At 61.8% G+C, this 57,671-nt stretch carries 51 protein-coding genes and 1 pseudogene (1 of these 52 running past the window's edge); 37 read left to right on the top strand and 15 right to left on the bottom strand.

Translation table 11 applies throughout. The features are described from left to right. A protein-coding gene (locus N4Q37_RS20125) for an ABC transporter ATP-binding protein (protein WP_260961320.1) crosses the window boundary here: on the top strand, positions 1 to 411 show its 3' portion. 1,200 nt of this gene lie to the left of the window's left edge; only the last 411 of its 1,611 coding nucleotides appear in the window; the start codon falls outside the window, past its left edge; the stop codon is at positions 409 to 411. Positions 412 to 430: 19 nt separating this feature from the next. Next, entirely contained in the window at positions 431 to 1,225 is a 795-nt protein-coding gene (fabI, locus tag N4Q37_RS20120; protein ID WP_260961319.1) for an enoyl-ACP reductase FabI, read from the top strand. A 339-nt stretch (positions 1,226 to 1,564) separates the two neighbouring features. Here fabI and N4Q37_RS20115 read toward each other — a convergent pair whose 3' ends face one another. Then, complete coding sequence (locus N4Q37_RS20115) at positions 1,565 to 2,593, bottom strand: IS110 family transposase (RefSeq protein WP_260961318.1); 1,029 nt, start codon at positions 2,591 to 2,593, stop codon at positions 1,565 to 1,567. 184 nt (positions 2,594 to 2,777) lie between these two features. Next, entirely contained in the window at positions 2,778 to 3,809 is a 1,032-nt protein-coding gene (gene sohB / locus N4Q37_RS20110) for a protease SohB (protein ID WP_260961317.1), read from the bottom strand. Positions 3,810 to 4,059: 250 nt separating this feature from the next. Between sohB and N4Q37_RS20105 the strand changes: the two genes are divergently transcribed. From N4Q37_RS20105 to N4Q37_RS20095, 3 genes are all read left to right on the top strand, one after another. After that, the gene (locus tag N4Q37_RS20105) at positions 4,060 to 4,770 is read left to right on the top strand and encodes a histidine phosphatase family protein (RefSeq protein ID WP_260961316.1); all 711 of its coding nucleotides are present in this window, start codon (positions 4,060 to 4,062) and stop codon (positions 4,768 to 4,770) included. Positions 4,771 to 4,822: 52 nt separating this feature from the next. Beyond that, on the top strand, positions 4,823 to 5,137 hold the full coding sequence (locus tag N4Q37_RS20100; RefSeq protein ID WP_260961314.1) for an SCP2 sterol-binding domain-containing protein: 315 nt from the start codon (positions 4,823 to 4,825) through the stop codon (positions 5,135 to 5,137). Positions 5,138 to 5,288: 151 nt separating this feature from the next. Then, complete coding sequence (locus N4Q37_RS20095; RefSeq protein WP_260961313.1) at positions 5,289 to 6,152, top strand: LysR family transcriptional regulator; 864 nt, start codon at positions 5,289 to 5,291, stop codon at positions 6,150 to 6,152. 78 nt (positions 6,153 to 6,230) lie between these two features. Here N4Q37_RS20095 and N4Q37_RS20090 read toward each other — a convergent pair whose 3' ends face one another. The 6 genes from N4Q37_RS20090 to N4Q37_RS20065 form a co-directional block, all read right to left on the bottom strand. Continuing rightward, on the bottom strand, positions 6,231 to 6,467 hold the full coding sequence (locus N4Q37_RS20090) for a YdcH family protein (RefSeq protein WP_260961312.1): 237 nt from the start codon (positions 6,465 to 6,467) through the stop codon (positions 6,231 to 6,233). 327 nt (positions 6,468 to 6,794) lie between these two features. After that, positions 6,795 to 9,893, bottom strand: coding sequence for an error-prone DNA polymerase (locus tag N4Q37_RS20085; protein WP_260961311.1), 3,099 nt, complete (start codon positions 9,891 to 9,893; stop codon positions 6,795 to 6,797). Then, on the bottom strand, positions 9,869 to 11,284 hold the full coding sequence (locus tag N4Q37_RS20080; protein WP_260961310.1) for a Y-family DNA polymerase: 1,416 nt from the start codon (positions 11,282 to 11,284) through the stop codon (positions 9,869 to 9,871). The genes N4Q37_RS20085 and N4Q37_RS20080 overlap by 25 nt, the downstream gene beginning before the upstream one ends. 7 nt (positions 11,285 to 11,291) lie before the next feature. Beyond that, entirely contained in the window at positions 11,292 to 11,924 is a 633-nt protein-coding gene (gene imuA, locus N4Q37_RS20075) for a translesion DNA synthesis-associated protein ImuA (protein WP_260961309.1), read from the bottom strand. Next, positions 11,924 to 12,541, bottom strand: a complete 618-nt coding sequence (gene lexA, locus N4Q37_RS20070; RefSeq protein ID WP_260961308.1) for a transcriptional repressor LexA — start codon at positions 12,539 to 12,541, stop codon at positions 11,924 to 11,926. Before lexA ends, imuA begins: the two co-directional genes overlap by 1 nt. Before the next feature lie 236 nt (positions 12,542 to 12,777). Then, on the bottom strand, positions 12,778 to 13,662 hold the full coding sequence (locus tag N4Q37_RS20065) for a LysR family transcriptional regulator (protein WP_260961307.1): 885 nt from the start codon (positions 13,660 to 13,662) through the stop codon (positions 12,778 to 12,780). A gap of 114 nt (positions 13,663 to 13,776) precedes the next feature. Between N4Q37_RS20065 and N4Q37_RS20060 the strand changes: the two genes are divergently transcribed. Both N4Q37_RS20060 and N4Q37_RS20055 read left to right on the top strand, forming a co-directional pair. After that, positions 13,777 to 15,420 (top strand): GMC family oxidoreductase, encoded by a 1,644-nt coding sequence (locus tag N4Q37_RS20060; RefSeq protein WP_260961306.1) that lies wholly within the window; start codon positions 13,777 to 13,779, stop codon positions 15,418 to 15,420. A 120-nt stretch (positions 15,421 to 15,540) separates the two neighbouring features. Beyond that, positions 15,541 to 17,163: an MFS transporter gene (locus tag N4Q37_RS20055; protein WP_260961305.1), complete on the top strand. Its 1,623-nt coding sequence runs from the start codon at positions 15,541 to 15,543 to the stop codon at positions 17,161 to 17,163. A gap of 95 nt (positions 17,164 to 17,258) precedes the next feature. On the opposite strand, the gene N4Q37_RS20050 is transcribed toward N4Q37_RS20055, so the two are convergent. Beyond that, entirely contained in the window at positions 17,259 to 17,666 is a 408-nt protein-coding gene (locus tag N4Q37_RS20050; RefSeq protein WP_260961304.1) for a response regulator, read from the bottom strand. A 240-nt stretch (positions 17,667 to 17,906) separates the two neighbouring features. Between N4Q37_RS20050 and N4Q37_RS20045 the strand changes: the two genes are divergently transcribed. Then, positions 17,907 to 19,832, top strand: a complete 1,926-nt coding sequence (locus N4Q37_RS20045; protein ID WP_260961303.1) for a DNA topoisomerase III — start codon at positions 17,907 to 17,909, stop codon at positions 19,830 to 19,832. Between the two features lie 607 nt (positions 19,833 to 20,439). Beyond that, a complete protein-coding gene (locus N4Q37_RS20040; protein WP_260961302.1) occupies positions 20,440 to 20,769 on the top strand; it encodes a hypothetical protein in 330 nt (109 codons plus the stop codon). A 62-nt stretch (positions 20,770 to 20,831) separates the two neighbouring features. On the opposite strand, the gene glsB is transcribed toward N4Q37_RS20040, so the two are convergent. Further along, positions 20,832 to 21,740 (bottom strand): glutaminase B, encoded by a 909-nt coding sequence (gene glsB / locus N4Q37_RS20035; protein WP_260961301.1) that lies wholly within the window; start codon positions 21,738 to 21,740, stop codon positions 20,832 to 20,834. Between the two features lie 258 nt (positions 21,741 to 21,998). Here glsB and N4Q37_RS20030 point away from each other — a divergent pair, with 258 nt between their 5' ends. After that, positions 21,999 to 22,193: a hypothetical protein gene (locus N4Q37_RS20030; RefSeq protein ID WP_260961300.1), complete on the top strand. Its 195-nt coding sequence runs from the start codon at positions 21,999 to 22,001 to the stop codon at positions 22,191 to 22,193. 9 nt (positions 22,194 to 22,202) lie between these two features. Here the strand turns inward: N4Q37_RS20030 and N4Q37_RS20025 are convergent, their stop codons facing one another. After that, positions 22,203 to 23,222, bottom strand: coding sequence for a hypothetical protein (locus N4Q37_RS20025; RefSeq protein ID WP_260961299.1), 1,020 nt, complete (start codon positions 23,220 to 23,222; stop codon positions 22,203 to 22,205). Positions 23,223 to 23,344: 122 nt separating this feature from the next. Here N4Q37_RS20025 and N4Q37_RS20020 point away from each other — a divergent pair, with 122 nt between their 5' ends. Beyond that, positions 23,345 to 23,749, top strand: coding sequence for a YkvA family protein (locus tag N4Q37_RS20020; protein ID WP_260961298.1), 405 nt, complete (start codon positions 23,345 to 23,347; stop codon positions 23,747 to 23,749). Between the two features lie 49 nt (positions 23,750 to 23,798). Here N4Q37_RS20020 and N4Q37_RS20015 read toward each other — a convergent pair whose 3' ends face one another. Beyond that, positions 23,799 to 24,110: a con-10 family general stress protein gene (locus tag N4Q37_RS20015; protein WP_260961367.1), complete on the bottom strand. Its 312-nt coding sequence runs from the start codon at positions 24,108 to 24,110 to the stop codon at positions 23,799 to 23,801. A 137-nt stretch (positions 24,111 to 24,247) separates the two neighbouring features. Next, positions 24,248 to 25,165: a LysR family transcriptional regulator gene (locus N4Q37_RS20010; RefSeq protein WP_260961297.1), complete on the bottom strand. Its 918-nt coding sequence runs from the start codon at positions 25,163 to 25,165 to the stop codon at positions 24,248 to 24,250. Positions 25,166 to 25,331: 166 nt separating this feature from the next. On the opposite strand from N4Q37_RS20010, the gene N4Q37_RS20005 reads away from it, so the two are divergent. Genes N4Q37_RS20005 through N4Q37_RS19995 form a run of 3 tightly spaced genes read left to right on the top strand, consistent with a single transcriptional unit; the run spans position 25,332 to position 27,921 of the window. Then, a complete protein-coding gene (locus N4Q37_RS20005; protein WP_260961296.1) occupies positions 25,332 to 26,030 on the top strand; it encodes a CoA transferase subunit A in 699 nt (232 codons plus the stop codon). A gap of 32 nt (positions 26,031 to 26,062) precedes the next feature. After that, a complete protein-coding gene (locus tag N4Q37_RS20000; protein WP_260961295.1) occupies positions 26,063 to 26,728 on the top strand; it encodes a CoA transferase subunit B in 666 nt (221 codons plus the stop codon). 11 nt (positions 26,729 to 26,739) lie between these two features. Continuing rightward, entirely contained in the window at positions 26,740 to 27,921 is a 1,182-nt protein-coding gene (locus tag N4Q37_RS19995; protein WP_260961294.1) for an acetyl-CoA C-acetyltransferase, read from the top strand. 111 nt (positions 27,922 to 28,032) lie between these two features. Here the strand turns inward: N4Q37_RS19995 and N4Q37_RS19990 are convergent, their stop codons facing one another. Further along, positions 28,033 to 29,379 carry an MATE family efflux transporter gene (locus tag N4Q37_RS19990; RefSeq protein WP_260961293.1) on the bottom strand — a complete coding sequence of 449 codons (1,347 nt, stop codon included), beginning with the start codon at positions 29,377 to 29,379 and terminating at the stop codon, positions 28,033 to 28,035. Between the two features lie 592 nt (positions 29,380 to 29,971). On the opposite strand from N4Q37_RS19990, the pseudogene N4Q37_RS19985 reads away from it, so the two are divergent. From N4Q37_RS19985 to N4Q37_RS19905, 17 genes and pseudogenes are all read left to right on the top strand, one after another. Further along, positions 29,972 to 30,916 (top strand): annotated as a pseudogene (locus N4Q37_RS19985) (methyl-accepting chemotaxis protein); the annotation flags it as partial. Positions 30,917 to 30,927: 11 nt separating this feature from the next. Beyond that, a complete protein-coding gene (locus N4Q37_RS19980; protein WP_042730627.1) occupies positions 30,928 to 31,296 on the top strand; it encodes a response regulator in 369 nt (122 codons plus the stop codon). Between the two features lie 15 nt (positions 31,297 to 31,311). Further along, a complete protein-coding gene (locus N4Q37_RS19975; protein WP_260961291.1) occupies positions 31,312 to 31,596 on the top strand; it encodes an STAS domain-containing protein in 285 nt (94 codons plus the stop codon). Between the two features lie 39 nt (positions 31,597 to 31,635). Beyond that, the gene (locus tag N4Q37_RS19970) at positions 31,636 to 33,732 is read left to right on the top strand and encodes a chemotaxis protein CheA (RefSeq protein ID WP_260961290.1); all 2,097 of its coding nucleotides are present in this window, start codon (positions 31,636 to 31,638) and stop codon (positions 33,730 to 33,732) included. Positions 33,733 to 33,765: 33 nt separating this feature from the next. Beyond that, a complete protein-coding gene (locus N4Q37_RS19965) occupies positions 33,766 to 35,424 on the top strand; it encodes a methyl-accepting chemotaxis protein (RefSeq protein ID WP_260961289.1) in 1,659 nt (552 codons plus the stop codon). Positions 35,425 to 35,454: 30 nt separating this feature from the next. Beyond that, complete coding sequence (locus N4Q37_RS19960; protein ID WP_260961287.1) at positions 35,455 to 35,991, top strand: chemotaxis protein CheW; 537 nt, start codon at positions 35,455 to 35,457, stop codon at positions 35,989 to 35,991. Continuing rightward, on the top strand, positions 35,988 to 36,824 hold the full coding sequence (locus N4Q37_RS19955; protein ID WP_260961285.1) for a CheR family methyltransferase: 837 nt from the start codon (positions 35,988 to 35,990) through the stop codon (positions 36,822 to 36,824). Before N4Q37_RS19960 ends, N4Q37_RS19955 begins: the two co-directional genes overlap by 4 nt. Further along, positions 36,821 to 37,318, top strand: a complete 498-nt coding sequence (gene cheD, locus N4Q37_RS19950; protein ID WP_260961284.1) for a chemoreceptor glutamine deamidase CheD — start codon at positions 36,821 to 36,823, stop codon at positions 37,316 to 37,318. Before N4Q37_RS19955 ends, cheD begins: the two co-directional genes overlap by 4 nt. 2 nt (positions 37,319 to 37,320) lie before the next feature. Next, positions 37,321 to 38,388, top strand: coding sequence for a protein-glutamate methylesterase/protein-glutamine glutaminase (locus N4Q37_RS19945; RefSeq protein WP_260961282.1), 1,068 nt, complete (start codon positions 37,321 to 37,323; stop codon positions 38,386 to 38,388). 474 nt (positions 38,389 to 38,862) lie between these two features. After that, positions 38,863 to 39,588 carry a DUF4123 domain-containing protein gene (locus N4Q37_RS19940; protein WP_260961281.1) on the top strand — a complete coding sequence of 242 codons (726 nt, stop codon included), beginning with the start codon at positions 38,863 to 38,865 and terminating at the stop codon, positions 39,586 to 39,588. Beyond that, positions 39,588 to 44,441: an RHS repeat protein gene (locus N4Q37_RS19935; RefSeq protein WP_260961279.1), complete on the top strand. Its 4,854-nt coding sequence runs from the start codon at positions 39,588 to 39,590 to the stop codon at positions 44,439 to 44,441. Before N4Q37_RS19940 ends, N4Q37_RS19935 begins: the two co-directional genes overlap by 1 nt. Further along, on the top strand, positions 44,442 to 44,858 hold the full coding sequence (locus N4Q37_RS19930) for a hypothetical protein (protein WP_260961278.1): 417 nt from the start codon (positions 44,442 to 44,444) through the stop codon (positions 44,856 to 44,858). A 301-nt stretch (positions 44,859 to 45,159) separates the two neighbouring features. Further along, a complete protein-coding gene (locus N4Q37_RS19925) occupies positions 45,160 to 46,908 on the top strand; it encodes an ABC transporter permease (protein WP_260961277.1) in 1,749 nt (582 codons plus the stop codon). Between the two features lie 12 nt (positions 46,909 to 46,920). Next, complete coding sequence (locus tag N4Q37_RS19920; protein ID WP_260961276.1) at positions 46,921 to 48,225, top strand: ABC transporter ATP-binding protein; 1,305 nt, start codon at positions 46,921 to 46,923, stop codon at positions 48,223 to 48,225. A 73-nt stretch (positions 48,226 to 48,298) separates the two neighbouring features. Further along, positions 48,299 to 49,342: a sensor histidine kinase gene (locus N4Q37_RS19915; protein WP_260961275.1), complete on the top strand. Its 1,044-nt coding sequence runs from the start codon at positions 48,299 to 48,301 to the stop codon at positions 49,340 to 49,342. Then, a complete protein-coding gene (locus N4Q37_RS19910; RefSeq protein WP_260961274.1) occupies positions 49,329 to 49,958 on the top strand; it encodes a response regulator transcription factor in 630 nt (209 codons plus the stop codon). Before N4Q37_RS19915 ends, N4Q37_RS19910 begins: the two co-directional genes overlap by 14 nt. A gap of 80 nt (positions 49,959 to 50,038) precedes the next feature. Then, positions 50,039 to 50,593, top strand: a complete 555-nt coding sequence (locus N4Q37_RS19905; RefSeq protein ID WP_260961273.1) for a hypothetical protein — start codon at positions 50,039 to 50,041, stop codon at positions 50,591 to 50,593. A gap of 107 nt (positions 50,594 to 50,700) precedes the next feature. Here N4Q37_RS19905 and N4Q37_RS19900 read toward each other — a convergent pair whose 3' ends face one another. After that, on the bottom strand, positions 50,701 to 51,633 hold the full coding sequence (locus N4Q37_RS19900; protein WP_260961272.1) for a LysR family transcriptional regulator: 933 nt from the start codon (positions 51,631 to 51,633) through the stop codon (positions 50,701 to 50,703). 109 nt (positions 51,634 to 51,742) lie between these two features. On the opposite strand from N4Q37_RS19900, the gene N4Q37_RS19895 reads away from it, so the two are divergent. From N4Q37_RS19895 to N4Q37_RS19870, 6 genes are all read left to right on the top strand, one after another. Continuing rightward, positions 51,743 to 52,828 carry a TauD/TfdA family dioxygenase gene (locus N4Q37_RS19895; protein ID WP_260961271.1) on the top strand — a complete coding sequence of 362 codons (1,086 nt, stop codon included), beginning with the start codon at positions 51,743 to 51,745 and terminating at the stop codon, positions 52,826 to 52,828. Positions 52,829 to 52,832: 4 nt separating this feature from the next. Beyond that, positions 52,833 to 53,591 (top strand): sulfite exporter TauE/SafE family protein, encoded by a 759-nt coding sequence (locus N4Q37_RS19890; protein ID WP_260961270.1) that lies wholly within the window; start codon positions 52,833 to 52,835, stop codon positions 53,589 to 53,591. Positions 53,592 to 53,607: 16 nt separating this feature from the next. Beyond that, complete coding sequence (locus N4Q37_RS19885) at positions 53,608 to 54,087, top strand: YbaK/prolyl-tRNA synthetase associated domain-containing protein (protein WP_260961269.1); 480 nt, start codon at positions 53,608 to 53,610, stop codon at positions 54,085 to 54,087. Positions 54,088 to 54,692: 605 nt separating this feature from the next. After that, positions 54,693 to 54,965 carry a hypothetical protein gene (locus tag N4Q37_RS19880; protein ID WP_260961366.1) on the top strand — a complete coding sequence of 91 codons (273 nt, stop codon included), beginning with the start codon at positions 54,693 to 54,695 and terminating at the stop codon, positions 54,963 to 54,965. Between the two features lie 313 nt (positions 54,966 to 55,278). Next, positions 55,279 to 56,592: an AAA family ATPase gene (locus tag N4Q37_RS19875; RefSeq protein ID WP_260961268.1), complete on the top strand. Its 1,314-nt coding sequence runs from the start codon at positions 55,279 to 55,281 to the stop codon at positions 56,590 to 56,592. Then, positions 56,592 to 57,053, top strand: coding sequence for a hypothetical protein (locus tag N4Q37_RS19870; RefSeq protein WP_260961267.1), 462 nt, complete (start codon positions 56,592 to 56,594; stop codon positions 57,051 to 57,053). Before N4Q37_RS19875 ends, N4Q37_RS19870 begins: the two co-directional genes overlap by 1 nt. The last annotated feature ends 618 nt before the right edge of the window (positions 57,054 to 57,671 follow it).

The following is a 57,671-nucleotide window of genomic DNA, read 5'->3' as shown; positions in this document are numbered from 1 at the left end:
GAACAGGCGATAATCGCGGCATTGAAGGAGGTAGGCCTGGACCCGGAAACCCGGCACCGCTACCCCCATGAATTTTCCGGAGGGCAACGGCAGCGTATCGCCATTGCCCGGGCCCTGGTGCTCAAGCCGGCGTTGATTCTGCTGGATGAACCAACGTCGGCCCTGGACCGTACCGTGCAACGCCAGGTGGTGGAGCTGTTGCGGTCATTGCAAACCAAGTACAACCTGACGTACCTGTTTATCAGCCATGACCTGGCTGTCGTCAAAGCGCTGAGCCACCAGCTGATGGTGGTCAAGCATGGCCAAGTGGTCGAACAAGGTGATGCCCGCGGTATATTCGCCGCGCCGCAACACCCCTATACACAGCAGTTGCTGGAGGCCGCCTTCCTGGCCCCAACGACTGCCGAATAACCTGAAAGAGGAGCAACACATGGGTTTTCTCGCCGGTAAGCGCGTACTAATCGTCGGTGTCGCCAGCAAGCTGTCCATCGCATCCGGCATCGCCGCCGCCATGCATCGCGAGGGCGCTGAGCTTGCCTTCACTTATCAGAACGACAAACTCAAGGGTCGTGTCGAAGAGTTCGCACAAGGCTGGGGTTCGAGCCCTGAGCTGTGCTTCCCGTGCGACGTGGCCAGCGATGAAGAAATCGCCAAGGTCTTCGAAGAACTGAGCAAGAAGTGGGACGGCCTGGACTGCATCGTGCACTCCGTGGGCTACGCCCCGGGCGACCAACTGGACGGCGACTTCACCGAAGCCACCACCCGTGACGGTTTCCGCATTGCCCACGACATCAGCGCCTACAGCTTCGTGGCCCTGGCCAAGGCCGGTCGCGAAATGATGAAGGGCCGCAACGGCAGCCTGCTGACCCTGTCGTACCTGGGCGCCGAGCGCACCATGCCGAACTACAACGTCATGGGCATGGCCAAAGCCTCCCTGGAAGCCGGCGTACGTTACCTGGCCGGCTCCCTGGGCCCGGACGGCACCCGCGTCAACTGCGTATCGGCCGGTCCCATCCGCACCCTCGCCGCTTCCGGCATCAAGAACTTCCGCAAGATGCTGGCAGCCAACGAAGCGCAAACCCCACTGCGTCGCAACGTCACCATCGAAGAAGTTGGCAACGCCGGCGCCTTCCTGTGCTCGGACCTGGCGTCGGGCATCAGCGGTGAAATCATGTACGTGGATGGCGGCTTCAACACCACCGCCATGGGCAGCATCGAAGAGTAATCTTCACCCGCGCCACGCGCAGAAAAACGCCGCTTGTCCTGCGAAGGGCAAGCGGCGTTTTTTTATACCCATTTTTCACCGCTCCCACATCTATGGTTACCCCCTTTTCTGCAATACTGTCTTTGATGCATGTTTGGCTTGCTTTCATCTATCCGGCGTCTGAGTCGGGAGTTTTGTCCCCGCGCCCCGATGAGAATTCGATGCCCGACGATCCTGATTAGTGGGACGGCCTTGCAGCCGTGTGGGAGCCCAGGGTATTCGTCAGGCCGGTTAGCCGTTCATGTCATCTGTTATTCAGCATCGCAAAACCAGGTGGGTGGTGCTCGGGTAACAGCAGGGTCAAGCGTTCATCGCGCTTGGCCCTGCATCGAATACCGTGTGGTTTGCCGCAATCGACCAGGCGATCCTCGCGAACTTGTTAGCCAGAGCACAGACCACAAGGTTGCGGTGACGGTGGCTGGCCAGGAGCTTGCGAACCCAATCGGCCAACTTCCCTTCCTGTCGATCCAGCCTGTTCACATACGTCTGGGCACACTGGACGAACAAGCGCCTTTGATTTCGATCGCCACGTTTGCTGATGCCCAAAAGTACCGTCCGCCCGCCCGTTGAGTGTTGTTTGGGGACCAATCCAATTGACGCTGAGAAGTCTCGCCCACATTTGAATTGCTTACCGTCCCCCATCTCGGCAGCCAGGACGCTGGAGGTGATCGGCCCCACGCACGGCATTGTCATCAGACGGGAAGCCAGATCGTCTCCAGCGGCCTGGCAATCGATCTCCTTGTCCAACCCCTTGATACGCAGATTGAGGTAGAGGTAGTGCTCGTACAAGTCCGCCAGGAGTTTGCGGATGAGCCCGTGAAAGGAACTTGCTTCCAACAGAACCGGTATGTCCTTGAGCGATTTATAGCCTGGAGTCAGGCTGACGCCGACTTCCAGAAACGCGGCATGAATCCGATTGACGGTCGCCGTGCGGTCCTTGATGAGCGAGTCGCGGACCGAGTTGAGCATTGCCAGCGCCTGCTGAGTCTGGTTTTTAACGGGGACAAAGCGCATCGTGGGACGACTGGCGGCCTCGCAGATCGCCTCGGCATCGGCGAAATCATTTTTGTTGCTTTTCACATAAGGGCGTACGAGATGAGGCGCTATCAGTTTGGGTGAATGCCCTAACTTGGTGACTTCTTGCGCCATGAAATGGGCCCCGCCACAAGCTTCCATCACGACGATGCACGGTTCGAGATTTGCCAGATGTTGGAGGAGTTCCACTCGCTTAAATTTTTTGCGCAGAAGCGGATGCCCGTGATCATCTTGCTCATGTACGTGAAAGGTGAGCTTTCCAAGATCGATGGCGACAAGAGCTACTTTGTTCATGACGGCGGTCTCCGGTAGATCCCCCTGTGAAAGCTTAGTGGGCGTTCACAGGGGACGGCGGGGGTAGCCATCTCATTAGCGGACCTGGGTGGACTCCGGATCTGAGAGCACCCGGAAAACCTGTGGGAGCAACGCTTGCGCGAAGGCGGTGGGTCAGCTTGCATCGATGGCCCGACTGGAGGTATTACCAGAACCGCTGCTGGGTCAGGCGGCTCCACCAATTGAGCAGCACGCGATCCACCGAGCCGCTGGCCGCCATGCCGATGCGTTCTTGCAGGCTTTTGCGCTCCGCGTAATGCAGGTGATACAGCTCGGCGCCTTTGGCCCGTTCGGCCAGGTATTCGTCGCTGGTCTTGAGTTCGTCCACCAGGCCTTTGTCCAACGCCGCGACACCCAGCCAGACTTCACCGGTCGCCACTTCGTTGATAGCCAGTTGCGGGCGGTAGCTGGCAACGAAGTTCTTGAACAGCTTATGGGTGATGTCCAGGTCTTCCTGGAATTTTTCCCGACCCTTCTCGGTATTTTCGCCGAACACCGTCAGCGTGCGCTTGTATTCACCGGCCGTCAGCACCTCGAAATCGATGTCGTGTTTCTTCAGCAGCCGGTTGACGTTGGGCAACTGTGCAACCACGCCGATCGAGCCCAGAACGGCAAAGGGGGCGCTGATGATCTTCTCGCCGATGCACGCCATCATGTAGCCACCACTGGCCGCGACCTTGTCGATGCAAACCGTCAAGGGCACGCCGGCCTGACGGATTCGCGCCAGTTGCGAAGAGGCCAGGCCATAGCTGTGGACCATGCCGCCACCACTTTCCAGACGCAGCACCACCTCATCCTTGGGGGTCGCCAGAGTCAGCAGCGCCGTGATCTCATGGCGCAGGCTCTCAGTGGCGGAAGCCTTGATGTCGCCGTCGAAATCCAGCACGAACACCCGGGACTTGGCCGCCGGCTTGGCCTTCTGTTTCTTTTCGGCCTTTTCAGCCTTACCTTGGGTCTTGCGCAGGGCCTTGAGCTGGTCCTTGTCCAGCAGCGTCTGCTCCAGACGTTCACGAAGCCCTTTATAGAAATCGTTGAGTTTGCTCACCTGCAACTGGCCGGTCGACTTGCGCCGCCCTTTGCTGCGCAGCGCAGCAAAACTGGCCAGGACCACCAGGATGGCGATCACCAGTGTCACGGTCTTGGCCAGAAAACTGGCGTATTCGATGAAGAACTCCACGATGACTCCTAATCAATTCAAAACGCCGCTCGAAGGCGGACACCTAACGCCTCCAGCATACCCATGCGCCTGCCTCCCGGCCAGCCAAGAAACCTGCGGTTACCTGGGTGCTCCCCTGCCGGTTGCCCTATTCCGGAGACCTTGGCAGGACTAGAACAAGCATTTCAAACAAGCGTATGTTTTTTCATTGACAGCTCACCGCCATCCTCATAACCTCGCCAGAACTTCAACGTACCGGGACGACGCGGACGTGGGCAGTATCTACCTGATTCGACATGGCCAGGCCTCCTTCGGCGCGGACGATTACGATGTCCTGTCGCCCAACGGCGTGCGCCAGGCGCAGGTGCTGGGCGACCATCTGGCCGCACTCGGAATCGTCTTCGATCGCTGCCTCTCGGGCGACCTGCGCCGCCAGCAAGACACCGCCACCGGTGCGCTGGACCGGATGTCCGTCGCCGGCCTGCCAGTTCCCGAGCTGGAGATCGACAGCGCCTTCAACGAGTTCGATGCCGATGCGGTGATCCGCGCCCTGGTTCCGGACATGCTTTCAGAAGAACCCGAAGCGCTGGATATCCTGCGCAACGCCGCACAGAACCGCGCCGAATTCCAACGTCTCTTCGTCTTGATCATCGAACGCTGGCTCAGCGGCCGCTATGACCCGCCCGGGCTGGAAAGCTGGCAGGGTTTCGTCGAGCGGGTCCAGGCCGGCCTGCACCGCATCCTGGAACAGGCCGACAACACCCAGAAAGTCGCCGTGTTCACCTCCGGCGGCACCATCACCGCCTTGCTCCACCTGATCACTCAAGTGCCTGCCCGCCAAGCCTTCGAATTGAACTGGCAAATCGTCAACACCTCGCTCAACCAACTGAAGTTCAGGGGGCGCGAGGTGGCCCTGGCTTCCTTCAACAGTCATGTACACCTGCAACTGCTGAAGACCCCGGACCTCATCACCTTTCGCTGAGTCCCGGATTACTGTAGACCCTTGTTGTACCACCCAAATAAGGAACGAAACCATGACCTCCGTAGCCGACGCCGTACAAGCCATGAAAGCCAAGTTCAACCCAGATGCAGCCGAGGGCCTGGAGCTGGTATTCGGTTTCCGCATCGACGATGACAAGCATTTCTCGCTGGTCGTCAAGGACAAGACCTGTGAACTGCTGGAAGGCGAAAACCCGGACGCGCAGGTGACCCTGGTGATGAGCGGTGAAACCCTCGACGGCATCGTCAGCGGCGAGACCGACGGCATGCAAGCGTTCATGGGCGGCAAGCTGACCACCGAAGGCAACATGATGCTGGCCATGAAACTGTCCGAGCTGTTCCCAGGCTGAGACGGCGCTTGCGCTCCGCGCAGGCTTTGCGGCTGTAAAACGAATCCCGCCCGTTGGCGGGATTCGTGTTTTTGCTCCCCAGGATTCCCTCGCGGTATCGGCGAAGCCTCCCAGCTCTTACAATGCCCGCTTCCCCCGCATCGGCCCGAACATGGACATCGACCTCGCCCGCACCTTCCTGGAAATCGTCCGTCATGGCAGCCTCGCCGCGGCAGCCGACAAATTGCATGTCACCCAGACCGCCATTACCGCCCGCGTCCAGAAGCTCGAAAGCCAGCTCGGCTGCGCGCTGTTCGTGCGTAACCGTGCCGGTGCGCGCCTGACCGCCGACGGCGAAGCCTTCGTGGTCTATGCCAATCAACTCGTGCAGACCTGGGAAGCCGCCCGTCGCGACCTGCCATTGCCTGAAGGCTATCGCAACGTCCTGCACCTCGGTGGCGAGGTCAGCCTGTGCAACCCCTTGATGCTCGCCTGGGCCGGGGCGCTGCGCCGCACGATTCCCGGCCACGCCCTGCGCATGGACATCCGCGACGGTGAAAAGCTGCTGCAACAACTGGAGTTGGGCCTGCTCGATGCGGCGGTGGTGTACCAGCCCGAATATTGGCCACGGCTGCAAGTGGAGCAGTTGCTCGAAGAAAAACTCATCCTGGTTCGCCTGCCCGCCCGCCCCGAGCCCTACGTGTATATCGACTGGAGCAGCGACTTCCGACGCCAGCACGACACCGCCCTGCCGGACAAGGCGAAGGCTGCCGTGACCTTCAATCTCGGTCCCCTGGCGTTGCAGTACATCCTGGAAAACGGCGGCAGTGGCTATTTCCGCACCCGGGTCGTGCAGAGCTACCTGGACAGCGGCATCCTGGAACGGGTGCCCAAGGCGCCGGAATTCAATTACCCGACGTACCTGGTCTACTCCCGCGACCGGGATTCAGCCGTGCTGCAGCAGGCGTTCGAGGTACTGCGCGAGATTGTCCAGGCCGGCAGCGATTGGTCGCAACGCTGGGATCCACTGGGTTGAAGCTTGTGCAACGAAGGGCTCCCTAGGTTTTGTACGAAAAGCCCTTCGCTGCAAGCAGGCTACAGACCGGCCTTACGATTATTTCTGCAACTGCGCCACGATTTCGTCTTTGACCAGCAATCGCTTCTTCTTGAGCGTTTCCAGGGCATCGTTGGGCAAGGCGGCCGAGGCCGGCCTTTCGGCATCGACCACTTCGGCATCAAGCTGGGAGTATTTGTGAAGTAACGAGTCGAGCCTTGGATCCTCGCTACGTTTTTGCTGGATGTGATCCTTTGTGTATTTGAGATCCTGGAACAAATCGTGGGACACCGGCATGGAACACCTCCTCTGGTGGAACGATGGCAGACACCTTCACAGTTCTCGTCGATGATCAGGATGGCCTTGCCGACCGGGTTCTGTCGACTGGCAATCCGACCAGCGGTGACCGTTCGTCGTAACGGCGAGCGTTCCAATCAAACCTTTGCCTGCACGCCACTCTCCATTGATCAGAAACGACAAGAAGGCAGGCAAAACGAAAACAAGCGAGGAACGACCAGGGTCGCGTCCGGCTTGACGGGTTGTCGCTGGGCAATCCGATCGGACTCGTGCACGAGCCTGTTTCAACGCAGCATGATCATCGCGCAGGAATTTTTCCTACAAACCCTAGCGAAAATCCCGGCTGCGCACGTCGATCCCCGCCAACAGCCCGGTCAGGTCGCTCAAGCGCCCGGCGATCAGGTGGCGCACGTCGCCGACGCTTTCCCAACGTCCGTCGACCCTGAGCAATTGCGAGCCCACCAAGACCTTGCGCTGGCGCTCGGCCAGGTCGCGCCAGACCACCACGTTGAGGTTGCCGAACTCGTCTTCCAGGGTGACGAAGGTCACGCCGCTGGCCGTGCCCGGACGCTGGCGGCCGGTGACCAGCCCGGCGACACTGACGTTGCGACCGTGCTCCACGCCCTGCAATTCCCGTGAGCTGCGGCAGCGCCGGGCGCGCAGTTCAGGGCGCAGCAGCGCCAGCGGATGGGGGCCCAGCGTCGTGCCGAGCGTGGCGTAGTCGGCGAACAGGTTTTCCCCAAGCGTGGGTGTGGGCAGGGTCACGGGCGGTTCTTCCTGGCTCGGCAAACCGGCGAACAAACCCAATTGTTTCTGCACCCCGGCGACTTCCCAGCGGGCACGATGGCGATCACCGGCCAACCCCTGCAAGGCACCGGCATCGGCCAGTTGCTCCTGGGCGCGGGCATCGAGCCGGGCGCGCTCGCCCAGGTCGGCCACGTCAGTGAAAGCCCGCTGCCGGCGGGCTTCTTCGATACGCGCAGCCTCTTCTTCGCGAAAGCCCTTGATCATGCGCAGCCCCATGCGGATCGCCGGCTGCCGGCCTTCGATGGGTTCAAGGCTGCAATCCCAGCCGCTGGCGCGCACGTCCACCGGACGGATCTGCAAACGATGTCGGCGGGCATCCTGGAGAATCTGGTCCGGGCTGTAGAACCCCATCGGCCAGCTATTGATCAGGGCACAGGCGAAGGCCGCCGGTTCGTGGCATTTGAGCCAGCTGCTGGCGTAGGTCAGCAAGGCGAAGCTGGCGGCATGGGACTCGGGAAAACCATAGTCGCCGAACCCCTTGATCTGTTCGAAGATTTGCGCGGCGAACTCTGCGGTGTAGCCATTTTTCTTCATCCCCTGCGCCAGGCGTTCGCGATGGGGTTCCAAGCCGCCGTGGCGTTTCCAGGCAGCCATGGAGCGCCGCAACTGGTCCGCTTCGCCAGGGGTGTAATCGGCCGCGACGATGGCGATCTGCATCACCTGCTCTTGGAACAAGGGCACACCCAAGGTGCGCTTGAGCACTTGCTCCAGCGCTTGAGAAGGGTACGTCACCTCCTCTTCCTTGTTTCTGCGCCGCAGGTACGGATGCACCATCCCGCCCTGGATCGGCCCGGGCCGCACGATCGCCACCTCGATGACCAGATCGTAGAACGTCCCGGGTTTGAGGCGCGGCAACATCGACATCTGCGCCCGCGACTCGATCTGGAACACACCGATGGTGTCGGCACGCGAGATCATCTGGTAGGTCGCCGGGTCTTCCTTGGGCAACGTCGCCAGGGTATAGCGCTGGCCTCGGTAGTGCTCGATCAGATCGAAACAGCGACGAATCGCGCTGAGCATGCCCAGGGCCAGGACATCCACCTTGAGCAGCCCGACCGCGTCCAGGTCGTCCTTGTCCCACTGGATGATGGTGCGCTCGGCCATGGCGGCGTTTTCCACCGGCACCAGGGTGTCCAGGGGTTGCTCGGAAATCACGAAGCCCCCCGGGTGCTGGGACAGGTGCCGGGGAAAACCGATCAACTGTTGGGTCAGGCTCAACACCCGGCGCAACACCGGGCTGTCCGGGTCGAAACCGCCTTCGCGCAAGCGCTCCACCGGCGGCGCCTCGTCGCTCCAGCGGCCACAACAATCGGCCAGTGCATTGACCTGGTCCGGCGGCAGGCCCAGGGCCTTGGCCACATCACGCACCGCCCCGGCGCCGTGGTAACTGCTGACCACGGCCGTCAAGGCCGCACGATGACGACCGTAGCGCTGGAACACGTACTGCAGCACTTCCTCGCGCCGGTCGTGCTCAAAGTCGACGTCGATGTCCGGCGGCTCATTGCGCTCTCGGGACAGGAAACGCTCGAACAACAGGTTGGTACAACCCGGATCGATTTCGGTGATGCCCAAGGCGTAACACACTGCCGAGTTAGCCGCCGAGCCTCGGCCCTGGCAGAGAATGCTGCGTTCGCGGGCGAACCTGACGATGTCTTGCACAGTGAGGAAATAACTGTCGTAGCCCAGCTCGGCGATCAACGCCAATTCATCGTTGATCTGTCGCCGGACCTTGTCCTCCACGCCGTTCTCCCAGCGCTGGCGCATGCCGCGCTCGGTCAGCTCGCGCAGCCAGGACGCCGGGTCATGCCCCTCGGGCACCAGCTCGCGCGGGTATTGATAGCGCAACTGCCCAAGGTCGAAGGTGCACCGCTGGGTGATGACCAGGGTTTCGTCGAGCAAGGCCTGCGGGTAGAGCTCGGCCAGATCCTGGCGGCTGCGCAGGTGACGCTCGCCGTTGGGGTGCAGGCGCTGGCCGGCCTCGGCCACCGTGACGTGGTGACGAATGGCGGTCATGGTGTCCTGCAAGGCGCGCCGGCCACGCACGTGCATGTGCACATCGCCACTGGCCACGGCTGGAAGATTCAAGCGCCCGGCCAGGGCCAGCAAGTCCGTCAGCCGGCGCCGGTCGTCCTGCCCGCAATGCAGCTGGACCGCCAACCACAGTCGCCCGGCAAAGTGCTGCTGGAGCCAGCGCCCGTGTGCCTCGGCATCCTGGCCCTCGGGTACCCACAGCGCCAGCAACCCTGGCAAGGGCTCGTCGAAGTCCTCGCGCACAAGGCGATAGCGCCCCTTCTCGCTGCGCCGCCGGGCGCGGGTGATCAGCCGGCACAAGGCTTGATAGCCTTCCAGGTTCTCCACCAGCAACACCAGCTTCGGACCGTCCTCGACCTGCACCTCGCTGCCGACGATCAGATGCAGTTCCAGCTCCCTGGCCGCCTGCCAGGCCCGGACAATCCCGGCCAAGGTGCACTCATCGGTGATCGCCAGGGCCTGGTAGCCCTGTTGTTTCGCTCGACGGCAGAGTTCCAGGGCACTCGAAGCTCCCCGTTGGAAACTGAAGTTCGACAAGCAGTGCAGTTCGGCATAGCCAACGCTCATGCGAACCAGCCTTGCAGCCACAACGGTCCGCCCTCGCCCACCGGTCGATAGGCCCAGCCGCGTTGACCGGCATGGGTTTCGACCAGGTAATAATCGCGGCGCACGTCGGCGCCGTCCCACCAGCCGCTCTCGATACGTTCCGGCCCCATGAGGATTCGGGCCTGGTTTTGCGGCAACGCTTGCGGTTCTGCCAGCAACCAGCCGGGACGCTGCACGCCATCGCGCACCGGACAAGCCTGGGGCCGGGAGGTCATCTGCCAGGCACATTCGGGCCGATGGTCGTCACGAAACCCCAAACCCTGGACTGCGTCGTCGCCCAGCCGCGCCCGCAGCCGTTCGCGCAACTGCTCCCAGGGCAAGGTCTGCTGCGGACGTTCATCGAACAATTCCAGGCGTTGGGGCACGAAACTCGGCAGGTCTTCGGCGCACAAGCGAAAGCCGCGCACCGGAGCCTCGACCTGCACCTGTTCCAACCGGCCACGGGCCAGTTCGAAGAGCATCGACGCGTCCCGCTCGGCGCTGAGCAGGCCGACCCTGATCAGCGTGTCCGGCAACCCGGCGTGCTCCAGGTGCAGGTCGAAGCGCTGCACGCCACTGTCGCGCCCGCACAAGAAGGCCGACAGGTCGCTGGTCAACCGGCGCAACGGGAACAGCAATGCCTGATGGGATTGCACGTCATAGTTGAGTTCGATGCGCACATCGAAGCGGTCCGGTGGCAAATAGAACGACAGCGCCAGGGTACGGCTGCCCACCAACGCGTCGAGGTGCTTGAGCACCTGGGCCTCGAAGCGCCGCGCCAGGGTATGCCGGGGCAAGGCCTGGACCTGGCTCAACTGGCGCAGGCCCATGCGCGACAGCGACGTAGCGACGTCGGGGGCCAGGCCGATGCGGTCCACGGGCATTTGTCCCAAGCACTGTTGCAAGGTCTCGGCGTCGGGCACCACCAGGGCGTCATAGGCATTGGCCAGAACCCGCGCCGCCACCGGGTTCGGCGCGGCGACGATGCGATGACGAAAGCCCAGTGCCGTCAGCTCGGCCCGCAACCGAGCCTCGAACACCGGCCAGGGCCCGAACAGGCCAAGGCTCGACTCGATCTCGAACACGACCGTGCGCGGGTAATGCACGCTGACCTGGGCGCTGAAGCGGTAGGCCCAGGCCGCCAGGAACTGTTGCCAATGTTCGATCTGCGCCGTGTCGTATTCGGCCGTGGCAAAACCTTTGCTCAGGGCCTGGGCGGCGGTCATGCTCTGGCCAGGACGCAAGCCCAGGGCCCTGGCCGGCTCATTGACCGCTTGCAGCACCCGACGCTGGGCCGGGCCGGTCAGCAGCGCCAGGGGCTGGTCGGGATCAGGGCGCTGGCGCAGCGCGGCGTCCAGCGCCAATTGCGGGAAAAGAATACAAACCCAGCGCATCGCAACCTCAATGCCCTGTTTGTGTCGAAAGCGGGGCAAAGGCAATCGGCGCCGAACGGGCCAGCCCGCCCCGGCACTTGAGCACGCGCAACTGGGCAGGCCGGGTATCGATGGCGATGCGCAGGGCCGCCGGAGACGGGTTGATGGCTTCCAGGAGCGAGCGCCAGGCGAACGCCAGGGTCTGGCCGGTTTCCGCCGCCACTTGCAGGCGGCGCAGGGCCCGGTCGTCCGCCTGGCGAGGCCAGCACAGCACCGCACCGCAGTTGCCCGAACGCAGGCATTGTTCGGTGGCCCACAAGGCATCGCGCTCCTCGGCCTGGATCACCGACAACTGGCGCAGGTCGATGCCGGCGCTCTGCCAAGCCTGCGGATAAGGCACGAATGGCGGCGCCACCAACACGATCCGCTCCCCCGCCGCCGACAGCCGCGCCAGGGTCGGCCAGACCAGTTGCAACTCGCCCACGCCCGGTGCGGCGGTGAGGATTTCCGTCAGCGCCGCTTCCGGCCAGCCACCACTGGGCAACGCCGCGTCCAACGCGTCATGGCCGGTGGGTTGCGGGCTGGCGGCCGGCGGCGCAGGCCGACCCTTCCAGACCTGGCCGCCATTGAACAGCGTGTCCAGCGCAACGACGGCGCCCATCAGCCTTGCCTCACCAGGCCACAGAACACGCCTTCGATGGCCAGGTCCTGGTCGGCTTCGACGATGATCGGCTGGTAGGCCGGGTTGCGCGGCAGCAAGCGCACCCGCTCGCCGATCCGCTCGAAACGCTTGATGGTGACCTCACCGTCCAGCCGCGCCACGACGATCTGGCCGTTGGCGGCTTGCGGCGTACGCTGCACGCCCACCAGGTCGCCGTCGAGGATGCCGTCCTCGATCATCGAGTCGCCCTGGACCCGCAGCAGGTAATCCGGCGCCTTGGTGAAAATCGCCGGGTCCAGCATCAACCGGCTGTGGACCTCGGCATCGGCCCCGATGGGCAGGCCGGCGGCCACGCGCCCCAGCACCGGCACGTCCAGCCACTCGGGACGCGGCGGCTGGTTGAGCAGCCGGATACCCCGGGCCTGATGCGGATTGACTTCGATGAACCCGGCTTCGGTCAGCGCCAACACATGCTTGCGCGCCACGCTGCGGGAGGCAAAACCGAACGCCTCGCTGATTTCAGCGAGGCTGGGAGACTGGCCCTGGTCGGCGATGCGTTCGCGGATGAAGGTCAGGATGGCGGCACGGCGGGGGGTAAGAGTTGTCATGGAGTACATTTGTACTCTTCTCGGATTTTTCTGACAAGCGCCACCAGTCAGCTCACAAACTTAAAGCCCACCACCCAACTCTGTGTGTCGGCTCTGTGGGAGCAAGGCTTGCCCGCTATGAAGCTGACGCGGTCTCTACCCGGGAAATCGACACGCCTGCATCGCGAGCAAGCTTTGCTCCCACAGGGACCGGGTATGGATGCAGCTCAGTAAACACCAAAGCGGTCTCGTCAAAGGGCATTGCGTCAAGGCAACAACAACCCCTGCTCCCGCTCGCACAACTGCACCACGTAATCCCACAACACGCGCAACCGCACGGACTTGTGCAATTCGCGGCGGGTGCTGATCCAGTAGCTGCGGCGAATTGTTTCGTCCGGCAGCAACGGCACCAGCGCCGCATCGCCGCTGGCCATGTAGCAGGGCAGCACGGCGATCCCGAGTCCGGCGCGCGCCGCTTGTTGCTGGGCAATGACGCTGGTGCTGTGGAACACCACCCGGGGGTTGCGGCAGAAGCTGTTGAGGAACATCAGTTCCTGGCTGAACAGCAGGTCGTCGACGTAACCGATCCAGGCGTGACGGCTCAGGTCCTCGCGGGTACGCAGGGGTGGCGAGCGATCCAGGTAAGCCTGGCTCGCGTACAGCGCCAGGCTGTAGTCGGTGAGTTTGCGGGTCACCAGCAGGTCGGCGGCCGGGCGTTCGAGGTGAATGCTGATTTCCGCCTCGCGGTTCAGGATGCTGACGAACCGAGGCACCGCCACCAGCTCCACCTCCAGGCCCGGATAACGTTGGAACAACCCTTCCATGCGACTGGCCAGGAACATGATCCCCAGCCCTTCGGTCACCCCCAGACGGATCTTGCCCAGGGGCGCGCTGGACTGGGTGATGTCCTCCTGGGCCAGCAACGCCACGTTTTCCATGGCCTCGGCGTGCTTGAGCAACGCCTCGCCGGCCGGGGTCAACTCATAACCCTGGGCGTGCTGGACGAACAACGCGGTGCCCAGGCTCTTCTCGATGGCTTCGATATGCCGAGCCACCGTGGCATGGGTAGTGTTCAAACGCCGCGCGGCCGTCAGCAAACGGCCGCTGCGTTGCAGTTCCAGAAAATAGCGCAAGTCATTCCAATCGAACATGAACCCTCCCTGACTGTGTATAAACGCACAGCAGCTGCGCAAAAACTAACATTCTTTTAACGAAAACTAACAATTAGGATGAACCACACAAGAACAAGAAATGAGAGGTCACGGATGCAACCTGTCGTCGATGAATACGATTACGTGATCGTGGGCGCCGGCCCGGCCGGGTGCTTGCTGGCCAATCGGCTCTCGGCCAACCCGCAACACCGGGTGCTGTTGCTCGAAGCCGGTGGACGCGACAACTATCCGTGGATCCACATCCCGGTCGGCTACCTGTTCTGCATCGGCAACCCACGCACCGACTGGTGCTTCAAGACCGAAGCGCAACCGGGCCTGCAAGGGCGTGCCCTGAGCTACCCGCGAGGCAAAGTGCTGGGCGGCTGCTCGTCCATCAACGGCATGATCTACATGCGCGGCCAGGCCGCGGACTACGACGGCTGGGCCGCCGAGGGCAATCCCGGTTGGGCCTGGAAAGACGTGCTGCCGCTGTTCCGGCAAAGCGAAAACCACTTCGCCGGCGCCTCCGAACTGCACGGCGCCAGCGGAGAATGGCGGGTCGAACGCCAGCGCCTGTCCTGGCCGATCCTCGATGCGTTCCGCACCGCCGCCGAACAGAGCGGCATCGCCAATGTCGACGACTTCAACGGCGGCGACAACGAAGGCTGCGGCTACTTTCAGGTCAACCAGAAGGCCGGCGTGCGCTGGAACGCGGCCAAGGCTTTTCTCAAACCGGTTCGCCAGCGCGCCAATCTCACGGTGTTGACCGACGTCGAGGTCGAACGTGTGTTGTTGCGTGACGATCGAGCCCACGCCGTCAGCGCCCGCTGGCAAGGCAAGGGCATGACTTTCAAGGCCCGCAAGGAGATCGTGCTGTGCGCCGGCGCCGTGGGTTCACCGGGGATCCTGCAGCGCTCCGGGATCGGTCCGCGCCCCTTGTTGCAGCGCCTGGGCATCGGCGTGGTCCATGAACTGCCCGGTGTGGGTGGCAACCTGCAGGATCACTTGCAACTGCGGCTGATCTATCGATTGGAAAACGCCCGTACGCTGAACCAGATCGCCGGCACGCTATGGGGCAAGATGGGCATGGGCCTGCGCTACCTGTACGACCGCAGCGGCCCGCTGTCCATGGCTCCCAGCCAGCTCGGCGCGTTCGCCCGCTCGGGGCCGGAACAGACCTCGGCCAACCTCGAATACCACGTGCAGCCGTTGTCCCTGGAACGCTTCGGCGAGCCATTGCACAGTTTCCCGGCATTCACCGCATCGGTCTGCGACCTGCGTCCGCACAGCCGTGGCCGGGTGGACATCCGCTCGGCCGACCTGCATGACGCGCCACTGATCCAACCCAACTATCTCAGCCACCCGGAAGACCTGCGGGTCGCCGCCGATGCGATCCGCCTGACCCGCCGTATCGTCGCCGCCCCGGCCCTGAGCGCGTTCAATCCGGTGGAATACCTGCCGGGGCCCAGCCTGCAAACCGAGGAAGAACTGCACCAGGCCGCCGCCCGCATCGGCACGACGATCTTCCACCCGGTGGGCACCTGCCGCATGGGCCAGGACCGCGACGCGGTGGTGGATGCACAACTGCGCGTCCACGGTATCAAGGGCCTGCGCATCGCCGACGCCTCGATCATGCCGCGCATCACCTCGGGCAACACCTGCTCGCCGACGCTGATGATTGCCGAGAAGGCCGCGCAGATGATGCTGGAGACAGACACCAGGAGCACCCTCCTCACCCAGGAACCCGCGATGGTCTGAATCCAGGTTGCCCTCCTGGGGGAGCGAGATACCTGCCATCAAGCAATGCAACAAAGCAGGAGATGCCAAACCGGCGTCGACAGTGGAACAACAAAAACAATCACTGTGAGGGATACCGATATGTCTGAGCATGTTCAGTCCCTGGAAGCCACGCGCAGCGTCGGCACCAGCCAGCAAATCCAGAAAGTCATCTTCGCCTCGTCCCTGGGGACGGTGTTCGAGTGGTACGACTTTTTCCTCTACGGCGCCCTGGCGGCGGTGATCAGCAAGCAGTTCTTCGCCGGGGTCAACGACACCACGGCGTTCATTTTCGCCCTCATGGCATTCGCCGCCGGCTTCATCGTGCGGCCGTTCGGCGCGCTGGTGTTCGGGCGCCTGGGGGACATGATCGGGCGCAAATACACATTCCTGGCGACTATCATCCTCATGGGCCTGGCGACCTTCTGCGTCGGCCTGCTGCCCAACTACGCCAGCATCGGCATCGCCGCGCCGATCATCCTGGTGGCGCTGCGCATGCTCCAGGGTCTCGCCCTGGGCGGTGAATACGGTGGCGCGGCGACCTACGTCGCCGAGCATGCGCCCATCGGCAAGCGCGGTTTTCACACCAGTTGGATTCAGTCCACCGCGACCCTCGGCTTGCTGCTCTCGCTGTTGGTGATACTGGGCTGCCGCTACTTCACCGGCGATCAGTTCGAAGTCTGGGGCTGGCGCATTCCGTTCTTGCTGTCGATCCTGTTGCTGGGCATTTCCACCTGGATTCGCCTGAGCCTGCACGAGTCGCCGGCCTTCCTGAAAATGAAAGAAGAAGGCAAGTGCTGCAAAGCGCCGATCCGCGAATCCTTCGGCAAATGGGAAAACCTCAAGGTGGTGCTGATCGCCCTGTTCAGCATCAACGCCGGGCAAGCCGTGACCTTCTACGCTGCGCAGTTCTACGTGCTGTTCTTCCTCACCCAATTCCTGAAGATGGACCCGGCCCTGGCCAACAGCCTGCTGATCGTCAGCGTGGTGATCGGCGCACCGTTCTTCATCTTCTTTGGCTGGCTGTCGGACAGGGTCGGACGCAAACCGGTGCTGATGATCGGCCTGTTGCTGGCGACGGCGCTGTACTTCCCCATCTTCAAGAGCCTGGCCCACTACGCCAACCCGGCCATCGACCAGGCGAGTCGCCAGTCCCCGATCACCGTCGTGGCCGACCCGGCCACCTGCACCTTTCAGTTCGACCCGGTGGGCAAGGCGCGTTTCGACAGCCCTTGCGACAAAGTCAAGACCTTCCTGGTCAAGCAAGGCCTGCCCTACAGCAGCGTCGCGGCCCCGGCGGGCAGCGATGTGCAGGTCAGTGTCGGCGAGGTGAGGCTTGACGGCTACGACGAAGCGGCCCTGCGCGGCGCGGTGACACTGGCCGGCTATCCGCAGAAAGCCGATGCCCAGCAGATCAACCGACCGATGATCGTCGTGCTGATCGTGGCGCTCATCATCATTTCAGCCATGTGCTACGGCCCGCTGGCAGCGCTGATGGTCGAACTGTTCCCGACCCGTATCCGCTACACCTCCATGTCCCTGCCCTACCACATCGGCAATGGCTGGTTCGGCGGTTTCCTGCCTACCGTGTCGTTTGCACTGGTGGTGTACACCGGGGACATCTTCTACGGGTTGTGGTACCCGGTGTTGATCACCGGGGTGAGCCTGGTGGTGGGCATGCTGTGCCTGCGGGAAACCCGGAATGTGGATCTGGACAAGAACTGAGAAACAACCGGCTTAACGTCCAACTTTTGGGGAACAGTCCACCAGTGTGGGAGCAAGGCTTGCTCCCACACTGGTATTTCCTGTCTACATCATCCTCAATGGAGCGAGTGACTCTTCACCGTATGCTCCACCAGGTCCAGCATCTGTCCCAACGCCCACGGCTTGGCGATGAACGAGGCGTGGTGCTTGATCCCGGCGCTTTCCGGCGTTTGGTAACCGGACATGATCAACAAGGGGATCTGTGGCCAGCGGTCCCCGGTCAGGTTGGCCAGGTCCGCGCCGTCGATATTGCCAGGCATGGTGATGTCGGTCAGCAACAGGTCGACATAGTCGGCACTCTGCTCGAGGAATTTCAGCGCCGCGTCGGCGCTTTCCCGGGGCTCCACGACAAATCCCTCGTCCTCCAGGATCTCGCAGAGAAACTCCAGGATGGTCGGATCGTCTTCGACAACGAGGATCAAACGCGTGGTCGCCTGTCCGTTGTCCTTTGGCGTTGAATGCATGAAGGTGACTCTCCCTGAATCATTAACGTTCTTTTGCTGTTTCAGCGGTTCTGAGAGTTATGAGCGACGCCCCCGCAAGAAATTCATTTTGCCTGCGCACGAGCCGCCGAACGCCGCTTGCCAAGGCCGCCACCGGAAAACCTGTCACATTCGTCTGTATATCCATACAGATAAAACTTGCCCTGACGCCTTTCCATGACCATGCTACAGCCCCACGGAACCTGCTCGAGAAGAGGCGTTATGCAGCTGTACCTGTGTGAAAAACCGTCCCAGGCCAAGGACATCGCCGCTGTGCTCGGCGCCACGCGTCGTGGCGACGGTTGCTGGCTGGGCTCCGGGGTCACGGTCACCTGGTGCATCGGCCACCTGCTGGAAACCGCCCCGCCCGATGCCTACGATGCGCGCTACAAGCGCTGGGTACTGGCCGACCTGCCCATCGTGCCGGCGCAATGGAAAATGACCGTCAAGCCGAAAACCGCCAGCCAGTACAAGGCGGTCAAGCGTTTGCTGGGGGAAGCGAAGGAATTGGTGATCGCCACCGACGCCGACCGCGAAGGCGAAATGATCGCCCGGGAGTTGGTGGAACATTGCCGCTACCGTGGGCCGATCCGGCGGCTGTGGCTGTCGGCCTTGGACGACGCGTCGATCCGCAAGGCCCTGGCGGCCCTCAAACCAGGGGGCGAGACCTTCAACCTGTACCATTCGGCATTGGGCCGCTCCCGGGCCGACTGGCTGATCGGCATGAACATGAGTCGCCTGTTCACCTTGCTGGGACGCCAGTCCGGCTACCAGGGCGTGCTGCCGGTCGGGCGCGTGCAAACACCGACCCTGCGGCTGGTGGTGGACCGCGACCGCAGCATCGCCGACTTCGTGCCGGTCGCCTATTGGGCCATCGACGTGCAACTCAGCCACCACGGCACGGCCTTCACCGCCCAGTGGCGCGCCGACCCGGATACCTGCGACGATCAGGAGCGCTGCCTGGACCAGGCCCTGGCCCGCGCTGCCGCACAGGCCATGGGCAACGCCGCCACCGCCCGGGTGACCAAGGTCCGCACCGAGCGCCTGCGCGAGGCCGCACCGCTGCCGTTCGACCTGGGTACCTTGCAGGAAGTCTGCTCGAAGAAACTCGGCCTCGGCGCCCAGGAGACCCTGGACATCGCCCAACAACTCTACGAAACCTACAAACTCATCACCTATCCCCGCAGCGATTGTGGTTTCCTGCCGCTGAGCCAGCACAGCGAAGCCCCCGCCATCCTGGCCGCCCTTGCCCTGGCTGACCCAAGCCTTGCGCCGCTGCGCGAACACCTGCAACCGCAGCGCAAGTCCCGGGCCTGGAACGACGCCAAGGTCAGCGCCCACCACGGCATCATTCCCACCGCAGCCGCGAAAAACCTCGACAAACTCGCCGGCAAGCAGCGGGCGGTCTATACGCTGATTCGTGCGCGCTACCTGGCGCAGTTCCTGCCCAACCATGAATACGACCGGACCCAGGCCGACTTCGACTGTGCTGGCCAGGCCTTGCGCGCGGTGGGCAAGCAGGTCGTCGAACCCGGCTGGAAACGCGCCCTGCCCGAGGCACTGGCCCCGGCAAAGGGCCGTGAAGCACCGGCACCGCAAATCTTGCCGGCGCTGGCCGAAGGCAACGATTGCAGCGTGGACGAGGTGACGCCCAAGGACCTGTGGACCCAACCGCCCAAGCCGTTCACCGAGGGCGACCTGATCAAGGCCATGAAGAACGTCGCCAAGCTGGTGGCGGATCCTTTGCTCAAGCAAAAGCTCAAGGACACCACCGGCATCGGCACCGAAGCGACCCGGGCCTCGATCATCCAGGGCCTGCTGGACCGTGGTTACCTGGTAAAAACCGGCAAGGCCCTGTCCGCCACCCCGGCGGCCTTCAGCCTGATCGACGCCGTCCCACGCGCCATTGCCGACCCCGGCACCACGGCGATCTGGGAACAGGCGCTGGACATGGTGCAAAGCGGTGAGATGAGCCTGGAAGAATTCGTCACCCGGCAAGCCGCCTGGATGAGCAAGCACATCGCTCGCTGCCAGGGTATGAGCCTGACCATCAGCGGCCCGGCCAACCCCGCCGGCCGTGGGGCAACGCCGTGGAAAAACAAGCGCAAGCCGGCCAAGCGCAAGGCTGGCAAAGCCAAGGCAATCTGAGCCCACAGAGTTGTACATACTTCAAAGGGATTATTTTGTTTCCCCACAAGTGTTGTGCTGTACCCACCCCTTTCTAATACCCAAACCATTTTGTCCGACAATATGTAGTGATCAAAAATATTCACTACAAAACCGTTGACGCCTCCGATTTGCCCTTGCATGATGCAGACGTCTCCCCGATCGGGAGTACAAGCAACCGTTTGAGCAAGCTCGTCTGACCGCCGAGCTGTTTTTTTGGATAAGGGACTGCCCACAAGGCAGATTGAAGGTGCTGACCTGGCATGACCGTCCGGTAACAAGGACGAGAAACGTCGGCGACGATCCTCATGACGCACGTGGTCGACCCTCGAAAGTTGACGCTGGCTGAAGATTCTTCGCTGTTTCTCGTCGCTGTCACGCAGTTTGCGTAGCAGCCCTTCGATAACACTACACAACCGATGCGCGACCCCGTCGAAGTCAGGCGGATGAACGCGGGTGGCCTGGTTTCGATGCCAGGCACAGGGTTTGTACGAAAGTCGCCGAGCGTCGATCAAGCACTTTCGTAAAGAGCCTAGCGAAGTTTTGCGAACCACCAGACAGATCAACCAAATGGTCAAGGGGCTTACACATGAATCTGAACAATCATCCATCTATCGATGAACTGGCTCGCATGTTCGCAGCACACAAAGACACACTGGACAGCCATATCCTCTGGATCGGCAAGAATGGCCAGGTACACATGGACTGCCTGTCGCCGTTCACCCATGAAGACGAGTTCGAAAAGAACCAGCAAGACTTGTGTGCACGGCTGAAGATGTACCGGCGCGGCCAAGGCTACGTCGGCAAGAAGGCCGCGGCTGACAAGGACTTCATGGCCCGCGTGTTGCAAACGCTGACCCAGGCCTGGCAGTCGATGCAAGACACTTCCCAAGTCCGGGTCATCGACCGCTTCTGCTGATTGCCTGTAACAAAAAGGGCCCGTTCCTGATCAGGAACGGGCCCTTTTTATTACGGACCTCTTTAAAAGACTGACCAGCCAATCCGTTGACTCAGCAACTCCAACGCGGCCATCCCGGCCAGGGAGTTGCCGGCGGCGTTGAGCTCCGGCGACCAGACGCACACCGTAAAGCGCCCTGGCACCACGGCCACGATCCCGCCCCCTACCCCACTCTTGCCTGGCAGGCCGACCCGATAGGCGAAGTTGCCAGCCTCGTCGTACAGCCCGCTGGTGGCCATGATGGAGTTGACTTGCTGGGTCTGACGGGCGGTCAGGATCTGCGAGCCGCTGTGCTTGCAGAAGCCGTCGTTGGCCAGGAAACAGAACGCCCGGGCCAGGTCGATGCAGCTCATGCGCAATGCGCAGTGGCTGAAGTAACTGCGCAGCACCGCTTCCACGTCGTTATGAAAATTACCGAAGGACTGCATCAGATAGGCCATCGCTGCGTTGCGGGCACGGTGCTGGTATTCCGACTCGGCGACCTTGCCGTCTATCATCACCTGCGGGTTGCCCGACAGGCGGCGAACGAAATCGCGCATCGATAGGGCCGGCGCGGCGAAACGCGACTGGTTGATATCGCAGATCACCAGGGCGCCGGCATTGATGAACGGATTGCGCGGCCGTCCACGCTCGAACTCCAGTTGCACCAGGGAGTTGAAGGGCTGTCCGGACGGTTCGTGCCCCAGCCGCTCCCAGATCGCCTCGCCGGAATGCTCGATGGCCTGCACCAGGCTGAAAACCTTGGAAATACTCTGCACCGAAAATGGCGTATCGGCGTCGCCGGCGCAATACATCTCGCCGTCGTTGCCATACACGGCAATGCCCAATTGATTGGGCGCCACGGAGCCCAAGGCCGGAATGTAGTTGGCCACCTTGCCCTGACCGATCAGGGGGCGAACCGCTTCAAGGATCTCGTTCAACAGTGCTTGCATATGCGCCGGGTCCAGTCATTCCCCGTTCGAGTGCGGGGATACAGACGCTAGACGCTGATAGAAGGTTCCAGAGCACACTGAATATCAAAGCCTTCTCGCGAAACAGGCGCCTCGATTTATGAAAGACCGTATCGCCCCATCGCGGGCAAGCCTTGCTCCCACATAAACGGGGCGGCCCATGAATTTCAAGAAATTGCCCGGGCGCTTCTCATCCAACCGAGCGGTCTATAGTGAGGGATCAACCGGCAGGAGCAGACGATGCGTCAGATCATGCACAAAGAACCCTGGTGGGCCTCGCCGCCCAGGCCCGGGCAGGATGAAAGCGAGCTGGAATGGGGGTGGCTGGTGATTTACAGCGAAGGTGAACCGCGCTTCGAATTTGTCAGGGAACGCCCGACCGACGAACAGATTCGCCTTCGCAAAGGCTGTCGCGTCACCCTGGGGGCCGACTGAGCCGCCCCGTCAGGGCTCAAGGACCGGCAATAGCACGGCGCGATTGGACAGCTCCGTCTCTACCAGGTTGTCTTCGATCTCCCCGTCCAGGTAATACACCGGCGCCATCACACCACTGAGGGGATGCTTGAGCGACTTGAACCAGGCTTCGTCGAATGCCGCGCTCAGACTCTTGCGGATCTGCGCCTCCATTTCCGGTCGCTCCCCCTCGTGGATGATCGCGCGAATGCCCGCCACGCCCACCGAAATCAACGCACCCGCCGCCTTCCCGGCCACCGCCGCTGCCGCACTGGCCGCTCCTCGCGAGGCGTACTGGCCTTCGATCTTTTCACTGGTGTGTTGCGCCACCGTGGCGATCACCGCATCCGACGGCCCCGAACCAGTGGCCGCTGCCTTGTTCACGTGATCGATCAACGCCGCGTAGGCCGGCAACCTGTTCAATGGTTCGGTGTGGACCACCTCATACAACGAAGCATTGCGCGCCGCCGGCGGACCCAGGTTGATCGCGGGAATACCGTGCAGGCGCCGGTTGATCAGCTCGGAGGCCATGCCGTGCCGCTGGGCCACCACCCGGACCTGCTGATCGAGCAGGCGCACGTAATACGCCGTGGCATTGGCCCTGATGGCCTCGGGATCGATCTCCTTCGCCACCGGCTCCAGCACCTGCTCGCGATACTGTTCCTGCAGGTACAGGGCCAGGCGCTTGGACGCGGAATCCTCCTCGCCCTTGGCACTGGCGTCATACCAACTGACCTTCACTGCCAGCCACTCCTGGGTCCAGTAACTGCTGAACCAGGGAATGAATTCAGCCTCGGTCCGCTGGTACACCAACACCCGCCAATGCTCCATCGACCCACGGGCGTAGACCCCGGTCTGTTCGACGGCGCTTTTCGAAGCAGCGATGATCTGCTGGTCGACTTGCCGCCAGGTGTCCTGGGAAATCGTCACGGTGGCAGCCTGTTGACCGCGCTGTGGCATGGCGCATCCCGCCAGAACGAGCACAACGGCCAGCATCAGCGAACGCAGCACGATCGCTACCCCGGATTTCGATCACCCATGGGTTGAGTATAGGTGCGTGGTGTGTAGAACACGGATGCAGCGCACGGCCTTCGTCGTATAGAGTGACCCGTCCCCGCCTCTTGCAGAGACTCATGAGCGCTTTTCTCGCACAACTTCGCCAATGGGCCCGCACCCTCAAGCGCCAGACCATGACGCTGTGGTTCTGTTACCGCCATCCGCAGGCGCCATGGTTGCCCAAATGGATCGCCATTGTCGTGGTGGCATACGCCTTGAGCCCCATCGACCTGATCCCGGATTTCATTCCGGTGCTGGGTTACCTGGACGACGTCATCCTGCTGCCTGTAGGCATCTGGCTGGCCCTGCGGCTGATGCCGCCGGCGGTGCTGGCCGAGTGTGAAGCCAAGGCCCGGCAGTGGCAGGAGAACGACGGAAAACGCCCGGTGAACAAAATCGCTGCGGTGCTGATCGTGCTGGTTTGGGCAGGCGCCCTGGTGGGCGCCTGGTGCATGCTCCATGGCGCATTCAAGAGCGGTTGAAACGCACTGCCAGCCCTGTCAGGGACAAGGGCCGGCAGTGTCACGAGCCTTATGATTTACGCCCACCGCCGTGGCTGTTTTCACCCCCCTTGCGGCCGGCTTTGGAAGCCTTCTCGCGGTCATTGGCAAAATTCCCACCGGAGGCTTTCCCGCCTTTACGGCCGGCCTCTGCGGCACGCCCGGGGTCGTTGGCAAAGTTCCCACCCGATGCCTGGCCGCCCTTGCGTCCGGCTTCGGCCGCTCGCTCTGGATCGTTGGCGAAATTGCCACCCGAGGCTTGTCCGCCTTTCTTCCCGGCTTCCGATGCCTTTTCACGATCGTTAGCGAAATTGCCAGGGTTGTTACTACCTGTATTAGCCATTTCATTCACCTCGTTAGTTGCTGTTAGCGAACCCTGTTGGTTCGTTAAATTCGGAAATCCAGGCGCCGTTAAGGTTTTATATAAAACATCCCGAGGGCGACGAAAGGTGCCAGGCCGCCCCTGAGCGCTGTGCCTGGCTATCGGGGAAGCTTTGCTCCCACCGACAGCTGCCCACCCAAGTCCTGCTCCTTGAGCGTATCGAACAGCGCCTGCGCCGCCGCCGACAGTTCATGCCCCGGATGGGTCAGGACGCCGACGGCCCGTTCTATCAGCGGATCGCTCAAGGTGATGCAGCGCGCGCCCAGCTCATGCATTTGCCCCACGCACAGGGCTGGCACGGCACTGACTCCCAATCCGCTGGCGACCATTCGCCCGACCGTCGCCAACTGATGGCTCTCGAACTCCACCGGCAGTTTCATGCCCCGCGCCCGCAAGTGCTCTTCCAGCATCACCCGTACGGTGGAAGGTCGTTGCAGGGTGATGAAGGGCTGCTCCAGCAGGGTTTTCCAGCGGATTTCGTCGCGCTGGGCCAGCGGTGAATCCAGCGGCACCACCGCGACGAAGCGATCCAGGTACAACGGCGTGAAGGCCAACGACGAACCCTGCACCGGCTCGAACGCCACGCCCAGTTCGACGTGCCGGTCACGGACCATTTCCAATACCTGCTCGTTGATCACGTCGTTGACCGTGACGTTGACGTTCGGGTAACGGGCTCGGAAGGTCTTGAGGATCGGCGGCAGCAGGTTACCGGCGAACGACGGCATCGCCGCCAGGGTCACGCGCCCGCGCTGCAAGGTGAAACGCTGGCGCATTTCATCCTCGACGTTGTCCCAGTCGGCAATCAGCCGGCGCGCCAGGGGCAACAGCGCTTCGCCCTCAGCCGTCAGCGCAACGTTACGGGTGTTGCGGCTGAACAGACGTCCGCCGAGCCCGTCTTCCAAAGCCTTGATGGTCAGGCTCAGGGCCGACTGGGACAGGTGCAATCGCTCGCCGGCCACGGCGAAGCTCAGGCTCTGGGCTACGGCGAGAAAGGCGCGGATCTGTTTAAGGGTCATGGTCGCTATGCTCCCAGCGGCGAGTGGTTAGCTTCGAGCTGCAAGTGGATATCAGCAATTGATGAGTTTTATCAATCAATACAACGTAAAAATCAACTTAACAAATATATGACTTGGCGCAACACTGCAGGCCATTGCGACCCCATCAAAAATAAAAGAGGTGTCTATGGCAGGTTTCGACAAACGCGTGAATTCCTATGCAGAAGCCCTCGCGGGCTTGAAGGACGGCATGACGGTCATTGCCGGCGGCTTCGGTCTGTGCGGTATCCCGGAAAACCTGATCGCCGAAATCAAGCGCAAGGGCATCCGCGATCTCACCGTGGTGTCCAACAACTGTGGCGTCGATGGTTTTGGCCTCGGCGTGTTGCTCGAGGACCGGCAGATCCGCAAGGTGATCGCCTCCTACGTGGGTGAAAACGCGCTCTTCGAAAAACAACTGCTGAGCGGCGAAATCGAAGTCCAGCTCACCCCCCAAGGCACCCTGGCGGAAAAAATGCGCGCCGGCGGCGCCGGCATCCCGGCCTTCTTCACCGCCACCGGCGTCGGCACCCCCGTGGCCGAAGGCAAGGAAGTGCGTGAATTCCATGGTCGCCAGTACCTGATGGAGGAATCCATCACCGGCGATTTCGCCATCGTCAAAGGCTGGAAAGCCGACCATTTCGGCAACGTGGTCTATCGCCACACCGCCCAGAACTTCAATCCGCTGGCGGCCACCGCCGGCAAGATCACCGTGGTGGAAGTCGAGGAAATCGTCGAGCCCGGCGAGCTGGACCCGACGCAGATCCATACCCCTGGCATCTACGTCGACCGGATCATTTGCGGCGCGTTCGAAAAGCGCATCGAACAGCGCACCGTACGTAAGTAATCCGCCCCCGGACCGAATGAAGGAATAACGACATGGCACTTTCCCGCGAACAAATGGCTCAACGCGTCGCCCGCGAATTGCAGGACGGCTACTACGTGAACCTGGGCATCGGCATCCCGACCCTGGTCGCCAACTACATCCCCGAAGGCATGGAAGTCATGCTGCAATCGGAAAACGGCCTGCTGGGCATGGGCGCGTTTCCCACCGAAGCCGAAGTCGATGCCGACATGATCAACGCCGGCAAGCAGACCGTCACCGCGCGCATCGGCGCGTCGATCTTCTCTTCCGCCGAATCGTTTGCCATGATCCGTGGCGGTCACATCGATTTGACCGTGCTTGGCGCGTTCGAAGTGGATGTGCAAGGCAACATTGCCTCGTGGATGATCCCTGGCAAGCTGGTCAAGGGCATGGGCGGCGCGATGGACCTGGTGGCCGGCGCCGAGAACATCATTGTTACCATGACCCACGCGTCCAAGGACGGCGAGTCGAAACTGCTGCCGCGTTGCAGCCTGCCGCTGACCGGTGCCGGCTGCATCAAGCGCGTGCTCACCGACCTGGCCTATCTGGAAATCCACAACGGCGCCTTCGTCCTGAAAGAACGGGCCCCGGGTGTCAGCGTCGAGGAAATCGTCGCCAAGACCGCCGGCGAACTGGTCGTGCCGGACCACGTGCCTGAAATGCAATTCGCTGCCCAGTGAGGAGAGATTCGATGCAAGAAGTCGTGATTGTCGCCGCCACCCGCACCGCCATCGGCAGTTTCCAGGGTTCGCTGGCCTCCATTCCCGCACCGGAACTCGGTGCCGCGGTAATTCGTCGCCTGCTGGAACAGACCGGCCTTTCTGGCGAACAGGTCGATGAGGTGATCCTCGGCCAGGTGCTGACCGCCGGCTCCGGACAAAACCCGGCCCGCCAGGCATCGATCCTCGCCGGCCTGCCCCACGCCGTGCCGGCATTGACCCTGAACAAGGTCTGCGGCTCCGGGCTCAAGGCGTTGCACCTGGGCGCCCAGGCGATCCGCTGTGGCGACGCCGAGGTCATCATTGCCGGCGGCATGGAAAACATGAGCCTGGCCCCCTACGTCCTGCCGGCCGCCCGCACCGGCCTGCGCATGGGCCACGCGAAGATGATCGACAGCATGATCACCGACGGCCTGTGGGATGCATTCAACGACTACCACATGGGCATCACCGCCGAGAACCTGGTGAACAAATATGGCATCAGCCGCGAGGAGCAGGACGCCTTCGCCGCCGCCTCCCAGCAGAAAGCCGTTGCCGCCATCGAAGCGGGTCGCTTTGCCGATGAAATCACACCGATCCTGATTCCCCAGCGCAAGGGCGATCCGCTGGCGTTCGCCACCGACGAACAGCCACGGGCCGGCACCACCGTCGAGTCCCTGGGCAAGCTCAAGCCGGCGTTCAAGAAGGACGGCAGCGTCACCGCCGGCAATGCGTCGTCATTGAACGATGGGGCCGCCGCCGTGCTCTTGATGAGCGCGGAAAAAGCCAAGGCCCTGGGCTTGCCGGTGCTGGCGAAAATCAGCGCCTACGCCAACGCGGGCGTCGACCCAGCCATCATGGGCATCGGCCCGGTATCGGCCACCCGTCGTTGCCTGGACAAGGCCGGCTGGTCGCTGGAGCAACTGGACCTGATCGAAGCCAACGAGGCCTTCGCCGCCCAATCGCTGGCGGTGGGCAAAGAGCTGAAATGGGACCTGGACAAGGTCAATGTCAACGGCGGCGCCATCGCCCTCGGTCACCCTATCGGTGCTTCGGGTTGCCGGGTGCTGGTGTCGTTGCTCCATGAAATGATCAAGCGCGACGCCAGGAAAGGCCTGGCGACGCTGTGCATCGGTGGCGGCCAGGGCGTGGCCTTGGCACTGGAACGCGCCTAGCTGTACACGTAGCGAGCCCGACGGTGGCTGGCGGACCCACGACATCCGTCCGGCCACCGGCAACACCACCGGCGCGACCTCGGTAGCGCCGGTTTTTTTTAGAGTATTGCCCTACACAAGACGCTCGATCGGTTGATGCTGCCAGACCCGTTTGTAGTACAGCGTCTGCAACGCCAGCATGCTCAGGTAAGCCACCGGGAACGCCATCCATACCCCTTGCAAGCCGACGTAGGCGTCCAGCAGATAGGCCGCCGGCACTTGCACGCCCACGATGCACAGGATCGAGATCGCCACCGGCATCAGCACAGTGCCGCTGGCGCGCATGATGCCGCCGACGATGGCCTGGAAGCCGAACACCAAAAGGCTCCAGAGCATGATGTGCAACAGATGCTCGGCCTGCACCCGGGCCGTCAGATCGGTGATGAACAACCCCAGCAACCGGTGGGACAACAGATAGGCCAACACCACCAACCCACCGGTGAGCCAGAGGTTGATCAAAAGCCCCGTGCGCAGGATCGGCCCGAGGCGTTCCTGGCGCCCGGCGCCAATGGCCTGGGCGCCGAGGATCGAAGCGGAGATGGCAATCGACAGCGCCGGAAACTGCACGTAGTTGACGATCTGCGTCACCGCGCCATAGGCCGCCGTGGCCTCGGAGCCATGACGGTTGACCAGCGCCAGGATCACCAGCTCCGACAAGGAAATCACCACCATCTGCAAGCCAGTGGGCAGGCCGATTCGCAGCACCTTGCCGAGGATCGCCAGGTCCAGGCGCATCGCCGCGAACAGCGCCCGATCCGGCGCCAGGTCGTGTTCCCGCCGGTTCAAGCGCCATGCCAGCATCGCCATGGCCGCCGCCGTCCCGACCAGCCCCGCCACCGCCGCACTCTGGATGCCCATCTGCGGCAACCCCAGCCAACCGCGAATCAGCGCGGGCGTCAGCACCAACCCGACGCTGGTGGACACCAGCAGTGCCAACATCGGTGACACCGTATCGCTTACCCCACGCAACAACTGGGTGAACAGCACGAACACCAGCAACAGCGGCAAGATCCACATCATGACCCGGGCATAGGCCACCGCGTCCTCCAGCACATCCGCTGGCGTGCCCAGGCCTTGCAACGCCTGGCGGGCAAAGAGACTGCCAAACACCGCCGCCGCCAAACCGATGAGCGCCCCCAGCAGCAGGGTCGAGCCGGCAATCGCCTTCACCGTGCCGGTTTCCCGAGCACCGTGCGCCTGCCCGATCAACACCCCGGCGCCGACGCCCAGGCCGATCACCAGGGAGATGAAGAAAAACAGGATCGGAAACATCCCCGACACCGACGCCAGTGCCTGGGTGCCAAGCATCTGGCCGATATAGATGCTGTTGAGCGTGCCGGACATGGACTGCAGGAAATTGGACAAGACCATTGGGGTCAGGAACAGCAGGTAGGTTTTCCAGAGCGGCTGGGTGGGCATGGGGGCTCGTGATGGCGGGTTTGCGATGCGGGGTAATTTAGCGCAATCCATTCAGACTGTTTCAGAAGAATCAGCCTGGAAGCTCCACTGGATAACATTGTTGTGAAGAGGGGATTGGCTTACGCCTTCGTCGGGGGGGCATTCGACATTTTCCAGACTGCGTCTACGCTGAGATAGCACAGTGCTACGTATGCTGCGGGTCCATGCCCGCAGTAATGCGACATCGGACGACCGGTCATAAAGTCCGAGGAAAGGTCGCAGATAACCAGTTATTCGCCAATAACCTGTTAGCAAACGAGCAACACTGTTCAAGGACCGAACCATGACGTCGTCACACGGCCATTCCGTCGCCTCCTCCCCTTCCCGCTTCCTCTGGACCGCCCTGTTCGTGGCCGTTGTCGCGAGCGTGGGCGTGCTGGTCCTCAACGGTGCGAGCGGGCAGAACGTCGGTTTGAGTGCAGCCCTGCTGGCACTGGGCGTGGCGACCGGAATATGGGGGGCGCGGGCCCAGCGTCTCCAGCTCGAGAGCGCCGTGGCAGCCGCCCTGGCCCATCGCGACCAACAGGCCGCCGACCGTCTCGCTCACCCCGCCAGCGCGCAGCTCAACGAAGTCGTCCTTGGCGCCATGCCGATCTGGGCCAAGCAAGTGGAAAGCTCGCGCCAGCAAACTGAAACCGCCATCGTCGAGTTGACCCACCGTTTCACCGGCATTTCGTCTCGCCTGCAAGACACCGTGCAAGCCTCGCAACGGGCGGCCGGTGAACTGGCCGGCCAAAGCAGCGGCGGCGCTATGCAGGTGCTGGCCCAGAGTGAAGGCGAGTTGGTCCAGGTCATCGACTCGCTGAAAGCCACCCAGGCCAGCCGCGACGAAACCCTGGCCCAGGTGCGCCACCTGACCGCCTACACCGGCGAACTGCGGACCATGGCCGCCGACGTCGCCGCGATCGCCGCGCAGACCAACCTGCTGGCCCTCAACGCCGCCATCGAGGCGGCCCGTGCGGGTGAAGCCGGGCGCGGTTTTGCCGTCGTGGCCGACGCCGTGCGCAGCCTGTCGAGCAAGTCCAGCGAGACCGGGCAGCAGATGTCCGCCAAGGTCGACATCATCAACACCGCCATCACCCAACTGGTCCAGGCGGCCTCCAGCGGCGCGGACCAGGACAGCCACTCGGTCGCGGCCTCCGAGGCCAGCATCCAGCACGTGCTGGAACGCTTCAAGCAAATCACCGGGCAACTGGCCGAATCGGCAGACCTGCTGCAACAGGAAAGCTTCGGCATTCGCGACGAGCTCACCGACGTCCTGGTCAACCTGCAATTCCAGGACCGGGTCAGCCAGATCCTCAGCCACGTGCGCGACAACATCGAGGACCTGCACGTGCACATGCAGCAGGCCAGCCAGTCGCCCCACGACACGTCCCCCATCGATGCACGCCAATGGCTGGCACGCATGGAAACCACTTACGCCACCGACGAACAACGCCGCAATCACCACGGCGACGCGGGCGTGCAACACGCTTCACAGGAAATTACCTTCTTCTAGGAGAGCCGTTCATGGCTAAAAGTGTATTGGTTGTCGACGACTCCGCGAGCGTTCGGCAGGTGGTCGGCATCGCGTTGAAAAGTGCCGGCTATGACGTGATCGAGGCCAGCGATGGCAAGGATGCACTGGGCAAGCTCACCGGGCAGAAAGTGCACCTGATCATCAGCGACGTGAACATGCCGAACATGGACGGCATCACCTTCGTCAAGGAGGTCAAGAAGCTGGCCAGCTACAAGTTCACGCCGATCATCATGCTCACCACCGAATCCCAGGAATCGAAGAAACAGGAAGGCCAGGCCGCAGGCGCCAAGGCCTGGGTGGTCAAGCCGTTCCAGCCGGCGCAGATGCTGGCGGCGGTGTCCAAACTGATTCTGCCCTGATGGCCGGAGGCTGTGATGCCGCTGTTGTACGAAATACAGAGTGACACCGCCCACGTGCAGATCGACGGCGAGCTGACGATCTACACCGTCGCCGACCTGGCCGCGCAGTTGCTGCCATGCCTGGGCAATACGCCGCACATGGAGCTGGACCTGTCACAGGTGACCGAAATTGACGGCGCCGGCTTGCAACTGCTGCTGATAGCCCTGCGCGAGGCGCCGAAGGCCGGCACCCAGCTGGCCCTGACCGCTCGCAGCAAGACGGTCAGCGAAACACTCGAGCTGTGCAACCTGCTGGCCTAGGGGCAACCGTCACCGCCCGACACGACAAAGGACATGAGCGTGAGCATCAATCTCGACCAGGCACAACAGACGTTCATCGCCGAGGCACGGGAACAGTTGCAGGCGATGGAAGAATCGCTGCTGCAACTGGAGAACGACCCTGCTGACGACGACGCCATCGGCGCGATCTTTCGGGCGGCTCATACGATCAAGGGTTCGGCCGGGCTGTTCGGCCTGGAGCCGATTGTCAGTTTCACCCACATCGTCGAAGACGTGCTCGACCGCTTGCGCACCGGCAGCGTCGAAGTGGACGCCGGCCTGATCGCCGTGCTGCTCAAGTCCAGCGACCACATGCTGGAACTGATCAACGTGGTCGCCAACCAGGGCGGGACGCTGACGCCACCGGCCCTCAAGCGCGAGATGGAATTGTGCCAGGTACTGCAGGAATACCAGACCCACCCGACTGCCGACGCCCCGACCGCGACGGCCGAAGCCTCAACGCCCGAGACCGGTGAAACCCACCTCTGGCACATCGCCCTGCGCTTCGGCCCGGAGGTATTTCGCAACGGCATGGACCCGCTGTCATTCCTGCGCTACCTGCAAACCCTCGGCGAGATCGTCGAGATCACCACGCTGACGGACGCGATGCCATCGCTCGACACCTGGGATGCCGAATCCTGTTACCTGGGGTTCGACATCGAATTTCGCTCGGCCGCCGGCCACGTTGCAATCAACGAAGTGTTCGATTTCGTCCGTGAAGATTGCGCCATCGAGATCGTCGCCGCCGATGACGCAGCCCCTCGGAACACCGGCATGGTCGCCACGGCACCGCAAAAGCCTGAGGAAAGCACCGCACTGGCCACCACCGGCGAGCTGCTCCCGGACCAGCGCAAGACGCCACGCCTGTCCGCCCAGGCCAGCGCCGACAAACACCCCGTGACCAGCGACGGCAAAGCCAAGGACGGCACTTATGTGCGGGTCAATGCCGACAAGCTCGACGAACTGATTAACCTGGTGGGCGAACTGGTCATCGCCAGCGCCGGCGCCAGCCTGCTGGCTCGCACCTGCCACAACGACCCCTTACAGGAAGCCACCTCATCGGTGTCCGCACTGGTGGAAGAAATCCTCGACGGCGCCCTGCGCCTGCGCATGATCCCCATCGGCGAAACCTTCAACCGTTTCCGCCGGGTGGTGCGCGACGTCAGCCAGGAACTGGGCAAGGACATCGACCTGATCATCAGCGGCGCCGAGACGGAACTGGACAAAACCGTGGTGGAAAAAATCGGCGACCCGCTGATGCACCTGCTGCGCAACGCCATGGACCATGGCATCGAAACCGCCGAGGCCCGACTGACCGCCGGCAAGCCGGCCAAGGGGCACCTGCACCTCAACGCCTACCATGACTCGGGCAGCATCGTGCTGGAGATCGCCGACGACGGCGCCGGCCTGAACCGCGACCGGATCCTGGAAAAAGCCCAGGAACGCGGCCTGGTCGCCGCCGGGGCGAGCCCGACCGACCAGGAGATCTACAACCTGATCTTCGAACCCGGTTTCTCCACCGCCCAGGCCGTCACCAATCTGTCGGGGCGAGGCGTGGGCATGGACGTGGTCAAGCGCAACATCACCCTGCTGCGCGGCACCGTCGACCTCGACAGCCAACCCGGCAGGGGCACCGTGGTGCGCATCCGCCTGCCGCTGACCCTGGCGATCATCAATGGCTTCCTGGTGGGCATCGGCCAGTCCACTTATGTCATTCCGTTGGACATGGTCCAGGAATGCATCGAGCTGAGCGAAGACGACGGGCTCGCCAGCCGCGAACAAGGCTACCTCGACCTGCGCGGCGAAGTACTGCCGCTGGTGTATCTGCGCGATCACTTCAGCCACGAAGGCCCACCCGCGCGTCGGCAGAACGTGGTGGTGGTGCGCTACGCCGAACTCAAGGCCGGGCTGGTGGTGGATGACCTGCTGGGGGAATTCCAGACCGTCATCAAACCCTTGGGCAAGCTGTTCGGCGCACTGCGCGGCATCAGCGGCTCGACCATCCTGGGCAGTGGCGCCGTGGCACTGATTCTCGACGTGCCGGCCTTGCTCACCCAGATCACCCAGATAGAAAACCGCTACACCCCGACCCAATTCCAACACGCCGCTGCTCGCTGACGCTCTGGCAATTCCATGGAGAGGTACTTCCCAATGAAATGGTTCTACGACCTTAGAATCGCCACCAAACTGATCACCTCGTTTCTGGTGGTACTGGCCCTGACGGCTGTCATGGGGGTGTTTTCGATCATCCAACTGGGTGAGGTGAACGGCACCACCATCGAGATCCGGGAAAACTGGATGCCTTCGATGCGCGCAGCTTCAGGCATGCGCTTCTACGCGGCGAACTATCGCCTCAAGGAAAACCGCCATATCACCGCCGATTCAGAACAGGAGCGCAGCACCGTCGAACAGGAAGCGGAAGAAGCCCGCAAGGGTTTCGAGACACGCCTGGGCACCTATGAAAAATTGCTGTCCAACGCAGAAGACCGCCAGCTGTTCGAAGCCACTCGCAACGACTGGAACGCGTACCTGGCCATCAGCAAGGATCTGCTCGCCCTGTCCAAGCAAAACCTCTCCGACCAAGCCCATGCGCTACTCAAGGGCGAATCCCGGCGCCGCTTCGAGCTGGTGGTCAGCGACCTGCAGAAACTGGTCGAGCTCAATGACGCCGGCGCCGGCGCCGCCAGCGAACGCGGCACGGCACTGTTTGAAAAATCGCGGCTGTCGATCATCACCGTGCTGGTTGCCGCGCTGCTGATCGGCCTGGCCCTGGCTTTGTTCGTCTCCCGGATCATTTCCCGCCCGTTGAAACAAGCCGCAGCGGTCGCCGGACAACTGGCCGAAGGCAACCTCAACGCAAAAATCGACGGCGGCTCCAAGGACGAGACCGGCATGGTGCTCAACGCCATGCAGAACATGGTGGGCAAGCTCTCGCACATCATCGGTGAAGTGCGTAATGCGGCGGACAACCTCGCCAGTGCCTCGGAAGAAGTCAGCGCCACCGCACAATCGATGAGCCAGGCCACCAGCGAGCAAGCCGCCAGCGTCGAGGAAACCAGCGCCTCCATCGAGCAGATGAGTGCCAGCATCAACCAGAACACCGAGAACGCCAAGGTCACCGACGGCATGGCCAGCAAGGCCGCCAAGGAAGCCACCGACGGCGGCGAATCGGTGCAGCAGACCGTGGTGGCGATGAAGAAAATCGCCCAGCGCATCAGCATCATCGACGACATCGCCTACCAGACCAACCTGCTGGCCCTCAATGCCGCCATCGAAGCGGCCCGTGCCGGCGAACACGGCAAGGGCTTCGCGGTGGTGGCCGCCGAAGTGCGCAAACTGGCCGAACGCAGCCAGGTGGCCGCCCAGGAAATCGGCGAGCTGTCCTCCAGCAGCGTCGACATGGCGGAAATGGCCGGGAACCTGCTCAACGAGATGGTCCCGTCGATCAACAAAACCTCCGACCTGGTCCAGGAAATCAGCGCCGCCTCCGAAGAGCAGGCCGCCGGCGTGGCGCAGATCAACACCGCCATGACCCAACTCAACCAGGTGACCCAGCAGAACGCTTCCAGCAGCGAAGAGCTGGCGGCCACCGCCGAGGAAATGAGCAGCCAGGCCGAACAACTGCAACAGGCCATGAGTTTCTTCACCCTGGACACGCCACCCAAATCAGCCAACCCGCCGCAGAAGGTGGACAACACGCCAGGCTCGCCCAGCCGCAAGCCGGCCCGAGCGCCTGCACCCGCGCTGCCCAAGGCATTCGCCTACAGCATGACCAGCGCACCGGATGAATCCGAGTTCACCCGGTTCTGACAGACCGGCTCGTTTACAGGAGAAACAGGCATGGGTGCCATCGCGACTACGCATCAAACCGCTCTGGCGGTCGAGGAAGAAGCGCAATACCTGACGTTCATGCTGGGCACCGAGATGTTCGCCATCGGCATCCTGTGCATCAAGGAAATCATCGAATACGGCAACCTGACCGTGGTACCGATGATGCCGGCCTTCGTGCGTGGGGTGATCAACCTGCGCGGGGCGGTGGTGCCGGTGGTGGACCTGTCGGCGCGTTTCGGCCGGCCGAATTCGGCGATCAGCCGCCGCTCATGCGTGGTGATCATCGAAGCCTCCAGCGCCGACGGCCAAGCCCAGGACATTGGCCTTTTGGTGGACACGGTGTCGGCGGTGCTGGAGATCCCGGCCTCGCAGATCGAACCGCCACCGAGCTTCGGCGCGAAGATCCGCGCCGACTTCATCAGCGGCATGGCCAAGGTCGAGGGCAAGTTCGTCATCGTGCTGGAAGTCGACCGCGTGCTGTCCATCGACGAAATGTCCCAACTCGCAGAAGCCAGCCCGACCGCGCTGGAAATGGATGCCCCGTGAACACCGACACCTGCAAGGAACGCACGGCCCACTCACTGGCCCTCAGTGATCGCGAGTTCCGCCAGTTTCAATCCTGGTTGTACCAGGCCGCCGGCATCAGCCTGTCCGAGGCCAAGAAAGCCCTGGTGGCCGGGCGTTTGTTCAAGCGCCTCAAGCACTACGGCCTGGACAGCTACGGCGAGTATTTCAAACTGATCATGAACGGCCAGCGCACCGACGAGCTGCAAGTCGCGCTGGATCTGCTGACCACCAATGAAACCTACTTTTTCCGCGAGCCCAAGCACTTCGACTTCCTGCGCCAGCACGTGCTGCCCCACGCAACGCCGGGCAAGACCTTTCGTCTGTGGAGCGCGGCCAGTTCATCGGGAGAAGAACCCTATAGCCTGGCCATGACCCTGGCCGAAGGGCTGGGCACCACGCCTTGGGAAGTGATCGGTTCGGACATCAGCAGTCAGGTGCTGGCCAAGGCGCGCGCCGGGCATTACCCGATAGAGCGCGCCCGCACCCTGCCCCATCCGCTGCTGGTGAAGTATTGCCTCAAGGGCACTGGCAGCCAGGACGGCACGTTCCTCATCGACCGGGCGTTGCGCAACCGGGTCAACTTCATCCAGGTCAATCTCAACGACACCTTGCCGGAGCTGGGGGAGTTCGACGTGATCTTCCTGCGCAACGTCATGATCTATTTCGACCAAGCCACCAAAAGCAAAGTGGTCGCGCGTTTGTTCCCCCGGCTCAAGCCCGGCGGGTACTTCATCGTGAGCCATTCGGAAAGCCTCAACGGGGTATCCGACGCGTTGAAACTGGTGACGCCTTCGATTTATCGCAAACCATGAACACCGCGATCAAGGCAGCAGCCGAGGTCTACCTGGCGCCGGGGGAGTTTCGCTTCGCCACGTGCCCGACCCGCCTGCGCACGATCCTCGGCTCGTGCGTGGCGATCACCCTGTGGCATCCCGAGCGCAAGATCGGCGCCATGTGCCATTTCATGCTGCCCAGCCGACTGCGCTGCAGCACCACCCTCAACGGCATGTACGCCGACGAAGCCATCGAACTGTTCATCCGCCAGGCCCGGGCCCACCACACCGAACCCGAGGACTACCAACTCAAACTGTTCGGCGGCGGCGAGATGTTTCCTGAACTGCAACGCCACGTGCCCTATGGCGATGTGGCGCGGCTCAACGTCAACGCCGCGCTGGAAATGGCCGCGCTCTATCGCCTCGACCTGATCGCCCAGGACATGGGCAGCACCGGCCACCGCAGCATCATCTTCGACCTGTGCAGCGGCGACGTGTGGGTCAGGCACCAACCGATAAGGACCCGGCACTGACCATGTCAAAAAAGATCAATGTACTGCTGGTGGATGACTCCGCCGTGGTTCGCCAGGTGTTGCTGGCGATCCTCAGCGACACACCGGACATCCACGTCATGGGCGCGGCGTCCGACCCGATTTTCGCCATGGACAAACTGGCCCGGGAATGGCCCGACGTGATCGTGCTGGACGTGGAAATGCCGCGCATGGACGGCATCACGTTCTTGAAGAAAATCATGAGCGAGCGTCCGACACCGGTGGTGATCTGCTCGTCCCTGACACCCAAGGGCGCGGAAACCAGCTTGCAGGCCATGGCGGCCGGCGCGGTGGAAATCATCACCAAGCCCACCAGCGGGTTGAAGAATTTTCTATTGGAGTCGGCACCGGAATTGGTGGCGGCGATCCGCGCGGCCGCCCAGGTCAACGTCCGCAACCTGGGCAAGCGCCCGGCCCCGCTGACGCCAGCCACCAAGCTCAGCGCCGACGCCGTGTTGCCCGCCGCCAACGGCCACGCCATGGCGCAGACCACCGAACGCATCATCGCCCTCGGCACCTCCACGGGCGGCACCCAGGCCCTGGAAGCGGTGCTCACCGCGCTGCCGCGGGTATGCCCAGGCATCGTCATCGTCCAGCACATGCCGGAAAAATTCACCGCTTCGTTCGCCGCCCGGCTCAACAGCCTGTGCCAGATCGAAGTGCGTGAAGCCCGCAACAACGACCGCATCCACCCTGGCCTGGCGCTGATCGCACCGGGTGGCAAACACATGATGGTGACCCGCAGCGGCGCGTTCTATCACGTGCAAGTAGTGGACGGCCCGCTGGTCAACCGCCATCGCCCGTCGGTGGACGTGCTGTTTCGCTCAGTGGCCAAATTCGCCGGCCGCAACGCCACGGGTGTGATCATGACCGGCATGGGCGACGACGGCGCCCGCGGCCTCAAGGAAATGCTCGACGCCGGCAGCACCACCGCCGCCCAGGACGAAGCCAGCTGCGTGGTCTTCGGCATGCCCAAGGAAGCGATCAAGCTCAACGCCGTGCAACGGGTGATTGGGTTGCAGGAGATCGCCCAGGTGATATTGCACAGATAGCCAGAGGGGGTGTGGTTGATTCCAACAGGCCTTGTCCAAATAGGCCTTGCCCCCACGCCACGCCCACAAGCGCGCTGCTACACCGGCGAGATCGTCGCCAGCACACCGATCAGCAGGGTCAGCGCCAGGAACCCGCCGAGAAAAAACGCCATCTTCGCCATGATTGCACCTGATCCTCACAAAAAAATCTGCGCCATTCTGGCGTGGGGCAGGTCTTCGTTACAGAGGCACCTGCCGGCAGAAAATACAGATCAGTAACGTCCCCGTCGTAGGCAAACCGCTGCGCAACACCACGCAAATTCCCGCTCCTTTTGCAGCCTCGATCGCCAGTAAAAACAGCCAAAGGCAAGTAAAAAACCGCCTGAAAGCCCCGGTTTAAAGGGGCTCGAATAAACCTGGCCCACTCCTTGATTGATGGCCGCCCCCACCGGGCCAAGCCTGTGCCCGGCGCGCCATTTTCAAGGAGAGCATTCATTGGTCACACCCTCGGCCTGGCTGACAGAACAGCCACTCCAGGCAGGCGAACGGTTGTACCTGGTCATCAGTAAGGCCAGCGAGGCCGATGCCCTGACAGCCCTGAGCATGAGCGAACCCACCCGCCAGTTGCTGCCGATCTGGGGCGACACGCCTTACGCCACCTGGCACGGGGTGATGCCCTACGTCACGGAGCTGAGCGCCGAATCGGCGTTCCTGCCGTGGATCGCCGAAACCGACGCCCTCGACTGGGGTTGGCTGGCGGTTTCACGCAGCGACCCAAGCGAAGTGCTTGAACGCCTGCGCAGCCTCACTCAAGTCAACATGCCAGGCGCAACCGCCGTGTTCTTCCGCTTCTGGGATGGACGCCACCTCCACCCGCTCCTCAAAGCCCTGGGCGATGCGGCGTGGGAGATCCTGCCAGTGTTCGAACGCTACCTGATCAACGGCAACCCCCTGGCCGTCAAACCCGGGCGGGTGCCGGAGGTGAAGGATTGGCCGTGGTGGGAGGTGCCAAGAACACTGCTCGCAACCCTGGCCCAGGAGAACCCGACGACGCGGATCGACAGCCTGATGCACTGGCTGGAAGACCAGCACCTGGACCTCTACACCGCTTGGCCCGAGGGCAACCTGCGGCTGAAAGTCGCCCGCATCGTGGGCCGCCAGGACGTGGCGGACAACCTGGAACTCGTCCTGTTGGAGCAATTGCAGGCGGAACAGCGCTGATGTCGGCACAGGCGCACATCGACTTCGTCGACCAACAACTGGACACCTTCAAGGACAGTTTGGAGCTCTATCGCAAGCAGACCCAGGCCTGGTACGCACAACGCGCCGACGACATCAGCCGATTCGCCGACCTGCCCTCCCTGCTGAACATGGACCGCATCATCAAGGTCGGCGACAGCAGCAAAACGGTGGGCATGGCCGATGGGGATTTCGCCTCCAACGTGGTCCAGTGCCCGTTAAAAGGCCCGTTGCTCATCGAGAGTAAATTCGAGTCGCTCTACGACATCCCCATCGGCGATATCGAGGTCGACATCGTCGACGTGACCAGCGGCGCCGTCAGCAAGGTCATGCTGGACGCCCAGGGCAAGGCCCGTTGGGACGATGGCGAAGCCGGCAAGTATTACCAGATCCGCGTCCACAGCGAAGTGACACCCGCGCAGATCGATGAACTGTTCTCGGCCTACGCCGGGCTGACCGGCGAGTTGGAAAACTTCCTGCGCAACAAATGGGAAGGCCCCGGCGGGCATCGACAACAGTGGTCGAGCCTGTCGCTGTCCGGCACCGCCCTGGCCATTGGCAACGGCCTGCTCGAAGGCGGCTGGGAAGCCATCAAGGGCGTGTGGGACGGGATCAACCTGGTGCTCGACATCCTGCAAGACCCGGCGCAGTTCAGCGAACGCCTGGGGGAAAGCGCCGAGCGCCTGATCGCCGCGGCCGAGCAAGCCCCGGACGTCATGCGCAAAGCCATGCTGCTGGCCAGTGACGAGGCCGCGCTGTTTCTGATGATGCACTGCGCGCTGGTCTGGCTCACGAGCCTGCCGCCCATGCAAACCGCCGGCGACGTCGCCCGGATGACCACCGCCGCGGTGATGGGCATCGCCATCGACATCGTGATTGCCGTGGTGCTGAGCATCGCCGCGCAGGGCACCGGGATCGTTTACCTCGCGGTGCGCATGAAGCGCTACGGCGAAGTCATCTTCAACGCCGTAATGGGGTTCGTGGAGTCGTTGTTCGCCATCGTCCACGGGTTCATGGGCTACGTCGCCAAGTACCTTCCCGTGGCCGTACGGGGCATGGCCAAACCCATGAAGAAAGGCGCGGTCGAGCTGCGGCTCGACGGCCAGCGCAACGCCCGGCTGGCCGGGCCGGTCGGCGATGACACAGCCCGGCAAGCGACCACACCCGCCGGCCAAAGCGCCGAACCCGTCGCCCGCACCTGCACCGACAAATGCCCGGTCTCTATGGTCACCGGCGAAGAGCTGCTGACGTTGGAAGACGGCACGCTCGACGGCTGCCTGCCCTTTGTCTTCACCCGCCTGTACCGCACCAGCGCCGTGGAAATCGACTGCGGCCTGGGCTACGGCTGGAGCCATTCACTGGCGCACCGTCTCGAGATCAATGGCGACGAAGTCGTCTGGACCGATCACGAAAACCGCGCCACGTCCTTCCCGCTGCCCAGCGAGCAACGCCCGGCGATCACCAACAGCCTCTCGCGGGCGGCGATTTACCTGGGGGACAACCCCTCCGACAAGCCCTCCGAGCTGATCCTGGCCCAGGCCGGCCAGCGCCCGGTCTTCTACCATTTCCAGCGCGACGAACAGGGCGTCACCTTGAGCGCCATCAGCGACAGCCATGGCAACCGGCTGCGCATTCAACGCGACTTCCTTGGGCGGATCCAACGGCTCGACAACGGCGTCGGTCGGGCCTTGCGGCTGCGCTACGAGCGCGACCACCTCATCGCCGTCGACTACCAGCAGTTCCGCCCGGCGGCCAGCGAAGAGGCTTGCTGGAACACCGTCCAGACCCTGGTCAGTTACCGCTACGACGCGCGTTTTCGCCTGATCGAGGCCAGCAACGCAGCGGGCGAAGCCGAGCATTACCGCTACGACGAACAGCACGTGATCCTGGAGCGGCAACTGGCCGGTGGCGCTCGTTTCCATTGGGCCTGGGAGCGTGCGGGCAAACTGGCCCGGTGCATTCGTCACTGGGCCAGCTTCTCGCAGATGGAGGCGCGCTACGCCTGGGACGACAACGGCAGCGTCACCGTGACCCACGCCGACGGCAGCCAAGAGGTCTATACCCACGACGACAACGCGCGGCTGGTGCGCAAGGTCGACCCGGACGGCGGCGAGCACCTCAAGGCCTATGACGAAAAAGGCCAGTTGATCGCCGAACAGGATCCCCTGGGCGCCGTCACCCAATACCGCTACGACGAAAACGGCTGGATGATCGCCGTCATCCCGCCAGAAGACCAAGCGCACAGCTACGAGTACATCAACGGCTTCGTCAGCGATGTGCACCGCGGCAAGGCCAGCTGGAAGTACCGCCGCAACGCCCAGGGCGACATCACCCAACACACCGACCCGGACGGCCACAGCACTTTCTACAAATACGATGAGCGCGGCCTGCCGCTGGTCATCAACCACCCCGACGGCAGTTTCCATCATCTGGCCTGGAACCGGCTCGGTCAGTTGACCGAAGAAACCCTGCCCGACGGCCGTCATCGACGTTTTTCCTACGACGTCCAGGGGCGTTTGCTCAGCCGCGAGGACGAACACGGCGCCCTCACCCAATACCAGTGGGACGCCGTCGGCCGCTTGCTCCAGCTGACCTTGCCCACCGGCGCCACCCGCGCCTGGACCTACAACGCCTACGGCAAGGTCACCGCCGAACGCGACGAGCTGGGGCGCACCACCCGCTATGAGTACGCCGACGACCTGCACCTGGTCAGCCGCCGTATCAACCCCGACGGCAGTGAACTGAAATATCGCTACGACTCGGCGCGGCTGCTGCTCACCGACATCGAAAACGAGTCCGGCGAACACTACCGCCTCGATTACCACCCCAACGGCCTGATCCGCCAGGAAACCGGTTTCGACGGTCAACGCACCGCCTACGCCTACGACCTCAACGGCCAGTTGCTGGAGAAAACCGAGTTCGGCAGCGACGACAGCCAGCGGATCACCGCTTACCAACGCGACAGCGCCGGCCGCCTGCTGCGCAAAACCCTGCCCGACGGCGCACAGGTTCACTACCGCTACGATGCCCTCGGCCGACTGGTCCATGTCGACGACGGCCACTGGCCGCTGGCCTTTGAATACGACACCCAGGATCGGCTGGTCCGGGAGCACCAGGGCTGGGCCACCCTGGGCTATGGCTACGACGCCTGCGGCCAACTCAACCACCTGCGCCTGCCGGACCACAGCACCCTCGACTACCAGCATGCCCCGGGTGGTGCGCTGACCGCCATCGACCTCAACGGCACGCGCCTGACCGAACACCAATTCCAGGCCGGCCGCGAACGCCGGCGCCAGCAAGGTCGGCTGCTCAGCGACTACGCCTACGACGAACAGGGCCGCCTCAAGGCCCAGACCGTCTGGCAGCAGCAGTCACAACAGCCCCAGCAACTGATCTGGCGCGACTACCGCTACAGCGCCAACGGCAACCTCGCGACCCTCACCGACAACCGCCGGGCCCAGCGCAGCTACCAGTACGACCCGCTCGACCGCCTGGTGCGCATTGATCACTCCCACAGCGAGCCACCGGAACACTTCGCCCACGACCCGGCCGGCAACCTCTTGATGATGGATCGCCCCGGCCCCACCACCCTCAAGGGCAACCGTCTGACGAGGGAGGGCGACCGCCACTACGACTACGACACCTACGGCAACCTGATCCGCGAACGCCGCGGCAAGGCCCAGTGCCTCGTCACCGAATACCGCTACGACAGCCAACACCGCCTGATCGGCGTCACCGCCCCGGACGGCCGCGAAGCGTCCTACCGCTACGACGCCTTCGGCCGACGCATCAGCAAGACCGTCGACGGCCAGACCACTGAATTCATCTGGCAAGGCGAACAACTCCTCGCCGAAAGCGGCCCCCGCCACTACCGCAGCTACCTCTACGAACCCGGCACCTTCCGCCCCCTGGCGATGCTCGACGGCGAAGGCCCGCTCAAGGCCTGCCCGTTCTACTACCACCTCGACCACCTCGGCACGCCCCAGGAACTGACCAGCTACCGCGGCGACATCGTCTGGTCGGCGCGCTACAACGGCTACGGCAAACTCATCGACGTCCAGCACGGCGGCGGCGAACAACTCGACCAACCGCTGCGGTTTCAAGGCCAGTATTTCGATGTGGAAAGCGGCCTGCATTACAACCGGCATCGCTACTACAATCCGGAGACCGGCCGCTACCTCACGCCCGACCCGAGCAAGCTGGCGGGTGGGTTGAATGGGTATAGGTACACGTTGAACCCGACGGGGTGGGTGGATCCGTTGGGGTTGGTGGATTGCCCCGGAGCCGGTGGGTATAAGCCGGGCGATGGTCAGGATCCGGCGGCTAAGGTTGGGGTGAATGAAGGAGAGCCGCGGCTGCCGATGACGGCGGAGCAGCGGCGAGCGCGGATTGATGAGTTGGGAGAGGCGAATGCGAAGCGGCGTGTCATTGAGTATGAGGAGAAATATGCAATGCACACTGTGGAAAAACACAGTTCGGAAATATCGGATGTTGCGCTCAAACAGCGGGCCATTAACGGTGCGAACCCGCACACAGGGGTAATTCCAAAAGGAGCAAATGGAAGTTTGAGCTCCCAATTCAGTAACTGGCGTATTCATTTAAGTGCGCTAAATAAAGCCATGACAAGAGAGCGACTTGGACTGGATCCATTTACAGGCCTGGATCACAAGAAAGATAGAATTGTTAGGCAGGAGCTACCCGGGGCAGGCCGAGGCTATAAACCTAACAAAAAGGACAAGCAAAACCCTACTCTGAACGAAGACTTGAATTGGTTTGAAGTTAAATTCAGCAAAGAAGGTGTACCGTATACAGGATTTCCAACGGAGAAAAAGTAAATGCTGAAAGACCCTTTTCTTAACGAAAAATTTGTTCCCGACCCCATGTGGATTATCGGCCAATTTGACGTCTATGATCGCGAAGAGACGCGCGGAGCACTGCTGGAGGTTTACAACCCTAACGACAAACGAGATAGATCCGAACTAATTGTCAAGTACGGTCTAGATTTGGAGTTCCTATCCTACAGGCATAAATATGTGCTGGTAGAATTTCTCAAAGAGGCTCTCAACGACGAGAACTTTGACTTCCAAAATCTATTTGAAATAGATGAAGATTGTGCAATGAGCTGGCCTCGTGGGGAATGGTATAACTTGGAAAATCCTCGTGAATTTCTTCAGGATGTGTTTGTACTGGCAAAGGAAACTTGGAAAGATGACCTTCAAAAAGCATCCTTGGAAGATCCATCCACTTGGTGACCTGACAACGATATTGAATATACCGCCGCGCACAGGTCCAACGGTAAATCCAAATACATCACCAAACCGCTTTTTGTGGCGAGGGAACTTGCTCCCTCGCCACAAAATACCTCTTAAACCTTTCCCGCCGATATACCAAAGTATATTTCCCCACCCCCAATCATCGTAGCCATCCCCCACCACAACGCCTAACCTTGCCAGGCATTCAACGCCGTCCATTACAACCGCCAAAACATCATGATCGCCAAGCATTGTCGGCGCGGTCGTCCCTTGGCCCTGAATAAAGTAAACCGAGGTGCTTATGCGTTCTTCATTCCCCGCACCTGCGTTTTCCCCCGTCAAGTACAAAGCCCAAGTGTCCAATGGTTCCTGGTGGGCCGATGTCGTGCTGCTGGGGTTGGTGGTACTCGTGGGGGGCTTGGTCTTTCATGGCCTCGATCAGATGAACCAGCCCTTGGGCGTGCTGGACTCATCGCCTTTGTCGCTGGACTTGATCCACCTGCCGGAATACACCCTGCGCACCACGTTGCGCATGTTCATCGCGTTGTTCGCCTCGTTCGTTTTCTCGTTGGTCGTTGCCACGTTGGCCGCGAAAAGTCGCAAGGCGGCCGTCGTGATCCTGCCTGCGCTGGACATTCTGCAATCCGTGCCAGTGCTGGGCTTTCTTACGTTTACCGTGGTGTTTTTCATGGGGCTGTTCCCTGGCAAGGAAACGGGTGTGGAGTGCGCGGCGATTTTTGCCATCTTCACCAGCCAGGTCTGGAACATGACCTTCAGCGTTTACCAATCATTGAAGACCGTGCCTCACGACCTCTATGACGTCAGCCGGCAATTTGGCTTTTCGCCCTGGCAGCGCTTCGTTCGGCTGGAGTTGCCCTTCGCCACGCCGGGGCTGGTGTGGAACATGATGATGTCGATGTCCGGCGGTTGGTTTTTCGTGGTGGCGTCCGAGGCCATTACGGTGGGCAATACCACCGTCAGTTTGCCGGGCATCGGCTCGTGGCTGGCCCTGGCGATCGAGCAGAAGAACATTGCGGCCATCGCCTGGGCGGTGTTGGCCATGGCGGTGGCGATCAAGCTCTACGACCTGTTGTTTTTCCGGCCGATCGTGGCCTGGGCGGACAAATTTCGCTTCGAGCAGACCGCCGCGCAGAAGCGTCCGCGCTCCAGGATCCATGACCTGTTGAGGTCGACTCGATTGGTGCCGTTGGTGTTGCTGGCATCGAGGGAGATCAAGTTCTCGTTACGCCTGGACAAACTGCCTGCGCTACCCCGTATCCGGTTTGAAACCAGTGCCCGCTTCAACCGTGCGATAGATCGGGCCTGGCTCGCCCTGGTCGCCGTCGCATGCACGGCCGGCATTCTCCAGTTGGCGCAGTTCATTGGCACCACCCTGGGCCTGGGCGACGTCGTCGACGCTTTTGGCCTGGGGCTGGCGACGATGTTGCGGGTCGCGGTGCTCATCGTCCTGGCGAGCCTGGTGTGGGTCCCCGTTGGCGTCTGGATCGGCCTGAACCCGCGCTGGGCCGAGCGCTTGCAACCCATCGCACAATGGCTGGCGGCGTTCCCGGCCAACGTGCTGTTTCCGTTCGCCGTGGTGGCCATCGTTGCGCTGAAGTTGAACCCGGACATCTGGCTCTCGCCGCTGATGATCCTGGGCACCCAGTGGTACATCCTGTTCAACGTGATTGCCGGGGCGAGCGCATTGCCGACCGATCTGCGGGAGGCAGCGCGCAGTTTCCATGTGCGCGGTTGGCAGTGGTGGCGCCAAGTCGCGCTGCCGGGCGTGTTTCCTTACTACGTCACCGGTGCCCTGACCGCCGCCGGCGGGTCGTGGAACGCCAGCATTGTCGCCGAGGCGGTTTCCTGGGGCGACCAACATGTGTACGCCTCCGGCCTGGGCGCCTACATCGCCCAGGCCACGGCGGCCGGGGATCTGCGGCGCGTGGCGCTGGGGGTCCTGGTCATGTCGATTTTTGTCGTGGGATTCAACCGCCTGCTATGGCGGCCCCTGTACGGTTTCGCCGAACGTCGGCTTCGCATTGATTGAGGGGTGAGCCCAATGAACGTCATGGAAAAACGTTGTCTGGTGGATGTCCAGCAACTGGGGCATGTCTACGGCACCGCGGGCGGCGCCGAGCGACGGGTGTTGGACAATGTCTGCATGCGCCTGGACGACGGCGAAGTGGTCGGGCTGCTGGGCCGTTCCGGGTCCGGCAAGTCGACCTTGCTGCGCTCGATTGCCGGCCTCATTTCGCCCAGTGTCGGCGAGGTGGATTTTCCCCTCGATGCGCAGGGCTTGCCGAGTTCGGTGCGCATGGTCTTCCAGAGCTTCGCCCTCTTCCCCTGGCTGACCGTGCTGCAAAACGTCGAGGTCGGCCTGGAGGCGCTGGGCGTGGCGGCACCGGAGCGGCGGCGTCGAGCCTTGGCCGCCATCGACCTGATCGGCCTGGACGGCTTCGAAAGCGCGTTCCCCAAGGAACTCTCGGGCGGCATGCGCCAACGCGTCGGCCTGGCGCGGGCGCTGGTCGTCGCCCCGGATGTGTTGTTGATGGACGAGCCCTTCTCGGCGCTGGACGTCCTCACCGCCGAAACCCTGCGCACCGACCTGCTGGAGCTATGGCGCGAAGGGTGCATGCCGATCAAGTCGATCCTGATGGTCACCCACAACATCGAAGAAGCGGTGCTGATGTGTGACCGCATCCTGATTTTTTCCTCCAACCCGGGGCGCATCCAACGCGAGATCACCGTGGACCTGCGCCAGCCACGCCATCGCTCGGACCCGGCCTTCCAAGCCCTGGTCGAGCACATTTATGTGCAGATGGCCGGCGGTGCCGATTCGGACTCGCCTCGCCAGGGCGTGTTTGCAGGCAGTGACGTCGGCATGGTCTTGCCGTCGATCTCCAGCAATGCCCTGGCCGGTTTGATCGAAGCCGTGCAGGAGCAGCCGTACCAAGGCCGCGCCGATCTGCGGGAACTCACCGGAGCATTGCGCTCCAGCGCCAGCGATCTTTTTCCGGTGGCCGAAGTGCTGCAACTCCTGCGCCTGGCCGAGATGCACGACGGCCACATCACCTTGCTGCCAGCCGGGCAACGCTACGCCCAGTCGGACGTCGACGCGCGCAAGCAGCTGTTTGCCCAGCAGTTGCTCAAGTACGTCCCGCTCGTGAGCCATGTGCGCCGGGTGCTCGATGACCGCCCTACCCGCACGGCGCCGGCCCGGCGTTTTCGTGATCAGCTGGAAGACTTCATGTCCGCGCACGACGCCGCCATGACCCTCGATTGCGCCACGCAATGGGGGCGCTACGCCGAGTTGTTCGCCTACGATGAAGTGGCGGACCTGTTCAGCCTGGACAATCCCTCGTGAGGCGATTCAAATGGCGTGATCCAGGCCGGGCCGACGAGCGCAACGAGATGAACATCCAGTGAGAAGCACTCAAGTGATTCTGCGGCTGATACCGCTGTTGGGGTTGGCGCTGGGCATCGCCGCGATCGACACCATCACCGACCTCGAAATCGCGGTCGGGGTGTTCCAGATCGTGGTGGTGCTGATCGCCGTGAGGATCCTGCCGGCGCGCGCGGTGGCGGGAATCTCGCTGTTCTGCATGGTCCTGACGATCCTGAGCTACCGGCTCACACGCTTCGGCGACACGGAAGCTGGGTTGGTCAACATGCTCATTAGCCTCGCCGCCATCGCCGGCACCACCTACCTGGCGCTGCGGCTGTCAGCGGCCATCAGTGCCGTGCACACAACCCGCGCCCACCTGGCCCACATCGCCCGGGTCAACATGCTCGGCGAACTGGCCGCCTCCATCGCCCACGAAGTCAACCAGCCCTTGGCGGCTGTCGCCACCAGTGGCGGCGCGTGCCTGCGCTGGCTGGCCACCGAACCGCCGAACCTGCCCAAGGCGCGCCAGGCCGTGGAACGCATCGTCGCCGACACCCATCGAGCCAGCGACATCATCGCCCGACTGCGCGGCATGGCCCGGCATCAAGCCCCGACGAAACAATGGCTGAACGTGACCGACACACTCAACGCCGCGCTGCGCCTGCTGGCCGGGGAACTCAGCGAACAGAACATCGCCGTGCACGCGCACGTCGAGGAAGGCTTGCCGCCGATGCTGGCCGATGACGTGCAAATCCAGCAGGTCATCCTCAACCTGGCGATGAACGCCATCGACGCCATGCGCCAAGTGGAGCCGGAGCGCCGGGTGCTGACCCTGCACGCCGGGCTGGACGGCACTCGCCAGTTGCTCTTCAGCATCGGCGACCAGGGCACCGGCCTCGCCCTCGGCGACCTGGAGCGGGTGTTCGATGCCTTCTACAGCACCAAACACGCCGGCATGGGCATGGGGTTGGCGATCTGCCGCTCCATCATCGAAGCCCATGACGGCCAGCTCTGGGCCTCGCACAATGCGCCCTCAGGCGCGATCTTCCACTTCACCCTGCCGGCCGTGACAAGAGAACCCGATGAGCGAAATTGACACCCAGGACCCCGTGGTCTACATCGTCGACGATGACCACTCCGTGCGAGCCTCGCTGCAAGACCTGCTGGCCTCCGTGGGCCTGGCGAGCCAGGCCTTCGGTTCCGCGCGCGAGTTCATGGCCGCCACGCTCGCGGATGCCCCGGCGTGTCTGATCCTGGATGTACGCATGCCAGGCCTGAGCGGGCTGGATTTCCAACAGGACATGGCCCGCTTGAACATCCGCGTCCCGGTGGTGTTCATCACCGCCCACGGCGACATTCCCATGTCCGTCAAAGCCATGAAGGCCGGCGCCCTGGAATTCTTGACCAAACCCTTCCGCGAACAAGACCTGCTCGACGCCATCAGCCTGGGCCTGAACCGCGACCGCGAACGACGCGCGGCAGAGGCACAAGTCGACGAATTGAAGCAACGCCATGCCGGTCTGACCGACGGCGAACGAGACGTGATGGACCTGGTGGTGTCGGGGCTGCTGAACAAACAAGTGGCGGCGCGACTGGGCCTGAGTGAAGTGACGGTCAAGGTGCGGCGCGGCGCCCTGATGCGCAAGATGAACGCCGATTCACTGGCCGCGCTGGTGAAAATGTCGGAACGGCTCAAGGCGGCAAATTCTTAGACAAACGAGCCTTGATCGCAGCTATGATGCCCTACGCCCCAAGACGGGCAGCGTTGCAGACAACCCTCAAGGACCCAGGTATGACTTCCCTGCCATCGCGCTCCAGCCTCTTCGTCTCCAGTCTCTTCATCTCCAACCTCTTGATCAGCCCCCTGTGCCTGGCCGAAGGCGAGCCCACCAGTAGCACCATCAAGGACTCGACCAAGGCCGCCGTCTCGACATTCGTCACCGCCGGCAAGAACCTCTTGGGCGGCGTCAGCGAAGGCGTGCTTGACGGCCGCGAATCGGCCCAGGGCACCGACGGCGCGGCGATCATCTCCTCCAACGAGCAAATGAAAGACCGCATCGCTGTCGAAGTGTTGAAGTTCGAACCCGGCGAGGAACGCGCCACCGTGACCCTGGGTTTTCGCAACAACACCGACACCCAACTGCGCCTGATCAACCTCAAGCAAACCGGCGCCCTGCTCGCCATCGACCAGGCCGGTTACGCCAACAACCTCATCAGCCTGGAAAACCCCGACGACGTCACCGTCCCGCCCAAAGCGGCCGTGCGGCAGAAGTTCGTGTTCGAAGGATCGGACGAAGCGGTCAGTTCCGTTCGGGTGTGGGGGCAGGATTACAAGGTCAAGAAATAGTGCGCGGGCGCAGGGCACAACCCCTGCGCCCGACACAAGATTCCCCCTGTGGGAGCAAGGCTTGCCCGCGATGACGTCGGCACATCCACTGTCGACGCACGCTGACCTCATATCAGTGCTGAACCGCGTTTACATTCGAGGCTTTCACCTAAGCCACGAATCATCTCCATCAATGCCTTCACCCGCAGCGGCAAATTTCCGGCCGGGTACACCGCGTGCATCTGTGGGCTCTCACCGCTGCTGGAGGTGAGCTTGTATTCAGGACAAACCCGGAGCAGGCGCCCCGCTTCCACTTCGGGCTCCGCCATCCAATCCGCCAAGCGGGCGATCCCGACACCCGCCAGGGCTGCCTGGAATACCGCCAGACCGGAGCTGAAACGAAATTTTGGATGAACCCGAAAGCTGATGGCCTGCTCCTCACTGCGAAAATTCCACTCCTTGAGAATCCGCGGCGCCGTATGCAGGATCAGCGAATGCGACTCCAGTGCGTCGATGGCGTCGGGCATGCCGTTCCGCTCCAGGTAGCCGGGGCTGGCATACAGATAACGGGAGTAACTCCAGAGCGCAAAGCCGATCAAGTCGCTGGATTGTGGAAACGCGCCGCGAATAGAGAAGTCCAGCTTGCTCTTGGCCGGGTCGATGATCTCATCGGTGAAAATCACATCGATGTTAACGTCTGGATAACGCTCGCAGTATTGCGCGATCAACCGGGGCAAAACCCCGTGTCCGAGAACCTCGGGGGCGGAAAAACGGATCCAGCCGGAGGCCAGGCCGCTGAGACCGGCCAGGTCTTCATCCACCTCACGTTGCAGGTCGAGCATTTTGTATGCGTGGGGCAATAAGCATTCACCCGCTTCGGTCAAGCTCACGGCATTGGACGAGCGATTGAACAACTTGAGCCCCACACTTTCCTCCAGGGCTTGAATGGCACGGGTCAATGCGCTGGGGGAGCGCCCCAGAGTCCGTGCGGCGGCGACGAAACTGCGCTTGCGAGCCACGGTCGCGAAAGCTTCAAGTTCCCCCAACATATTCAATGCCACTCTCCACCTCATTGCATTTTTCACAACGCGGCATTGCAACACAAAAAAGGCGCTTCCGTTAACCTTCCCGTCCAACCCACAAGGATGGGGCAAACAGGAGCGCAAGGACGTGTCGAAGCTGGATGAAGTAATCGGGAAAGCCACCGTTTGTGTTGATGAAGTAACTCATGAATGGCTGGGAAAAAAATCACTGGCTTCGACCCGACGGGAGATACCGCAAATTCATCTGTCGCTCGAAGAACAACGCACACTTCAGGCCGGCCTGGCATCGCTGGACGTGACCGATAGCGCCTCGGGTATCCGCCACATGCCGGTCCTGGGGCTGTTGCTGGAAAGTGTCCTGTGCGCCGAGAAAATCCAGCAGCTACGCAATTTTCCACAGGCCCGTGAAGTGGCGATGATCGTCAGGGGGCTGCCGCTGGACCCGCAACTGCCCGCCACGCCCTATGACCTGGAGCCGGGTATCGAGAACTTGTCGACTCTGGCCGGGGCTATTTTGTCCGTGCTGCAAACTCTGCAAACCCGTCCGCTGGCGTACGAGGGTGAAAGCAACGACACAGTGTTCCGTCACGTATCGCCCAAGCACAAGCGAGAGACCGAAAAGAGCTCCTATGGCTCGCGCGCGGATCTGGACATGCATGTCGACAACCCTCACCTGCCTTTGACCTGCGAACCCGTCTCGCAGTTGTCGGCCTGCCCGGAGTACCTGTCCCTGACCGGCCTGCGCTGCGAGCTCGACGTGCCGACGCGTATCGTCGCCATTGACGAGGTGCTGGCCATTCTGCCGGCCTGGGTCGAAGAAGAATTGTCACGACCGAACTTCACCGTTCGCCGACCAGCCTCCTTCGGCAAACAGGGGAATGTGCTGGAAAACGTCCCCTTGCTGTACCGAACCGCAACCGATGGCCTGTATTGCCGCTACAACAAAGCGAGTGTCGAAGCGACCTGCGCCGATGCGCAGTTTGCCCTCCAACTGTTCGCCGCCACCGCCAATCATCCCGATGTCGTGCACCACATACTGCTGCAACCAGGGGACATGCTGATCTTCAAGAACCAGCAAACCCTGCATGCCCGGGATGGTTTTACACCCCGCTACGACGGCCGTGATCGCTGGATGTTGCGTGTCTTCGGGGTCAATGATCCGGCACGCGTGGTACCGCTGGATCCTCATCAACCCTACATAGCCAGAGCCTGATTTCATGGTCGATATTGTCATCCTTTGCGTGTTCGCCTTCGCCGCCGGCCTGATCGATGCGGCGGTGGGCGGCGGCGGACTGATCCAGATTCCCGCGCTGTTCAACGTGCTACCCACCGCTCAACCGGCGGCGTTGCTGGGTACCAATAAGGTCGCGGCCGCCTGCGGCACCGCATTCGCGGCCCGGTCCTTCGTGCGCAAGGTGGTGATCGACTGGGGTCTTGTGATCCCCGCCGCCTGCGCGGCCTTTGTCATGTCCTTCTTCGGAGCCGCCACGGTGTCGTCCGTACCCCAGTCGATGATCCGGCCGGCGGTGTTGGTGTTGATTGTACTGATGGCGATCTACACCTTCTGGAAAAAAGATTTCGGCGCCCTGCACAAGCCCATGCGCATCGGTACCAAGGAAAAACTGCTGGCGATCGTCATCGGCGGCGCCATCGGTTTCTACGATGGTCTGTTCGGTCCCGGCACTGGCAGCTTCCTGATCTTCCTGTTCATTCGCTGCTTCGCCTTCGACTTTCTGCATGCCTCGGCATCGGCCAAGCTAGTGAACATCGCGACCAACGTAGCGGCACTGATATTCTTCATTCCGACAGGTAACGTGCTCTACCTGATCGCAATCCCCATGGCAGCATTCAACATCCTGGGCGCGCTCACTGGCACCTGGCTGGCGGTTCACAAAGGTGTGCCCTTTGTCCGGGCTCTATTTCTGGTGTTACTGGTGATCCTGATCAGCAAACTGTCTTACGACCTGTTCCTGTAAACCAGAGGAAAACTACATGCATCCCATGTTCGATCGCCTCGTGGCACTACTCGATGCCCGCTCAGCCGCCTACCGGGTGTTGATGCACGATGCCGAGGGCCAGTCGGCGCGCGTCGCCGAAATCCGTGGCACCGAGCCCGGCCAAGGCGCGAAGGCCATGCTTTGCTCCCTCAAGGGTCAGGCCGGACCCTATGCACTGGTGATACTGCCGGGCGACCAGAAGCTGGACATGAAGAAAGTCGGAGCGGCCCTGGGCGGGAAAAAAGCCGAGCTGGTGAAGGCCGAAACCGCCATGGAACTGACCGGGTGCCGGATCGGCGCCATCCCTCCTTTTGTTTTCGATGAGCGGATTCAATTGATCGTCGATCCGGCCTTGACCACAGGCTACGCCGAAATAGCCTTCAACGCGGGGCGGCTGGATGCGTCGATGGTGCTCGATACGCAGGATTATCTGGCGATTGCCATGCCTCGATTGCTAGATATCAGCCAGGCCTGAGCAGACGTTTTCACAGTCCCCTTTTTCCGACACAAGATTCCCACTGTGGGAGCAAGGCTGCCCGCGATGACGTCGGAACATCCACCCCACCGTCATCGCGAATTCAGGCCCGCTCTCACAGTGGTCGGGGATGGATGCAAGACGGATGAACACCTCGAAAAACCTGTGGAAGAGCCTGCTTACGATGGCCCTACCCATCAACATCCTCAATCCCCGCTGGGCGGCGAAGCCGACCTGAGCTTGACCTGTCGATGGTGTTGAATAAGTCGAGCCCGCCGTGTCAGACGTCTCCGGCAAAACAGAGGCGCGACTCCTACGACGGTTTAGGAAACTGTCACCTTCCCGCCTGATCCGCGAGCCCCCATAGTGATGTTCATCGCCCAGATGGCGATCAGGTTTGGCGACCTGGGTAATTGGATGCAAAAGTACTCCGTTTTTTGCGAAGGCTTTGGCACACTTGCACGGCTGCCTGTTTTGGCAGTTGTGCGTGGGAGACCTTCGGGTCTGCCGGTCTCCAATCCCGGCTCGCCAACCTGCGTACAACTGCCGCCCAATTGTTTGGCGACGATTGAATGGCTAAATCTCATTTGATTGGAGTTTTGAACATGGAAAGATATGTCCCCATCACAGGCATCGACTGTACCCCCGCGTCCCTGCTTATCGATACTCAAGCCCCCCTTGACGTCCTACATGCTACCGCCGATTACCGCATCCGCGTGGTGACACAGGTACTGGAGAATATTGCGTTTCGTTCTGAGATCAACAGCGATGCGGTGGTGCTTTCGGATTTTGCGCAGTTGCTGGTGATTCCGTTGCGGGATGGATGTGATTTGTTGGAGGTTATTGGGCGACGGCTTCAGGAGGACGTTGAGACTTGATAGGAAAACGGGCGTTCGGGACATCCGCTTTGGGTTGGAGGTTGGGAGTAGCATCGGGTTGCCCCCCCGTGTGCATGAGTGAAACCCAACCAGAAAACATCCTCGGCGTCATAGCCCTTCACGACCGCGCGCTCATGTTCGCTGAACCGGAGACGCACCAAGGCCGGGGTATCTCCGGCCATTTTGCTCACGTACTATGTCAGGATAAGTGGTTGATCAGCACCTAGAGTGATGCATGCCCAACGATTTTATCGACAACAAGGGCGACAGAGTGCGGAGAGTTATTAATGACGCGTGTACGAGCATTTAAAGTATGTTGACTTCAATTGAACTGAAAAACTTTAAGAGCTACGAAAGCGCTAGCCTGCCGCTGTCGGCCATGACTTTTTTGATCGGTGCCAATGCCTCAGGCAAAAGCAATGTGCTTGAGGCGATCCGACTTCTCAACTGGCTGGCCAAGGGAAGCCGTCTTGATGACATCACTCGCTCGATTCAAAGTGGAGACGCGGTCGTTCGAGGGCAAGCAAACGACCTGCTACGCGATCCTCAAGCCAGCTTCAGCCTCGGAGGTCGATTCGAGGGCATACCTCAAAGCTGGGACCATTTTGAGATCTCGATTGGCCTGATAGCCGATCAACTGGTCGTTACGGCAGAAAGCGTTGTGAAGCCGAACGAGGCAGTACCTTTGTATCAAATCGACGGTACTGCTAACCCACACACTGACGAAATCAGAGTGGCATACAACAACTTCAAGCGCGGCAAGAATAAACCCCATATCCCTTGCTCAAACCGACAAGCCATTTTTTATCAGCTTGAAACACCTGGTCGGTTCGAGTCGGGCCACCTTGAATCGCAACGCGTGATTCCAACCGTGACAAAAGCTTTACGCGAGACTCTGCGCAATGTCGTGTTCCTCGATCCGCGCCCCGCTCTGATGCGTGACTATGCGTATGTGAAAGACGACCTCATCAAAGAGGACGGGAGTAATCTTTCCGCTGTTCTCTACCGAATTTCCCAAACGTCGGAACAGAAGGCAAAGTTGCTTGCATTCATCAAGTCATTGCCTGAACAAGACATCACGGATATCGAGTTCATCAAAACTGATCGCAACGACGTAATGGTTCGGTTGGTGGAGTCCTTTGGGCAGAAAAGCAGAAAAATGGATGCCCCCCTGCTCTCTGACGGTACGCTCCGCGTTCTGGCTATCGGTGCAGCGCTACTGACGGCTCCTGCGGGGGCACTCGTAGTCATCGAAGAAATCGACAATGGCGTTCACCCTAGCAGGGCGGAAACCCTGGTAAAGCAACTTCAAGCCATCGCCGCCGAAAGAGAACTACGAGTTCTATTAACCTCGCACAACCCGGCGCTCATGGACGCATTGCCTGACAGCGCGTTGGCTGACGTGGTGGCGTGCTATCGCGACCCGGAAGAAGGCGACAGCCGCTTGGTACGCCTGGGCGACTTGGAGCGATACCCGGAGTTGGTGGCACAAGGTCCGCTAGGACAGCTCATGACTCGACGGGTCCTGGATCGTTTTTTAAAAGACACTACCACCGAGGAACAGCGTAAGGCGCTAGCGCTGGATTGGTTGGCCGGGCTTCGGCAGAGCTCACAAGGAGGGGCGTAATGACAGCAGTTTGTTTGATCGATACCTCCATTTTCGTAGAAATCCTTAATGTGCCCGTGAAAGCCCAGCGACATCTTGAAACGCTCCAAGAGCTAGGGCAGCGCATACAAGCGGGCGAATCCTTTTTCCTCCCAATGGCGACCATACTCGAAACGGGTAATCACATCGGACAGAACGGCGACGGCGGTACGAGACGCAACTGCGCAGAACGATTCGTTCAGCAGGTTGATGCGGCGTTAGCGGGACGTTCCCCATTCAAGGCCATCAGCTTCTTGCAGGAGGATGAGATGCGCGCTTGGCTGGCGGAATTTCCAATGCACGCAACACATGGCAGTGGGCTTGGTGACCTGTCCATCATTCATGACTGGCAACGTCTTTGCTTGCTGAATAAGGCGAGACGTGTCTATATCTGGTCTGCTGATAAGCACCTTAATGCGTATGACCGAGCAGCTCGGCTGTGATACTCATGGCGAGTTCAACAGCTACTAAGCAGCTGAAATGTTAGATCCGTCTCCTTTTAAATCAAGCCACTGGACAATTGCTTGCATTTCGGCAGTTCAACAGTCACGAACATCCACTACTGACATTCGGCGGTTTCCTATTATTCATAATCGCTTCGTACATTCTGCGAACTAGGAAGACTACTGGAACATGTTTCGCTGTCCCGATAGTACGTCCAAGCCGTGTAATGCTCCCCATCTGTGGCATATGAATCCACCTCAACAGCCCCCCTTGGCAGATCCTTCGTTTCCACCTGATGCCCCGCGCTTTGCTCATCACGAATTCGATCAGCAGGAGATTTGCTGGAAATACAACGACGATGATTATAGTCGTGAGCATACCAACTACGCTTATGCTCGACAGCCGCTGTCGTAGCAGGTGATGTACTTTCAATTGGATGGTCGTTCGGCATTGCACGACTGAAAACACCTGTCCGAGTCCCGGTTAGCTTAGCGTTCTCGCAGATATTCTTACTGCGGAACCAGAATTGGCTGAGCGTCCTGGAGGGTGTCAGAAATTTTGTGTTCGGGCATAACATGAGTAAGAGGTGCATGTATGCCAACCAAAAAGAAACCGCT

This window comes from Pseudomonas citri (assembly GCF_025336485.1).
GTDB lineage: Bacteria > Pseudomonadota > Gammaproteobacteria > Pseudomonadales > Pseudomonadaceae > Aquipseudomonas > Aquipseudomonas citri.
Note: the sequence above shows the minus strand (reverse complement) of the source record. Positions and strands in the feature narration are given on the sequence as shown.

Coding starts and splice junctions, on each gene's coding strand:
- fabI (WP_260961319.1), top strand. CDS start 431: ATGGGTTTTCTCGCCGGTAAGCGCGTACTAATCGTCGGTGTCGCCAGC.
- N4Q37_RS20095 (WP_260961313.1), top strand. CDS start 5,289: ATGGACATCGACCTCGCCCGCACCTTCCTGGAAATCGTCCGTCATGGC.
- N4Q37_RS19925 (WP_260961277.1), top strand. CDS start 45,160: ATGCGTTCTTCATTCCCCGCACCTGCGTTTTCCCCCGTCAAGTACAAA.
- N4Q37_RS20090 (WP_260961312.1), bottom strand. CDS start 6,467: ATGCCGGTGTCCCACGATTTGTTCCAGGATCTCAAATACACAAAGGAT.
- N4Q37_RS20100 (WP_260961314.1), top strand. CDS start 4,823: ATGACCTCCGTAGCCGACGCCGTACAAGCCATGAAAGCCAAGTTCAAC.
- N4Q37_RS20115 (WP_260961318.1), bottom strand. CDS start 2,593: ATGAACAAAGTAGCTCTTGTCGCCATCGATCTTGGAAAGCTCACCTTT.
- N4Q37_RS19995 (WP_260961294.1), top strand. CDS start 26,740: ATGCAAGAAGTCGTGATTGTCGCCGCCACCCGCACCGCCATCGGCAGT.
- N4Q37_RS19920 (WP_260961276.1), top strand. CDS start 46,921: ATGAACGTCATGGAAAAACGTTGTCTGGTGGATGTCCAGCAACTGGGG.
- N4Q37_RS19905 (WP_260961273.1), top strand. CDS start 50,039: ATGACTTCCCTGCCATCGCGCTCCAGCCTCTTCGTCTCCAGTCTCTTC.
- N4Q37_RS20060 (WP_260961306.1), top strand. CDS start 13,777: ATGCAACCTGTCGTCGATGAATACGATTACGTGATCGTGGGCGCCGGC.
- cheD (WP_260961284.1), top strand. CDS start 36,821: ATGAACACCGCGATCAAGGCAGCAGCCGAGGTCTACCTGGCGCCGGGG.
- N4Q37_RS19975 (WP_260961291.1), top strand. CDS start 31,312: ATGCCGCTGTTGTACGAAATACAGAGTGACACCGCCCACGTGCAGATC.
- N4Q37_RS20010 (WP_260961297.1), bottom strand. CDS start 25,165: ATGACCCTTAAACAGATCCGCGCCTTTCTCGCCGTAGCCCAGAGCCTG.
- N4Q37_RS20040 (WP_260961302.1), top strand. CDS start 20,440: ATGAATCTGAACAATCATCCATCTATCGATGAACTGGCTCGCATGTTC.
- N4Q37_RS20065 (WP_260961307.1), bottom strand. CDS start 13,662: ATGTTCGATTGGAATGACTTGCGCTATTTTCTGGAACTGCAACGCAGC.
- N4Q37_RS20000 (WP_260961295.1), top strand. CDS start 26,063: ATGGCACTTTCCCGCGAACAAATGGCTCAACGCGTCGCCCGCGAATTG.
- N4Q37_RS19870 (WP_260961267.1), top strand. CDS start 56,592: ATGACAGCAGTTTGTTTGATCGATACCTCCATTTTCGTAGAAATCCTT.
- N4Q37_RS19965 (WP_260961289.1), top strand. CDS start 33,766: ATGAAATGGTTCTACGACCTTAGAATCGCCACCAAACTGATCACCTCG.
- lexA (WP_260961308.1), bottom strand. CDS start 12,541: ATGTACTCCATGACAACTCTTACCCCCCGCCGTGCCGCCATCCTGACC.
- N4Q37_RS19890 (WP_260961270.1), top strand. CDS start 52,833: ATGGTCGATATTGTCATCCTTTGCGTGTTCGCCTTCGCCGCCGGCCTG.
- N4Q37_RS20020 (WP_260961298.1), top strand. CDS start 23,345: ATGAGCGCTTTTCTCGCACAACTTCGCCAATGGGCCCGCACCCTCAAG.
- N4Q37_RS20055 (WP_260961305.1), top strand. CDS start 15,541: ATGTCTGAGCATGTTCAGTCCCTGGAAGCCACGCGCAGCGTCGGCACC.
- N4Q37_RS19935 (WP_260961279.1), top strand. CDS start 39,588: ATGTCGGCACAGGCGCACATCGACTTCGTCGACCAACAACTGGACACC.
- N4Q37_RS19880 (WP_260961366.1), top strand. CDS start 54,693: ATGGAAAGATATGTCCCCATCACAGGCATCGACTGTACCCCCGCGTCC.
- N4Q37_RS19960 (WP_260961287.1), top strand. CDS start 35,455: ATGGGTGCCATCGCGACTACGCATCAAACCGCTCTGGCGGTCGAGGAA.
- N4Q37_RS19910 (WP_260961274.1), top strand. CDS start 49,329: ATGAGCGAAATTGACACCCAGGACCCCGTGGTCTACATCGTCGACGAT.
- N4Q37_RS19990 (WP_260961293.1), bottom strand. CDS start 29,379: ATGCCCACCCAGCCGCTCTGGAAAACCTACCTGCTGTTCCTGACCCCA.
- N4Q37_RS19945 (WP_260961282.1), top strand. CDS start 37,321: ATGTCAAAAAAGATCAATGTACTGCTGGTGGATGACTCCGCCGTGGTT.
- N4Q37_RS20015 (WP_260961367.1), bottom strand. CDS start 24,110: ATGGCTAATACAGGTAGTAACAACCCTGGCAATTTCGCTAACGATCGT.
- N4Q37_RS20045 (WP_260961303.1), top strand. CDS start 17,907: ATGCAGCTGTACCTGTGTGAAAAACCGTCCCAGGCCAAGGACATCGCC.
- N4Q37_RS19875 (WP_260961268.1), top strand. CDS start 55,279: ATGTTGACTTCAATTGAACTGAAAAACTTTAAGAGCTACGAAAGCGCT.
- N4Q37_RS20080 (WP_260961310.1), bottom strand. CDS start 11,284: ATGCGCTGGGTTTGTATTCTTTTCCCGCAATTGGCGCTGGACGCCGCG.
- N4Q37_RS20030 (WP_260961300.1), top strand. CDS start 21,999: ATGCGTCAGATCATGCACAAAGAACCCTGGTGGGCCTCGCCGCCCAGG.
- N4Q37_RS20005 (WP_260961296.1), top strand. CDS start 25,332: ATGGCAGGTTTCGACAAACGCGTGAATTCCTATGCAGAAGCCCTCGCG.
- N4Q37_RS19930 (WP_260961278.1), top strand. CDS start 44,442: ATGCTGAAAGACCCTTTTCTTAACGAAAAATTTGTTCCCGACCCCATG.
- N4Q37_RS20050 (WP_260961304.1), bottom strand. CDS start 17,666: ATGCATTCAACGCCAAAGGACAACGGACAGGCGACCACGCGTTTGATC.
- imuA (WP_260961309.1), bottom strand. CDS start 11,924: ATGGGCGCCGTCGTTGCGCTGGACACGCTGTTCAATGGCGGCCAGGTC.
- N4Q37_RS19885 (WP_260961269.1), top strand. CDS start 53,608: ATGCATCCCATGTTCGATCGCCTCGTGGCACTACTCGATGCCCGCTCA.
- N4Q37_RS19980 (WP_042730627.1), top strand. CDS start 30,928: ATGGCTAAAAGTGTATTGGTTGTCGACGACTCCGCGAGCGTTCGGCAG.
- glsB (WP_260961301.1), bottom strand. CDS start 21,740: ATGCAAGCACTGTTGAACGAGATCCTTGAAGCGGTTCGCCCCCTGATC.